36 protein-coding genes and 1 pseudogene are annotated in these 45,504 nt (G+C 69.9%); 14 read left to right on the top strand and 23 right to left on the bottom strand.

Annotation, left to right across the window (positions count from 1 at the left end; translation table 11 throughout):
• The coding region (locus ASC99_RS23310) for a non-reducing end alpha-L-arabinofuranosidase family hydrolase (protein ID WP_255359270.1) at window positions 1-198 on the top strand (198 nt) is incomplete at its 5' end.
• 458 nt (window positions 199-656) lie between these two features.
• Window positions 657-1,724, top strand: a complete 1,068-nt coding sequence (locus tag ASC99_RS23315) for an Ig-like domain-containing protein (protein WP_235502788.1) — start codon at window positions 657-659, stop codon at window positions 1,722-1,724.
• A 157-nt stretch (window positions 1,725-1,881) separates the two neighbouring features.
• On the opposite strand, the gene ASC99_RS23320 is transcribed toward ASC99_RS23315, so the two are convergent.
• The 6 genes and pseudogenes from ASC99_RS23320 to ASC99_RS23340 all read right to left on the bottom strand — a co-directional run bounded on the left by ASC99_RS23320 (window position 1,882) and on the right by ASC99_RS23340 (window position 6,825).
• A complete protein-coding gene (locus tag ASC99_RS23320; RefSeq protein ID WP_235502789.1) occupies window positions 1,882-3,237 on the bottom strand; it encodes a PP2C family protein-serine/threonine phosphatase in 1,356 nt (451 codons plus the stop codon).
• Window positions 3,238-3,422: 185 nt separating this feature from the next.
• Window positions 3,423-3,572: pseudogene (locus ASC99_RS42185) on the bottom strand (hypothetical protein); the annotation flags it as partial.
• A gap of 133 nt (window positions 3,573-3,705) precedes the next feature.
• Complete coding sequence (locus tag ASC99_RS23325; RefSeq protein WP_057235202.1) at window positions 3,706-3,936, bottom strand: hypothetical protein; 231 nt, start codon at window positions 3,934-3,936, stop codon at window positions 3,706-3,708.
• A 248-nt stretch (window positions 3,937-4,184) separates the two neighbouring features.
• Window positions 4,185-4,379 carry a DUF6011 domain-containing protein gene (locus tag ASC99_RS23330; protein WP_057235204.1) on the bottom strand — a complete coding sequence of 65 codons (195 nt, stop codon included), beginning with the start codon at window positions 4,377-4,379 and terminating at the stop codon, window positions 4,185-4,187.
• A gap of 4 nt (window positions 4,380-4,383) precedes the next feature.
• Complete coding sequence (locus ASC99_RS23335; RefSeq protein WP_057235206.1) at window positions 4,384-5,517, bottom strand: PP2C family protein-serine/threonine phosphatase; 1,134 nt, start codon at window positions 5,515-5,517, stop codon at window positions 4,384-4,386.
• A gap of 90 nt (window positions 5,518-5,607) precedes the next feature.
• Entirely contained in the window at window positions 5,608-6,825 is a 1,218-nt protein-coding gene (locus ASC99_RS23340) for a cytochrome P450 (protein ID WP_057235209.1), read from the bottom strand.
• A 108-nt stretch (window positions 6,826-6,933) separates the two neighbouring features.
• On the opposite strand from ASC99_RS23340, the gene ASC99_RS23345 reads away from it, so the two are divergent.
• Entirely contained in the window at window positions 6,934-7,293 is a 360-nt protein-coding gene (locus ASC99_RS23345; RefSeq protein WP_057235211.1) for an arsenate reductase family protein, read from the top strand.
• An 18-nt stretch (window positions 7,294-7,311) separates the two neighbouring features.
• On the opposite strand, the gene ASC99_RS23350 is transcribed toward ASC99_RS23345, so the two are convergent.
• Entirely contained in the window at window positions 7,312-7,785 is a 474-nt protein-coding gene (locus ASC99_RS23350; RefSeq protein ID WP_057235213.1) for a hypothetical protein, read from the bottom strand.
• Window positions 7,786-7,836: 51 nt separating this feature from the next.
• Between ASC99_RS23350 and ASC99_RS23355 the strand changes: the two genes are divergently transcribed.
• Entirely contained in the window at window positions 7,837-8,388 is a 552-nt protein-coding gene (locus ASC99_RS23355) for a DUF1697 domain-containing protein (protein WP_057235215.1), read from the top strand.
• Here ASC99_RS23355 and ASC99_RS23360 read toward each other — a convergent pair.
• From ASC99_RS23360 to ASC99_RS23375, 4 genes are all read right to left on the bottom strand, one after another.
• Window positions 8,385-9,347, bottom strand: coding sequence for a DUF1152 domain-containing protein (locus tag ASC99_RS23360; protein WP_057235216.1), 963 nt, complete (start codon window positions 9,345-9,347; stop codon window positions 8,385-8,387). The genes ASC99_RS23355 and ASC99_RS23360 overlap by 4 nt on opposite strands.
• A gap of 34 nt (window positions 9,348-9,381) precedes the next feature.
• Entirely contained in the window at window positions 9,382-10,110 is a 729-nt protein-coding gene (locus tag ASC99_RS23365; RefSeq protein WP_057235218.1) for a hemerythrin domain-containing protein, read from the bottom strand.
• A 152-nt stretch (window positions 10,111-10,262) separates the two neighbouring features.
• A complete protein-coding gene (locus ASC99_RS23370; RefSeq protein WP_057235220.1) occupies window positions 10,263-11,270 on the bottom strand; it encodes an esterase family protein in 1,008 nt (335 codons plus the stop codon).
• Between the two features lie 377 nt (window positions 11,271-11,647).
• Window positions 11,648-12,931 (bottom strand): ROK family protein, encoded by a 1,284-nt coding sequence (locus ASC99_RS23375; RefSeq protein ID WP_057235222.1) that lies wholly within the window; start codon window positions 12,929-12,931, stop codon window positions 11,648-11,650.
• A gap of 203 nt (window positions 12,932-13,134) precedes the next feature.
• On the opposite strand from ASC99_RS23375, the gene ASC99_RS23380 reads away from it, so the two are divergent.
• A complete protein-coding gene (locus ASC99_RS23380) occupies window positions 13,135-13,878 on the top strand; it encodes an SDR family oxidoreductase (RefSeq protein ID WP_057235224.1) in 744 nt (247 codons plus the stop codon).
• Window positions 13,879-13,906: 28 nt separating this feature from the next.
• Here the strand turns inward: ASC99_RS23380 and ASC99_RS23385 are convergent, their stop codons facing one another.
• Window positions 13,907-14,128 carry a hypothetical protein gene (locus ASC99_RS23385; protein WP_057235226.1) on the bottom strand — a complete coding sequence of 74 codons (222 nt, stop codon included), beginning with the start codon at window positions 14,126-14,128 and terminating at the stop codon, window positions 13,907-13,909.
• Window positions 14,129-14,306: 178 nt separating this feature from the next.
• On the bottom strand, window positions 14,307-16,370 hold the full coding sequence (locus ASC99_RS23390) for a carbohydrate binding domain-containing protein (RefSeq protein ID WP_057235228.1): 2,064 nt from the start codon (window positions 16,368-16,370) through the stop codon (window positions 14,307-14,309).
• Between the two features lie 371 nt (window positions 16,371-16,741).
• On the opposite strand from ASC99_RS23390, the gene ASC99_RS23395 reads away from it, so the two are divergent.
• The 3 genes from ASC99_RS23395 (at window position 16,742) to ASC99_RS23405 (ending at window position 18,951) form a co-directional block, all read left to right on the top strand.
• Window positions 16,742-17,374: a TNT domain-containing protein gene (locus ASC99_RS23395; protein WP_063857158.1), complete on the top strand. Its 633-nt coding sequence runs from the start codon at window positions 16,742-16,744 to the stop codon at window positions 17,372-17,374.
• A 101-nt stretch (window positions 17,375-17,475) separates the two neighbouring features.
• Window positions 17,476-17,976 carry a SigE family RNA polymerase sigma factor gene (locus ASC99_RS23400; protein WP_057235230.1) on the top strand — a complete coding sequence of 167 codons (501 nt, stop codon included), beginning with the start codon at window positions 17,476-17,478 and terminating at the stop codon, window positions 17,974-17,976.
• A 30-nt stretch (window positions 17,977-18,006) separates the two neighbouring features.
• On the top strand, window positions 18,007-18,951 hold the full coding sequence (locus tag ASC99_RS23405; RefSeq protein ID WP_057235232.1) for a hypothetical protein: 945 nt from the start codon (window positions 18,007-18,009) through the stop codon (window positions 18,949-18,951).
• Between the two features lie 11 nt (window positions 18,952-18,962).
• Here the strand turns inward: ASC99_RS23405 and ASC99_RS23410 are convergent, their stop codons facing one another.
• The 4 genes from ASC99_RS23410 to pulA all read right to left on the bottom strand — a co-directional run bounded on the left by ASC99_RS23410 (window position 18,963) and on the right by pulA (window position 29,180).
• Complete coding sequence (locus tag ASC99_RS23410; protein ID WP_057235235.1) at window positions 18,963-19,301, bottom strand: P-II family nitrogen regulator; 339 nt, start codon at window positions 19,299-19,301, stop codon at window positions 18,963-18,965.
• Window positions 19,298-20,605: an ammonium transporter gene (locus ASC99_RS23415; RefSeq protein ID WP_057235237.1), complete on the bottom strand. Its 1,308-nt coding sequence runs from the start codon at window positions 20,603-20,605 to the stop codon at window positions 19,298-19,300. The genes ASC99_RS23410 and ASC99_RS23415 overlap by 4 nt, the downstream gene beginning before the upstream one ends.
• Before the next feature lie 212 nt (window positions 20,606-20,817).
• Window positions 20,818-23,145: a M4 family metallopeptidase gene (locus ASC99_RS23420; protein ID WP_057235239.1), complete on the bottom strand. Its 2,328-nt coding sequence runs from the start codon at window positions 23,143-23,145 to the stop codon at window positions 20,818-20,820.
• Between the two features lie 506 nt (window positions 23,146-23,651).
• Window positions 23,652-29,180, bottom strand: coding sequence for a pullulanase-type alpha-1,6-glucosidase (gene pulA / locus ASC99_RS23425; protein ID WP_057235241.1), 5,529 nt, complete (start codon window positions 29,178-29,180; stop codon window positions 23,652-23,654).
• Between the two features lie 290 nt (window positions 29,181-29,470).
• On the opposite strand from pulA, the gene ASC99_RS23430 reads away from it, so the two are divergent.
• Window positions 29,471-30,421 carry a phosphatase PAP2 family protein gene (locus ASC99_RS23430; protein ID WP_057235243.1) on the top strand — a complete coding sequence of 317 codons (951 nt, stop codon included), beginning with the start codon at window positions 29,471-29,473 and terminating at the stop codon, window positions 30,419-30,421.
• A gap of 130 nt (window positions 30,422-30,551) precedes the next feature.
• On the opposite strand, the gene ASC99_RS23435 is transcribed toward ASC99_RS23430, so the two are convergent.
• Together ASC99_RS23435 and ASC99_RS23440 are read right to left on the bottom strand one after the other, a co-directional pair.
• Entirely contained in the window at window positions 30,552-33,569 is a 3,018-nt protein-coding gene (locus ASC99_RS23435) for a bifunctional [glutamine synthetase] adenylyltransferase/[glutamine synthetase]-adenylyl-L-tyrosine phosphorylase (protein WP_057235245.1), read from the bottom strand.
• 138 nt (window positions 33,570-33,707) lie between these two features.
• On the bottom strand, window positions 33,708-34,934 hold the full coding sequence (locus ASC99_RS23440) for a glycosyltransferase family 2 protein (RefSeq protein WP_162257913.1): 1,227 nt from the start codon (window positions 34,932-34,934) through the stop codon (window positions 33,708-33,710).
• 377 nt (window positions 34,935-35,311) lie between these two features.
• On the opposite strand from ASC99_RS23440, the gene ASC99_RS23445 reads away from it, so the two are divergent.
• Window positions 35,312-36,190, top strand: a complete 879-nt coding sequence (locus tag ASC99_RS23445) for a hypothetical protein (protein WP_057235249.1) — start codon at window positions 35,312-35,314, stop codon at window positions 36,188-36,190.
• Here ASC99_RS23445 and ASC99_RS23450 read toward each other — a convergent pair.
• Both ASC99_RS23450 and ASC99_RS23455 read right to left on the bottom strand, forming a co-directional pair.
• Window positions 36,109-36,870, bottom strand: coding sequence for a class E sortase (locus ASC99_RS23450; RefSeq protein ID WP_057235251.1), 762 nt, complete (start codon window positions 36,868-36,870; stop codon window positions 36,109-36,111). The two genes, ASC99_RS23445 and ASC99_RS23450, sit on opposite strands and share 82 nt — an antisense overlap.
• 522 nt (window positions 36,871-37,392) lie before the next feature.
• Window positions 37,393-37,836: a MerR family transcriptional regulator gene (locus ASC99_RS23455; protein WP_057235252.1), complete on the bottom strand. Its 444-nt coding sequence runs from the start codon at window positions 37,834-37,836 to the stop codon at window positions 37,393-37,395.
• Window positions 37,837-37,964: 128 nt separating this feature from the next.
• Between ASC99_RS23455 and ASC99_RS23460 the strand changes: the two genes are divergently transcribed.
• From ASC99_RS23460 to ASC99_RS23470, 3 genes are all read left to right on the top strand, one after another.
• A complete protein-coding gene (locus tag ASC99_RS23460) occupies window positions 37,965-38,630 on the top strand; it encodes a class II aldolase/adducin family protein (RefSeq protein WP_057235255.1) in 666 nt (221 codons plus the stop codon).
• Entirely contained in the window at window positions 38,627-39,013 is a 387-nt protein-coding gene (locus ASC99_RS23465) for a carboxymuconolactone decarboxylase family protein (RefSeq protein ID WP_057235257.1), read from the top strand. The genes ASC99_RS23460 and ASC99_RS23465 overlap by 4 nt, the downstream gene beginning before the upstream one ends.
• 175 nt (window positions 39,014-39,188) lie before the next feature.
• The gene (locus ASC99_RS23470) at window positions 39,189-40,874 is read left to right on the top strand and encodes a serine/threonine-protein kinase (protein WP_057235259.1); all 1,686 of its coding nucleotides are present in this window, start codon (window positions 39,189-39,191) and stop codon (window positions 40,872-40,874) included.
• Between the two features lie 747 nt (window positions 40,875-41,621).
• On the opposite strand, the gene ASC99_RS23475 is transcribed toward ASC99_RS23470, so the two are convergent.
• Entirely contained in the window at window positions 41,622-41,852 is a 231-nt protein-coding gene (locus tag ASC99_RS23475; RefSeq protein WP_157531703.1) for a hypothetical protein, read from the bottom strand.
• Window positions 41,853-42,458: 606 nt separating this feature from the next.
• On the opposite strand from ASC99_RS23475, the gene ASC99_RS37620 reads away from it, so the two are divergent.
• Complete coding sequence (locus ASC99_RS37620) at window positions 42,459-43,064, top strand: DUF4145 domain-containing protein (protein WP_082598566.1); 606 nt, start codon at window positions 42,459-42,461, stop codon at window positions 43,062-43,064.
• A gap of 14 nt (window positions 43,065-43,078) precedes the next feature.
• On the opposite strand, the gene ASC99_RS38830 is transcribed toward ASC99_RS37620, so the two are convergent.
• Complete coding sequence (locus ASC99_RS38830; RefSeq protein ID WP_157531704.1) at window positions 43,079-45,193, bottom strand: hypothetical protein; 2,115 nt, start codon at window positions 45,191-45,193, stop codon at window positions 43,079-43,081.
• Window positions 45,194-45,504: the final 311 nt, after the last annotated feature.

Genomic DNA, 45,504 nt, shown 5'->3' on the forward strand with positions numbered 1-45,504 from the left:
ATCAGCCACGGCGACCTGGTCCGCAACAACCCCGACCAGACCATGACCCACGGCGACCTGGTCCGCAACAACCCCGACCAGACCATGACCATCGACCCCTGCAACCTCCAACTCCTCTACCAGGGCAAGTCCCCCACCGCCGGCGGCCCCTACGACCAACTGCCGTGGCGTCCCGGTGTCCTCACCCTGCAGCACTGACCTGCCTGATCCACGCAGATCGCGATCGGGTGCGGGCTGCCGGAGCGTGGCCGAGCGGTTTTCCGTACGGGCAACTCCACCTGCTGACCTGACCCGGATCAGCAAGAGCGCCCGCAACTCGGTGCCGTACACCGTCGGCCTCTGACCAACCCCGCACCCACCGTCCCGTTCATCAGCCGACAGATGAACGGGACGCCTGCGGGCAACCGCGCCGCAGTGCGCAGCCGAGTTCCATCCGTGCGAATTCGTGACACGGTTCGAGGCTCTCGGCTGAAACCTGAGCGCCCGTCAGCGCGTGTACCTTCCGGAAGATCCGATGGAGGGGGGCCGTCGTGCGACGGATTTCGATGGTGGGCGCGGCGCTGAGCGGGGTTCTGCTACTGGCCGCGTGCCGTGGGGGCGAGGGCGTCGCAGGGGGCGACTCCGGCGGATCGGGCGCCAGTGGCACGAGCGCCGCGGTGAAGACGTCCGCTGCCCTGCTGTCGATCGAGCCCAAGGACGGCGCGCAGGACGTGGCCCCGGGCGCGGTCAAGGTCTCGGTGGCGAGCGGCAAGCTGACCGAGGTCACGGTCACCGACAAGGACGGCAAGCCGGTCGATGGCGCCATCGCATCCGGCGGCCTCACCTGGACCCCGGCCGCAGGCGGCCTCTCGGTCGGCTCGACGTACAGGGTGAACGCCAAGGCGGCGGACGCCGACGGCGTGGCGACCACCGCCACCTCCGCCTTCACCACCCTCACCCCCAAGAAGACCGCCACGGTCGAGGACAACGTGGTGACCGGGCGGAACTTCGGCGTCGGCATGATCATCTCGGTCCACTTCGGCGTGAAGGTCAAGAACAAGAAGGACGCCGAGAAGGCCATCGCCGTCGAGGCCTCGGACGGCACCGAGGTCAAGGGCCACTGGTTCGAGAACGACACCCGACTCGACCTGCGCCCCGCCGAGTACTGGAAGCCCGGCACCACGGTGAAGGTCCACCTGCGGACCAAGAGCGTGGAACTCGCTCCCGGCGTGTACGGCGCGACCCAGCGCGACGAGCACTTCACCATCGCCCGCTCCCGGATCAGCGAGGTCGACGCCCGCACCCACCAGATGGTGGTCAAGGAGGACGGCAAGCCCCAGCAGACCATCCCGATCGTCGCGGGCACCAACGACAACCCGTCCTGGAACGGCACCATGGTCATCTCGACCATGAGCCGGATGGAGAAGATGACCTCCGAGGGCCAGACCAACCTCGTGGGCGAGGGCTACGAGGCCGTCGAGCCGCACGCGATGCGCCTGACCAACTCCGGCACCTACCTGCACGGCAACCCGCAGGCCGTCGGAAAGGCCGGCCACGCGAACATCAGCCACGGCTGCATCGGGATGGTCGACACCCTGGAGGGCGACGAGAACTCCCCCGCCGGCAAGGTCTACGCCGCCTCGCTGATCGGCGACGTCGTGATCATCCGGAACTCGATCAAGAAGGAGCCGCTCGACCCCGCCAACGGCCTGAGTGGCTGGACCATGCCTTGGGCGCAGTGGTGACCGGTCGCGCTGATGCCGACGCTGTTCCTGGTGCTCGGCCCGCTGGGCCAGTCCACGACGGCGGCGAACAACTTCGCCGACGGGCGAAGGTGGCGGACGCGGGTGAGGGGTTCGCGCCGGGCCGGGGCGCGCAGCTCGCCGCCGCAACGCCGGCAGCTCACTGAGCCTGCCGGAAGCGGGCGACCAGGATGGCGATGTCGTCCTCGGTGGCGGTGCCGGGGGTGGTGAGCCGGTGCAGGGTGTGGTCGACGATCTCGGTCAGTGTGGTGCCGGGGACGACGCGGAGGGTGGTGAGGCGGTCCAGCGAGACGTCGATGTCCTCGCCCCGGCGTTCGATCAGGCCGTCGGTGTAGAGCAGCAGGGTGCGGCCGGGCCCGCAGGGCACCGTGAGGGAGGTGTGCCCGCCGAGGCCGACGCCCAGCGGCGGACCGGTGGGCAGGTGCAGCAGGCGGGTGCTGCCGTCGGCCTCGACGACGGCGGGTGGCAGGTGACCGGCGCTGGCGTAGGTGCACTCGCCGCGGACGGGGTCGGCGAGGACCAGCAGGCAGGTTGCCGGGCGTTCGGCGGCGGCCTCGGCCATCAGCGCGTCGAGGGCGTCCAGGATCAGGTGCGGGGCCGGTTGCTGACGGGCGATCACCTTGAGCATCGAGCTGTAGTGGCTCATGTCCACGGCCGCCTGCACGCCGTGGCCCATCACGTCGCCGATCACCAGCAGGGTCCTGCCCTGCGGCAGCGCGATCGCGTCGAACCAGTCCCCGCCGACCAGTGCGCTGGCCCCCGACGGCAGGTAGCGGGTGGCGATGTCCAGGCCCGGGTGCGGCCGTCCCGGTGCGGCGAGCAGCGCCTGCTGGAGCTCCAGGGCGATGTGGTGCTCGGCGGTGTAGCGGCGGGCGTTGTCGAGGGCGATCGCGGCCCGGCGGGCCAGGTCCTGCGCGGTGGCGACGTCGTCGGCGTCGAAGGCCGGCGAACCCTCGGCCCGCAGCAGGGTGACGGTGCCGACGGGCTTGTCACGGCAGGACAGCGGGACCACCAGAGCGGAGTGCAGACCACTGGCCCGGTAGGCGTCGACCCGGTCGGGGGCGGGGGCGGCCCGGCTGAGTTCGGCGTCGGTGAAGACGTTGTCGACCATCGGGCGGCCCGACTCCAGGCACCGCTGGATCGAGGACCCGGGCTGGTAGTCGACGTACTCGCCGGGCGCGCCGAAGCTGCGCACCCGCGCCAGCAGTCCGGGGGTGGCGTCCATCCCGGCCCGGCGCAGCCGCAGGGTGCCGGGCGGTACGGGGCGGGCACCGGGGTCGGCCTCGTGCGGGAGGACCTCCACGGTCGCGGCGTCCGCGAGCCCCGGGACCAGGAACGCCGCCAGCTCCTGGCAGGTGGTGTCCATGTCGAGGGTGGTGCCGATGACGGTGGCCGCCTGGTCCAGCACGGCCAGCCGGGCCCGGGCGCGCTCCAGGTTGCGCTGCTGCTCCTGGGCGTCCGTGACCTCCACCAGGATGCCCACCAGGCCGACCACCCGGCCGTCCTCCTCGATCCGGTGGTAGGCCGCGTGCCAGTAACGACGCGGGCGGTCCGAGCCGGCCAGGGTGTGACCGCTGGAAGTGATCTCGCGGGGGATGCCGTCCGCCAGGATCTGCCGCAGGGTGTCCTCCCGCGCGTCGAGGCGGGCAGCACCTCCCTGACGGGGCGTCCGATGTGCTCGGCCGCGGCCAGGCCGTTCATCCGCGCCAGGGTGGGGTTGACGTACTGGAAGCAGAGCTCGGGGTCGAAGACCACCACCCCCGCCTCGGTACCGTCCAGCAACTGCCGCAGCAGGTCCTGGGTCCGGCGCGAGGAGGCGTCGTCCAGCACCCTGCGCCCTCATTCCTCGCGCTCCGCCTGCGGTCACCGCCCATCGTGCGGTGCCCCGCCGCCCGTCGCACCCGCAACCGGTCGCGCCGCCCCAGCCACCAGGGCGGCGGACCGGTAGCGGGTCAGCGGCAGGTCAGAGGTGATCCCGCAGGTAGCCGGAGAGCTTCCGCGACCACTCGGTCAGCTCGTCCCGGCGCATCTTCCCCTCGCACAGCGCCTCGGCCTGGGCGTCGGACAGCCGGTCCCCGCCCGGCTGCTCCAGCAGGCCGGACATCTCCTGCAGCACGGTCGCCAGCTGTTCCGCATCGGTGTGGCTGAGCATCACGAGCGCATCGGTGTGGCTGATGGCCATCGAACCGGGCATCGCAGCCTCCTCTCGGTGGGCCCCCGTCCACGGTACGACCGCTCCCCCGGGCGTCGCTTCCCGAGCCGGCCCGGCCCTCGCTCCCATCGGTGCACGAACCGAGCGGCCGCCCGGGTGAAAGGACGTTTCCCCTGGTGGGGGCGGGCGTTTGGCATGGCATGACGAAGACTTGGAAGTTCCTCATCGCCACCGTGCTCACCGTCGGAGTGGTCGGCCTGGTCGCTGCCGCCTATGCCCGGGAGTGACCCTCAGAACAGCGGGTCCTGCTCGCCGGGGAGGACGTGCGTGCCGTCCTCGGGGCCCCGGCAGCCCGGGCCGAGCCGGCGGATCCGGGACTCCGGGTCGTGCAGCGGACGGCCGCAGCGGCGGCACCGCAGCAGACTCGGCCGGTCCGGAGGGATCGGCAGGATCGGTGGGATCAGGGCGGAGTCGTCGGGCTGCACCGGGTCAGTCTGACGGAGCGTCGGACCCGGGACCAACCGGGGTCAGCGCCAGGATCGCGAGGTCGTCGGTGAGCGGGCCGCAGCGGGTCCGGACGTCCTCGTCCAGGGCGGTGACCAGGTGCTCCGGGTCGGTGCCGGGGAGGGCGGTGAGGGTGGTGAGGCGCTCGGCGACGGGATAGAAGGCACCGGCCGGGTCGCGGGCCTCGCTGAGACCGTCGGTGTAGAGCAGCAGGGTGTGGCCGGGCTCCAGGGTGAAGGCGACCGGGGCGGCGGGAGCGGCGAGGCTGAGGCCGCCGAGGCCGAGCGGGAGCTGTTCGGGGGCGTCGACGGCCCGGACCCCGGCGGGGCCGATCAGCAGCGGGGCGTGGTGGCCCCGGTTGACCAGCAGGCAGCGGCCGGTCCCGGGGTCGTGCTGGAGCAGGGTGGCGGTGGCGAAGAGCTCCTGGTCGTCGCGGTCGCCCGCGACCCGTTGGAGCTGACGGTCCAGCAGGTCGGCCAGGTCGTTGAGGTGTTCGGTCTCGTCGGCGACGGCTCGGAAGGCGCCGAGCAGGTCGGCGACGGTGCGGACGGCGTCCAGGCCCTTGCCCCGGACGTCGCCGAGCAGCACCCGGGTGCCGTACCTGGTCTCGCAGATCGAGTAGAGGTCGCCGCCGATCGGGACTTCGGCCTGGGCCGCCCGGTAGAGACCGGCGGTGCGCAGACCACCGCTGCGGGGCGGTACGGGGTGCAGCACGGTGCGTTGCAGTGCCTCGGCGACCGAGCGGACCTGGACCAGGTCGTGCTCCTGCCTGTTCCGCTGCCAGGACAGCACGGCACCGAGGACGCCGGCCAGCGCGGTGGCGAGATAGATCCACACATGGTGCTGCTCGGTGAGGTGGCCGACCCGCTCGGCCATCGCGCCCTGCAGCGCCACGGCGCCGACGGTGCTCAGCGCCACCGCACCGGGGCCGTAGCCGAAGGCGACCAGGACCGGGAGCACGGCCAGCGGGAAACCGGCCGCGATATGGGCGGAGGCGGCGTACTCGGCGATCAGGTCGACGGCCACCAGCAGCACCGGCAGGGCCCTGACCCAGCGAGGGGTCCGGACCCGGCTGAGCGCTCCGACCGGAGCGGTGGCGTGCTGGCGCGGCGTGAACACAGTGGACCTCCGAGGGCATACCGCTCCATGGTCGCCGACGGGAGGGCCAGGCGCAGTGGACCAAAGTCCCGTACGTCCTGGGCGGAAGGCTCAGCGGAGGGTGACCGGCAGAGTCCGGTACCCGCGCAGGACCAGCCGGCTGCGGCGGGTCGGCGGACCGGCCGGGGCGAGGCCGGGGAACCGGTCGAGCAGGGCGGGCAGTGCCACCGTGGCTTCCAGCCGGGCGAGTTGGGCCCCGAGGCAGAAGTGCGGGCCGCCGCCGAAGCTGACCGGCTGGTTGTCCGTGCGGCGGGGGTCGAACCGCTCCGGGTCAAGGTAGCGGGCCGGGTCGCGGTTGGCGGCCCCGAGCAGCAGGTGGATGCCGGTGCCGTACGGGGTCGGGACACCGCCGACCGAGAGCTCGTCGCTGAGCGAGATCCGGGAGGTGAGCTGCACGGGCGAGTCGTACCGGAGCACCTCCTCGATCAGGCCGCTCGGGGTGACCTCCCCCGCCCGCACGGCGGCCCGCTCGGCGGGGTGGTCGAAGAGCAGCGCCAGGCCGTTGCCGAGCAGGTTGGCGGTGGTCTCGAACCCGGCGGCCAGCAGCAGCACCAGATTGGCCAGCAGCTCCCGCCCGGACAGCCGCCCGTGATCGGCGGCGGCGGCCTGGACCAGCGCGCTGACCAGGTCGTCGGCCGGCTCGGCCTGCCGCCTGGCCGCCAACACCGTGAAGTAGTCCGCGAGTTCGTCGGCGGCCGCATCGGCCGCCGCCAGCTCGGGATCGGACGCGATCAGCTCCAGCGCGGCCGTCAGGTCGTCGGCCAGCGGCCGGAACCGGGCCCGGTCGGCCGCCGGGACACCGAGCAGCTCGCAGATCACCCCGACCGGCAGCCGGTAGGCGAAGGCGTCCATGAAGTCGACCGGGGAGCCGTCGGCACCGGTCTCGGCCAGCTCGCCCAGCAGCCCGTCGACCGCGGCGACCACGGCGGGCTCCAGCGCGGCCACCCGGCGGGCGGTGAACACCGAGGCGATCAGCGAGCGCATCCGCCCGTGGTCGGGGGCGTTGGTCTCCAGCATTGACGCGCCCAGCAGCACCTTGGAGCTGTGCTCCAGATAGCCGTCCTCCCAGCGCTCGCGCAGCGCCGCGTCCGGGACGTGGAAGGCGGTGGAGCGGAGCACCTGGTTGACCTCGCGGTGGCCGGCCACGAGCACCATGTTCGGCCCCGCCTCGCTCACCGGGCCGAGCTCGTGCGCCCGGGCGTAGAGGGGGTACGGGTCGGCCCGGCCCTCCTCGCCGAGCAGCCGTCCGATGATCTCCTCGCCGTCCATCCCCACCCCTCCCGCAGGCACTGCCCACTCAACCGCACGGTGGGCCGCCGAGTTCCCGGCCGGGCCGTGGTGGCTGGTCAGCCCCGGCTTCCTTAGTAGGCTGGCCGGATGGAGATCTGGATCAACCCGCGCTGCGGGAAGTGCCGTAGCGCGCTCGGCGAGCTGGAAGCGGCCAAGGCCGAGTACACCGTCCGCCGCTATCTGGAGGACCCGCCGAGCGTCGCCGAGCTGGAGCAGGTGCTCACCCGGCTCGGGCTCGAACCCTGGGACATCACCCGGCTGGACGAGCCGGTGGCCAAGGAACAGGGCATGAAGCAGTGGAGCCGGACCGAAGCCGACCGGGGCCGCTGGATCGCGGCGATGGCCGAACACCCCATCCTGATCCAGCGGCCGATCATCACGGCCGACGACGGTCACGCGGTGGTCGCCCGGACGCCGGAGGCGGTGCGCGCCGTCCTGCCGGGCTGACGTCGGGTCAGGCCGGGGTCAGCTCCGCCGGACCGTCCGCACGTCCTCGCCCGGCCGCCAGGAGCGGATCACCAGCTGGTCGTCCTCGACCTCGGTCAGCACCACCTCGGTCGGCTCCAGCCGGAAGGCGTGGAACGGGCCTGGCGGCGGTGCCGACGGGAGCTCCGCGACGTACCCGCTCAGCTCGATCTCGTCGGTGAGCTCGTGGGCCAGGCCGGAGATCTTGGCGTCGCCGCCGGCCATGGTCGGGTCGGAGGGGTTGCTGTGCAGCGCGAACCGGCCGTCCCGGCGCAGGTCGAGGGCCTTCAGTGCGCCGTACATCGAGCCGATGGTCAGATCCGCGCCCATGAACTGCACCTCGGTGCCGCTCACCCGCGGTGCCCCGCCTCTGCGCAGGGTGGCCAGCACATGGTGCCGGTTCGCCTCGAACCGGGCGCGTACCGCGGGCGCCAAGTCCGGGGCCTCTCGTTCGAAATCCTGCCAGGTCGTCATCCGACCAGTGTCCCAGCGGCCGCTGACAGTGGCTGCTGCGACACTGGCGCCATGACCGGGACCACCACGTACATCGCGTTCCTGCGGGCCGTCAACGTCGGCGGGCGGACGGTGAAGATGGAGCCGCTGCGGGCGCTCTTCGCCGAGCTCGGGCTCGACGACGTGCGCTCGTACATCCAGAGCGGCAACGTCTTCTTCAGCACCGACGAGACCGACCGCGCCGCTCTGACCGTCCGGATCGAGCAGCACCTGGAGCAGGCCCTCGGCTACGCCGTCCCGGTGATGCTGCGCACCGTCGAGGAGGTGGCCGAGCTGGTCGAGTCCGACCCCTTCGCGGGCATCGAGGTCACTCCCGAGGTCCGGCTCTGCGTGGTCTTCCTCTCCGAACCGCTGCCCGCCGACCTGGAGTTCCCGGTCCGCTCCCCCAAGGGCGACTGGGAGATCGTCTCCGCCACCCCGGGCGCCGCCTGCACCGTCCTGCACCTGCGCGACGGTCGGACCGTCAACCCGGCCACCATGTTCCCCAAGTCCTACCGGGGCCAAGGCACTTCGCGCTTCTTCCACACCGTCGTGAAGATCCTGGCAGCCGCCCGCAAGGGCTAGTGCGGGAACATCCGGGGCGGCCGCTGCTGCGGCAGGGTGTCGCGGAACTCCTCGATGGCGGTGCTGATCTGACGCATCAGGTGGGTGCGCTCGATCCGGTCCAGGTAGCGGTTGCGGGCGGCCAGGGCCTCGACGGTGACCGAGAAGTACAGGGTCATCAGCGGGTTCACGAAGAGCTGGGCGCCCTTGGTCCGGTCGGTGAACCGGACGTCGCCGAACTCGCCGCGCAGGGCGGCCGCGACCGAGCCGTGGACGATGCTGGGGTGCTCGGGGAAGGCGGCCCTGGCGTGTTCGACGGCGTCCAGGTAGAGCCTGCCCTCCCGGCTGTCGCGGGGCAGCGAGAAGGCGCCGAGGTAGCCGCCCTCCCGGTCGAGGGCGGCCAGGTTCTCCAGCACCAGCGAGTGGTTGACGCCGTGGTAGGCGTCCACGCCGAAGCCCAGGCAGCTGACCAGCCGGACGGGTATCTCCGGCATCCCGGCCACCGCGGCCAGGCTGGCCATGTCCTCCTCGGGAGTGCCGAGGCCGGCCTCGTCGCCGCACATCAGGATGTCGGTGCCGCCGTCCACCAGCACGATCGCGTCGATGCCGAGGTGCGAGCAGAGCGCCCGGTAGGCGGCCCGCAACGGCTGGACGCCGACCGAGGCGAACGCCCAGACGGTGTCGGGCATGCCGTGCAGCCGCAGCCAGCGGGCCAGGGTGCGTTCCGGGAAGTACGGTTCGGCCGAGCTGGTGTCGGGGCGGATCTCCGCCACCTCCTGCTCCAGCCAGACCCCGGCGTCCAGGCCGTAGAGGTGACTGAACGACAGGTTGGCCAGGTGGACTTCACGTCCGGCCGCGCGCAGCGCGAGGGCCAGCGGCAGACCGGCGTAGACGTCGAAGCCGCCGCCCGCCCCGGCGATCAGCACCTTACGGGCCTGGCCGAGACGGGTCAGCAGCTGCGGTTCGAAGAACGGAGGCATCCGTGGACGTTATCAAGCCAACTGCCGGTCCCGGTCAGGACTGCGGGCCCCAGAGTTCGTCGGTGCACCGGGCGTAGGTGTCCCGCCAGTGCGGCCAGTGCCGGGCGGTGGAGTCGTCGCAGTCGGCCAGCAGCCGGTCGATCTGCACCGGGTCCACCCCCTCCAGCAGCCAGACCAGCGCGTCCGAGGTGTTGGGCCCGTCCGCCGCGCGGAGCAGGTCGAGCAGCTCGGGCAGGGTGCCGATCCGCGATCCGGCCGGGAAGATGCCGTCGAGGCGGGGCAGCAACTGCCGCTCCTCGATCCGCAGATGGGTCTCCAGCCGGGCGGCCAGCTCCTCCACCGCGTACGCCACCGACCAGGCGCTGGCCGGGTCCCTGGTGGCGATCCGGACCAGCGTGGTGATCCGGGTGAAGGAGTGGTCGAGGTTGTGGTGGTCGGACTCCAGCCAGTTGAGCAGCAGCCGGAGTTCGGGGGCGAAGCGGCGAAGCAGCGGCCACAGCCGGGTGTCCTGCTGCTCGTGGTGGCAGGTGAGCATCGCGGTGAGGAAGTCCCAGTGCCGCTGGACCGCCTCGGCGGTGGCGGTGTCCTCGGGCTGGAGCAGCCGCAGGGCGTTGGGCAGCCGGGTGAGATCGCGGCGGAGCGCGGCGTGCACCAGACGCAGCCCGGCGAACGGGATCGCCTCGACGGCGGGCTGCACCTTGCGCCCCTCGCCCGGCTGGGCGGGGACCTTGGGGGATTCGACGGGCAGCAGGTGGCTGGGCATGGCACTCTCTTCACGACTGGCTGAGACAGGGCCGGTGCGGCGCCGCAGTCGCGGCGCCCCGGCTCGGGTCTCCAGGGTGGTGACAGACCATCAGAGTCGAATCAATGTCTGATTGACGTGCAGGTCAGCGGCCTGCCGCCGCTGACGGGCGGTCAGTCGTGCTCCGGCCCGGCCAGGTTCTTGGTCAGCCACTCCAGGGTGGCCGGGATCATCTTCTTGAAGTCTGTGGTGAGGTGCTTGCCGCCGGGCTGCTCGTAGTACTCGACGGTGGTCGGGGCCGCCGCCTTGGCGACCCACGTCTTGACCACCTTGAGCTCGTTCGGGTTGGCCCCGCCCGCGGTGGCCAGCATCCGGACGTCCGCGCCCTTGGTGATCAGCTCGCCGGGGCTGTTGGCGAGGCGCTCCGCCTCGTGGCCCTTCCAGAGCGGGGAGTCCGGGTTGAAGTAGCCGTCGATCGGCACCGCGGCCTTGAACACGTCCGGGTGCTGGAGGGCCAGCTTGGCGCTGCAGAACGCGCCGGTGGAGGCACCCATCAGGCCCCAGCCGTCCCGGCCCTTGACGGTACGGAAGTTGGCCCGGACGAAGTCCGGGATGTCCTGCGCCATCCAGGTGCCGATCTTCGGCTGGCCCGGGATGTCACTGCACTCCAGCGCCTTGGCCTCGTTGGTGTCCAGGTTCTGCACCGGCATCACCATGATGAACGGGTGGGCCTTGCCCGCCTTCGACATCTCCGCGCCGATCTCCTGGATCGGCAGCTGGTTGTCGGTCCAGGTGTTGTAGTTCGCGCTCTGGCCGCCCGCGTACAGGGTGAGCACCGGAAAACCGGTCTTGGCGTACTTCGGGTCGTTGTACTCCGGCGGCAGCCAGACCCAGACCTTGGCGGTGACTCCGGACTTCGGGCCGGTCAGCGTGGTCGCCCTGATCGGCCCGGCCGCGGTGTCCCGGATCTTCTTGAACTCGGCCTCCGGCCCCGTGGGCATCAGCACCTTGGTCGGCTTCGGCGGCGTGCTGCTCTTCGCAGCCGACGGCGCGGCCCCCTTCCCACCGTCGGCGGCCGCAGGCCGGTCCGAGCCGGCCTCACTCCCGCAGGCCGCCAGGCCCAGGGCGAGCGCGAGCACGCTGACGACGGACAGGGCGGTACGGCTGCGCTTGAACGGCAAGGTCTCTCTCCGACCGGTCTCTCGTCCGGGCGGACCGGCCAGGACGGTGGCCCCGAGGTGAGGCCGGGGCGGGGCACCAGAGGTACCGGCCCAGGTCAGCGTCACGGCCCGAAGGGGCAAGTGCGCCGTCCGGAATCCTACGACGCAGGTGCGGGGAAGGCCGGTTGCGATCTTTCGCCCCCACCCACTGACATCCCGTCATCCGACGGGGGTGGGCCCCCGCCGGACGACGGGCCGCGGACCTCCGACGAGGCCATGACCAGCCCGTCCGGCGTGCACGAACCGGTCCCTACGGCCTGCGTACGGCTCTTCACCACGGCACCGGCCGACGGCCGGCCGGTGGCAGCGTGACCACTGTCACACCGCTCGACGGCGGGTCAGACGGGCTTGGCCGGTCGGTCCTGGAGGAGGCCGAGCGCGCTGAACGGCTCAGTGATCACCTGTTCCAGCACCGGCACCGCCGAGGACCGGACCAGCGTCCGGGCCCCGAACACCGCCGGGACGATGTCGTCGGCGACGGCCAGGCCCCGGTGGCTGCGGCGGCCGACCTCGGTGCGCAGCTCGTCCAGGTACTCGTCGGCGACCAGGATGCCGCCCGCCAGCACCACCCGGCTGGGGTTGATCAGGTCCACGATGGTGGCAACCGCGCGCCCGACCCGGCGGGCCCGGGTCCGCAGCAGGTCCTGCGCCTGCTCGTCGCCCGTGCCGGAACCGGCCGGCCGGGCCGCCGCGACCAGCCGCTCCAGGGCCAGCGCGGCACCGTCCGCCGGGTCGTCCGGGATCACCCCGAGCTCGCGGGCCCTGGCCACCAGCGCGGTGTCGGAGGCGGTGGCGTTAAGGCAGCCCGCGCCGCAGACCGGGCAGCGCGCCGCCTCGGGGTCGTCGGTGGCGAGCAGGTGCTCGATCGCGCCGGCCGCCGCACCGGGGCCCCGGTGCACGGTGCGGTCGACCACGATCGCGGCACCCAGCACGTTGCCGATCATGACCAGCACGAAGTCGTCGACCTCGCGGCCCGCGCCGAACCACAGCTCGGCCCGGGCGATGGCGCGGACGGTCTGCTCCAGTACCAGCGGCCCGGGCAGGCTGTCGGCCAGCAGGGCCGGCAAGTTGACGTCCCGCCAGCCGAGCGGGCCGTGCTCGACCACCCTGCCCCTGGCGCCGTCCACCCAGCCGCCGATGCTGACGCCGGTGCCGACCAGGCGGCGGCCGTCCAGCTTCTCGGCCAGGAAGGCCCGGACGGCGCGGCCGGCCTGCTCGGTGATCCGGGCCGGCGAGAGGTCGGGCAGCTCGTGGTGCGGGAGTTCGCGCTCGGCGATCACGCTGCCGTCCAGACCGACCAGGCCGAAGGTGGTCCGCAGCAGACCGATGTGCAGTCCGAGCGCCACGATCCGGTCGCCGTCCACCCGGAGCGGCACCCGGGGGCGGCCCTGGGTGGGCTCCACCGGGGCGAGCTCGTTGAGCAGCTCCACCTCCATCAGCGAGGCGGTGAGCTTGGTGACGCTGGGGGCGGACAGCCCGGTGTGCCGGGCGATCTCGGCCCGCGAGACCGGGCCGTGCGCGAGGACGGCACGCAGCACCGCGGAGGCGTTGCCCTGCCGCATCAGCTGGGCCCGCTGTCCTGCCGTGACCAGGCCCTGGGGCCGGCCGTTCCGGTTCTGCACGATGACTGCCTCCTTTCGGACACTCTAGCGAGGCCGACCAGTCGCCTCCGGCCGTCTTGTTCGGCGGCCGGTGCTTCCCATCACTCGGAGGGCGCCGCCCCGCTCACTCGCTGGACGCTTCGACAAGTGACGGCCGGTCCGTCCGTGCGCGATCATCGAGGGGCCGTCCAGTCGAGGCCGGTCCCAGTCGAGGAGTACAGCAGATGCCGCAGCAGGTCGCCGTCGTCACCGGAGCAGGCAGCGGCGTGGGCCGCGCCGTCGCGCTGGAGCTGGCCGCCCACGGCTGGCGGCTGGTGCTGGCCGGGCGCCGGGCCGAGCCGCTCGACGCGGTGGCCGCCGAGGCCGGGCCGGGCGCGCTCGCCGTCCCGACCGACGTGACCGATCCGGCGGCGGTGGACGCGCTGTTCGCCGCGACCGCCGAGCACTTCGGTCGGATCGACCTGCTCTTCAACAACGCGGGCACCTTCGGCCCGCCGACCCCGCTGGAGGACCTCACCGTCGCCGACTGGCGCGCGGTGGTGGACCTCAACCTGACCGGTGCCTTCCTCTGTGCGCAGGGCGCCTTCCGCCTGATGAAGCGTCAGGACCCGCAGGGCGGCCGGATCATCAACAACGGCTCGATCTCCGCGCACACCCCGCGCCCCGGCAGCATCGCCTACACCGCCACCAAGCACGCCGTCACCGGCCTGACCAAGTCCCTCTCGCTGGACGGCCGTCAGTACCGGATCGCCTGCGGCCAGATCGACATCGGCAACGCCGCCACCGACATGACCGCCGCGATGTCCACCGGCGTCCGCCAGGCCGACGGCCGGATCGCCGCCGAGCCCACCATGGACGTCGCCGACGTGGCCCGCACCGTCCGGCACATGGCCGAACTCCCGCTGGAGGCCAACGTCCAGTTCGCCACCGTGCTGGCCACCACCATGCCGTACATCGGCCGGGGCTGACCTGCGCCGGCGGCCGGCCGGTTGGCCCCTACTCGTCCTGCCAGTGCCGGTAGCACGGGACCGGTCCGTCCGCCGTCAGACGGTAGACACTGGTGGTCGGCCAGTACTCCCCCACCTCGATCACCGGCAGCTCGGCCCGCAGCGCCATCCGCAGTGACGGCGGCGGCCCGACGGACCTGACGCGCTTGCGGTGGCCGTCCCAACGGCCGCCGTGGAGCTGGAGGTCGAGGATGGCGGAGGTGTTGCCCATCCTCCGATGCTCCCGTGGCGTCTGCCTCCCGTGGCGCGCGCCACTGGAGACACCACTCGATCGGGGGGTTTCGCCCCGGCAGCCGTGACCGGTCGCTCCCGTCCCCGTGCGCTGGGGTGGGAGCGACCGGCCGGTCTTGACGGCGGGTCAGGCGGGTCAGGCGGACCGGTCGGGCCGGTCAGCTCCGCCAGGTGTCGTTCAGCGCGACCTTCCCGCTCGCCGGGACGGTCGCGGTGCGGTTGGCCCCGCTCTCCCAGGTCACCGCGCCGGCGGCGTCCTTGCGGATGTACTTGTACTCGAACGAGGTGCCGGCGGCCAGCGTGACGTCGAGCTTCCAGACCGGGTAGCTCGCCGAGGAGAGCAGCAGGGCGGCAGCCGGGTCCCAGGCACCCAGGGCGGCGTTGTTGCCGACCAGGTAAATGCTCTGGCCGGTCGTCGTGGTGGCGTTCACCGCGAAGGCCGCACCGGAGGTGGTGGCGGTCGGGCTCGCGGTGGCCGTGGCGCACGGGTCGCCGCTGCCGACCACGCCGTCCTTGACCGTGACGTTCCCGCTGCCCAGCGCGTAGTTGGCGCTGTTGTTGTTGTCCCAGGTGCCGGAGCCGTTGTTGAAGGTGGCGGCCAGGCCGGTCGCACTGCCGAGGGCGACGGTCTTCTTCACCCAGCCGGTGCAGGCGGCGTCCATCGTGACACCGGGCGCGGTGGTCCAGCTGCCGCCGGTCGGGGCGTAGTGCAGGTAGTACGCGGCCCAGTTCTTGTTGGTGCTGTAGAAGACGGTCGCCGAGTTGGTGCCGGTCGGGGTCGGCGAGGGGCTGACGGTGCTGCCACCCTTGGCGTTGACGTGCAGCGCGACCGAGTCGCCCGCACCGACGGTGGCGGTGAACTTCCCGTCCGAGCCGACCGTGTACGTCACCCCGGAGCAGCTGCCCGCGGCGAAGTCACCGTGCTGGACGTCGCAGTAGACGCCGGCCGGCAGCGAGGTCTGGAAGGTCTGGGTGACCGCGCCGCTCTCCCGGTTGATCGCCACGTAGCCCTTGTCGCCCCGGCCGAAGCCGATCGCGTTGTTGCCGTTGGACCACCAGTTGGTGATGCCGGTGCCGGTCACCGCGTTCCGGAAGCCGACCATGTTGGCCACCGGGCGCCAGGCGTGCGTGCAGTTCCAGCCGTCGCTGTAGCAGGAGTTGACGGTGCCGCCGTTCGGCGGGCCGGCGTCGTTGCTGTCGAAGGCGTAGCCGGAGTAGACGTTCGGCGAGCCGTACGGGTGGGCCAGCAGGAAGACGTTGGCCAGCGTGTAGGCGGAGCCGTACTTGTAGGTGAGGGTCGAGCCGTTGCGCTCGGTGTCCCAGTTGTCGACGAAGGTACGGGCCTGCGAGCTGCCCAGCAGGCCGCTGCCCCAGCCGCCGAGGTCGGCGATCTTCCCGCCGTTGAAGGCGCTCTTCAGCCAGGTCGCGGAGCGGAACTCGTCCACGTCGCCGACGCCGGTGTACTCCGAGGGCTGGACCGGCTCGCCGGCGCCGTAGATGACCTCGCTCACCCAGTAGGCGTTCGGGTTGCTCATCTTCGCCTTGATGCCGGCCATGTCGGTGGCGGCCATGTGCTTGGCGGCGTCGATCCGGAAGCCGTCGGCGCCCAGCGAGAGCAGGTCGCTCAGGTAGTTGGCGATGGTCTGCTGGACGTACGCGGAGCCGGTGTTGAGGTCGGAGAGGTTGACCAGCTCGCAGTTCTGCACGTTGGAGCGGTCGCCGTAGTTGCTGATCGCCGAGCGGCAGGAGTGGAAGTCCTGGTCCCCGTAGTAGCCGGGGTAGTTGTACTTGGTGTAGTTGGTGCCGCCGGTCCCGGTGCCGGAGCCGGCCGACATGTGGTTGACCACCGAGTCGGCGATCACCTTGACGCCCGCGGCGTGGCAGGTGTTCGTCATGTTCTGGAACGCGGTGCGGTCGCCGAGCCGTCCGGCGATCTTGTAGCTGACGGGCTGGTAGGAGGTCCACCACTGGCTGCCCTGGATGTGCTCCTGGGGCGGCGAGACCTCGACGAAGCCGTAGCCCTTCGGGCCGAGGGTGTCGGTGCAGGCCTTGGCGACGGAGTCGAAGCGCCACTCGAACAGCGTGGCGGTGACGTCCTTGGTGCCCGGCGGGGTGGCCTGGGCGGTCGGCGCGAGCGAGAGTCCGGTGCCGATCGAGAGCGCGAGGGCGGCCGAGGCGGCGGCTGCGCCGACCGCGCGGCGGCGGGGGGATGTGGTGACCACGGTGTCTCCAGGGGGCTGGGTGGGCAGCCTGGGTTCACCCGCAGGGGGAGCGCGGGTGGGCACGGCAGGTGGGTGGGGCGGAGCCGGGACGGCCGTGTGGGGTGCCGATCCCGCTCCGGGGACGCGCCGGTGATGCACCGTCAGCGTGAGGGGAGTGCCTCTTGCTGCAAGACCACTGAAACTTGCTGGAAACTTGCAACGCGCTGAACCTACGGCCGGCCCGACCCTCCGTCAAGACTCGCCAAGGCAACAGATCGGTCACCTCCGGCGGGTACCGGCCAGATCCGCGCGTCCCGGTTGACGCGGAACCACCGCCACCGCTTCGATGATCACCGTCCGTATTCGTACGATCACCCCTGGAGCGCAACCGCATGAGGATCCGTCAGGCCCTGGCCGCCATCGGCATGACCGCCACCCTGCTCACCGGCACCGTCCTGGTGGACACCGCCGCCGCCACCACCTCCTCGGAGTGCTCGACCGCCGACTTCCACGGCGACCGCCGGCTCGGCCCCGAGCTGCTCCCCAGCACCGGCCCGGTCGGCCGCCAGCTCTGGGGCTACCAGCGCACCGGCGGGCTGACCGAGCAGGAGTTCTTCGACCGCTACTACGACGCCGCCACGGGCTACTGGCGCTACCCGCCCGCCGACGGCTACGTCACCCGGCCCGACGGCACCCCGATCGAGATCCAGCAGACCCTCGGCACCGGCCAGCGGATCGACCGCTACGGCAGCGAGTACGGCTCCTACCTGGCCCCCGAGGGCCTCCCGTACGCCACCCGGGCGATCCCGCCGCAGAGCCTGGACAGCGAGCCGGCCGCCCCCTGCAACTACCACGTGTACAAGGTGATCCGGCCGTTCACCGTGGACGCGGGCCCGATCGCCCCGTGGTTCGGCCAGCCCGGCTACGGCTGGCAGTTCCAGCTGGACGCCCGGCACGTCCCCGGCGCCCCGGCCCGACTCTCCGTCCTCTGGCTGATCGACAACGGCTACCTGGCCCGGGCCTGACCGTCGCCCGCTCCTCGTGATCGGAGCTGACGTGATACCTATCCGGGCGTCGGGGCGTCGGTACTGGTGACGTCAGCAGGAACGACCGGTCGGGGCGGGGTATGGAGTTCGAGGAGTTCGCAAGCAGCAGAGCCAGGAGGCTCTTCCAGATCGCGTATCTGATGTGCGGGGACTGGCACCTGGCACAGGACCTGGTGCAGAACACGCTCGCGAAGATGTTCGTGGTCTGGGGCCGACTACGGCGCGGCCGGGACGAGCCGGGGCTGGACGCCTACGCGCGGAAGGTACTGCTGCGCATGTACCTCTCGCACCGACGGCTCCGCCGCTCCGGCGAGATCGTCTCGGCCGACCTGCCGGAGGGTGAGGTGGCAGGCGGGCACGGGGGTACCGACCTGCGCCTCACCCTGGTCACCGCACTGGCCCAACTGCCGCCGCGCAACCGGGCGGTGGTGGTGCTGCGCTTCCTGGAGGACCACAGCGTCGAGGCGGTGGCCGAGCTGCTCGAGGTCTCTCCCGGTGCGGTGAAGAGCCTCACCACCAGGTCGCTGGCCAAACTCCGGGAAGCCCTGGGCGACGACCACGAACTCCTGCTCCGCCCGTGAACCAGCCAACCGACAACGAGGACAAGGGACATGGAACGCGACCCCGGAATTGACCGGCTGTTCGACCGGGCGGCCCGAGAGATCGACCCACCGGTGGCAGTGCTGGTGGCCGAAAGCCACCGGCTCGGCCGCCGCCGCAGACTGCACCGCCGCCTGCGGATCACCGCCGCCGCCCTCACGGTGGCCGCGCTGGCCACCACCACGGCGGTGACCCAGTGGCCCGCCCGGGACAGCGGCTCGACGCTCACCGTCGCGGCCGACCCGACCCCGTCGAGCCCGACACCGTCGGCGTCGGCGTCGGCGTCCGTGTCTGCGTCACCGAAAGCATCACCGGCGACGACGGTCGTACCGCCCCCGGTTCCCGGCAAGACCGACGAGCCGACGGTTCCGGTCAGTGCGGAGGCGATGTTCAGGATCCTCGCCGACCTGCTCCCCAAGGGCGCCAAGTTCAGCTACTTCGACGATCCGCTGTGGCCGGCCGGCGGGAACAGCAGCAAGCACGTCAACTTCTACGTCGACTACGACGACGGCCACGGCGCATCCACCGTCGGGGTGACGCTGGAGAGCAGCGCGGCCATGCTCCCGGCCTTCGGCTGTGACGGGTTCTCGGCCCAGGGCGACACCGCCCGACCGACCGGAGCACTGCCGGCCTCGTGCGGCGCCCGGATACTGGTGGACGGCAGCCGGATCCAGAGCGTCGTCACCGCCACCGGCGCGAGCGGGCAGTACGGCCTGAACGTGCACGTCCGGCGCCCGGACGGCGTAGTGGTCCGGATCACCGCCGGCACCGGCACCATCAGTGGCCAGGGCTCCGGCATTGCCGGGACCGAGGTCACCCGGCTGGTCCCGCCGATCGGGCTCGCCGTGCTGGAGTCGATGGTCCTCGATCCCCGCTGGCAGTTCCAGGTCCCGAAGCGGACCTGGGCCGACGGCAAGGACCTGGCCGGCCTTACCGGCCGCATCCCGCCCCGGTAACCGACGGGCCGTCAGACCGCGTCCGGGCCACGCTCCCCGGTCCGGACGCGGACGATGGTGTCCACCGGCACCACCCAGACCTTGCCGTCACCGATCTTGCCGGTCCGGGCGGCCTCGACGATGGCGTCGACCACCACGTCGGCCTCCTCGTCCTCCACCACGACCTCGATCCGGACCTTCGGCACCAGGTCGATCCGGTACTCGGCACCCCGGTAGACCTCGGTGTGACCGTGCTGACGGCCGTAGCCGCTGGCCTCGGTGACGGTCAGTCCGTGCACGCCGTGAGCCTGGAGCGCGTTCTTGACCTCGTCCAGCTTGAACGGCTTGACGACGGCGGTGATCAGCTTCATGCGACGGGGGCCTTCACAGCAGTGGGGGCGTGGGACGCGGCGCTGCCGTGGCCCAGGACGCCGTGATCGTACGCGGTCTCGGCGTGCACGGCGAGGTCCAGGCCGGTCAGTTCGTGCTCGGCCGAGGCGCGGAATCCCATCACCCGGTCGATCACCTTGCCGATCCCGTACGTGGCGCCGAACGCGTAGCCGCCGACCACCAGCACCGCCAGCAGCTGCTTGCCGATCTGGCTGAACCCGCCGTGCAGCAGACCGGTGGCGCCGCCCGTCATCACGGCGGAGGCGAAGACGCCGATCAGCACGGTGCCGATCACCCCGGCCACCAGGTGCACGCCGACCACGTCCAACGAGTCGTCATAACCGAACCGGAACTTCCAGCTGACCGCGTAGCAGCAGACCACGCCGGCCACCAGGCCGATCACCAGCGCGCCGAGCAGGTCCACGCTGCCGCAGGACGGGGTGATCGCGACCAGTCCGGCGACAGCGCCGGAGGCGGCGCCGAGCGTGGTGGCGTGACCGTCCCGCTTCTTCTCCACCAGCAGCCAGCCCAACAGGCCGGTGCAGCCCGCCGCCTGGGTGTTCAGCAGTACGGCCGCAGCGGTGCCGTTGGCGCCCAGTGCCGAGCCCGCGTTGAAGCCGAACCAGCCGAACCAGAGCAGGCCCGCGCCGAGCAGCACCAGCGGCAGGTTGTGCGGCCGCATGGCCTCCTTCTTGAAGCCGAGCCGGGGGCCGAGCACCAGTGCCAGGGCCAGGCCGCTGGCCCCGCAGTTCACCTCGACCACCAGGCCGCCGGCGAAGTCCAGCGCGCCCAGCCTGGACAGGATCCAGCCCCCGGGGGCGAACACCCAGTGCGCGACCGGGACGTAGACCAGCAAGGTCCAGACCGCCGTGAAGGCCACCCAGGCACCGAACTTGGCCCGGTCCGCCACCGCGCCGCTGATCAGCGCGGCAGTGATGATCGCGAAGGTCAGCTGGAAGGTGGCGAACAGCAGGGTGGGTACCTTGCCGGTCAGCGAGGCGGGGGTGATCCCGGCCATCCCGAGGTGGTCGAGGCCGCCGATCAGACCGAGCCCGCCGAGGTCGGGGCCGAAGGCGAGCGAGTACCCGGCGAGCAGCCAGACCACGGTGACCACCGCGATCGAGACGAAGCTCATCATGATCATGTTGAGCGCGCTCTTGGTGCGGACCATACCGCCGTAGAACAGCGCGAGCCCCGGGGTCATCAGCAGGACCAGGGCGGTACTGGCCAGCAGCCAGGCGGTGTCGCCGGTGTCGAGCCCGGCGGGGGTGTCAGCGAGGAGCATGTGGAGCCTTCCCGAACCGCGCACCGTGGGTGGGGTGTGTGCGCTGGTGGGAGGGAGTCTGGACGGAACGGATTACCGGTTGCGGACGCCCGTGTTTCGGCGACGTTTCATGTTGCCGGGCGGTTTCGAACATCTCACCAGATGGAACGGCAATGGCCGGACCCCGGCTGCTCGCGGCAGCCGGGGTCCGGAGTTCAGCTACTGACGCAGGGTCAGCTGGTGGTGATCGAGGTGTCGTCGATCAGGAAGCTGGTGGCGAGGGACGAGTCCTCGACACCGTTGAACTTCAGGGTGACCGTCTGGCCGGCGTAGGCCGAGAGGTCGAAGGTGCGCAGGGTGTAGGTGGCCGTCTTGTCGACGTTGGAGTACGTCTTCAGGGCGGTGCCGTTGACCGTCACGGTGAGCTTGTCGTAGGCGGTGGTGCCGGTCTCGGCGGTGTCGATCCGCAGGTAGAACCCGAGGGTCGCCTTGCAGCCGACCGGGATGGAGACGGTCTGGCTGGCGCTGTCGGTGTGGGCGGAGCCGTAACCGTTCAGCCAGGCCTTGTAGGAGCCGGTGCGGGCGGGCTTGCTGGTGCCGTTGTCGACCACGCCCGAGGTCGTGGTCCAGACGGTGGCGCCGGACTCGAAGCCGGCGTTACCGAGCAGCTGCGCCGGGGTGCAGGTGCTGGTGGTGTCGGTCACGGTCCAGGTGAAGCTGGCCGAGCCCGTGGCGTTGACGGCGTCCTTCGCGGTCACGGTCACGTTCGAGGTGCCGAGCGCGGTCGGGGTGCCGGTGATCAGGCCCGAGGACGAGATCGACAGGCCGGCCGGCAGGCCGGTGGCGGTGAAGGTGCGCGGGGCGGTGCCACCACTCGCGTTGACCTGGAGGCTCACCGCGGTGTTGATCTTGGTGGACTGGTTGCCCGGGCTGGTCACGGTGACGGCGCCCGGGTTCGGCGGCACGCTGCCGACGCTGACGCCGGCCCACGCGGTGCCGACCGCGATGACCTCGGCCGAGCCCGCGCCGTACAGGTCCTTGGCCGCGTTCTCGGTGGCGGTGCGGGCCTGGGCGTAGTTGGTGCTGGAGGTCATGTAGACCGTCAGCGCGCGGTACCAGATCGCCGCGGCCTTGTCCCGGCCGATGCCGGTGACGGTGATGTTGTTGGTGGTCGGGCTGTTGTAGCTGACGCCGTTGATGACCTTCGCGCCGCTGCCCTCGGACAGCAGGTAGAAGAAGTGGTTCGCCGGGCCCGAGGAGTAGTGGACGTCCACGCCGCCGATGCCCGAGTACCAGGCGTCCTTGGACGAGCCGTCCTTCGAGGGCTTGTCCATGTAACGGAGCGGCGTGCCGTCCCCGTTGATGTTGATCTCCTCGCCGATCAGGTAGTCCGGCACGTCGGCGGCCAGGTTGGCGTTGAACTCCACCATGGTGCCGAAGATGTCGGAGGTGGCCTCGTTCAGGCCACCGGACTCACCCGAGTACGTGAGGTTGGCGGTGTTGGAGGTGACGCCGTGCGTCATCTCGTGGCCGGCCACGTCCAGCGCGGTCAGCGGGGCGTTGTTGCCCGAGCCGTCGCCGTACGTCATGCAGAAGCACTGGTCGTCCCAGAAGGCGTTGACGTAGTTGCTGCCGTAGTGGACCCGGCTGAAGGCGCCGACACCGTCGTTGCGGATGCCGTTGCGGCCGAAGGTGTTCTTGTAGTAGTCCCAGGTCGCCGCCGCACCGAAGTGCGCGTCGACGGCGGCCGACTCCTTGTTGCTGGCCAGGCCGTTGCCCCAGGCGTCGGTGGCCTTGGTGAACAGGGTCCCGTTTCCGGAGGTGCCGTTGTTCATGTTGGTGGTGTACATCCCACCGCGGGGCGCGTCCTTCATCTGGTACGTCGAGCCCGACAGCGTGGTGCCGATGGTGACGTTACCGACGAAGACGCCCTGGCCGGTGCCCTTCTGAATACCCTCGAACTTGTGCAGCACGACGCCGGACTGAGCGTCCGTCACCACGTGGGTGCGCATCGGGGTGCCATCCGCCTCGACACCGGAGACCACGGTCTCCCAGGCCAGCGTCGGCGCGTTGCCTGCGGCCCAGACGACCAGCCGCGGCGCGGTGTCCAGGCTGGAGCCCTGCTCGGCGGCGAGCGCGGCGGCCTGCGCCTTCGGGGCGGCCAGCGCCGGGGTGGTGGAGACGCCGGCCAGCGAGGCCGTGGAGGCCCGGTCCAGGCCCTTGGTGACGCCACCCGCGGTCTGGTGGACCACCATGTCGCCGCCGAGCACCGGCAGTCCGCCGTAGGTGCGCTCGTAGCGCAGGTGGCGGGAGCCGTCGGCGTCGACCACGACGTCCTTGGCGATCAGCTTCTCCTGGCCGGACAGGCCGAGCGCCTGGACCAGGCCCGCGCCCTTCTGGCCTGCGTCGGACAGCAGCTGAGCCTTGCCGGCAGCCGCCTGGCTGACCGGTGCGGGGGCCTGGGGGGCCGCCTGCGCCATGGTGGGCAGTGCGGTCACCACCAGCGCGGTGGTGGCCGCCAGGGCGGCCATCGTCACCCGGGCATGGGTGTAGCGGGACATGCGGACTCCTTTTCCGACCGGTCGCGGGGTTCACGAACGGTGGAGAGAACCTGGCCGCGGGGTTGCGGCACAGCGGGGGCCCCGGGCCACTGGTGCGCGGCCCAGGTCGGTGCGTACAAAGGAGTGGTGCTTGGTAGCGCCTTGCCTGCGCTGGAACTGCTGCAGCGGGGGGATTGGGGCCCGGCTCGTCTGCAGCCGGGGGAATCGTGGCAGCAAACGAGTGATGAATGACAGATGCATGCCACGGTTTGGCCGATAACCGACCCAGGCATTCATGCACTGACGGAGTGTCAGGTCAGTGGGCCGGCAAACCCCTTGTGGTGATGGTTGTCATGTTCCCGGCTGCACTTCGCATCCGCCCCATCGGCGCTGAACAGCGCGCCAGGCCGCACCCGTCCGGACGGTCGGTCGGTTCCCCGCACCCCCTACGGCCGACCCCTGGAAACAGCGCCGCCCGGGGCTCCGGTGTCACCACCGGAAGCCGCCGGGCGACTGTTTTCAGCCAACTAACCCTGTACGAACACCGCGACCGTACGGGCCGGAACGGTGAACGTGCCGGTGGAGCGGTCGAATGACGCGCTCTTCACCACCGGATCGGCCCCCTGCGCCTGCACCTGGTGCAACGACTGACCGGTGCCCTTCAGCCCGGCCACGGTCTGCTGCTGGGCGGTCGGGGTCGCGTTGAACACCACGGTGATGCCCCGCTCCGCGCCCCGCAGGCCGGCGCCGTCCAGGTGCATGGTGATCACCCCGGGCGTCTCGGCCGCCGTCCCCGACAGCGGGAAGGACAGCCGCTGCTGCACCTCCGCCGCGCTGCTCAGCGCGAACAGCGGCGAGGACTGCCTGATCCGGAGGAACTGCCGGTACTGCGCGCCGGTGGCCTGAATCTCGTTGCACCCGACGGTCAGCCGGGGGTCGGCCAGCAGGGACTTGGCGGTCGGCCACATCTCCTTGTTGTCGGCCGCCATCGGCAGCCCCCGGCCCCAGCCGTTGCCCTTGGTGCAGTCCCACTGGATCGAGTTGAACCAGTCACCCGAGTCGAAGGAGTTGGCGTCCAGCGACTTGGAGCGCAGCAGGTCGCTGCCCGCCTGCGCGAAGCCGGGCCCCTGGCTCAGCGCGGTGAGCGACAGCCCGAGCGCCTGCATCCGGGCCCGGTCGGCCGGGGTGGTCGTGGTCGGCAGCTTGTAGGCCAGTGCGTCGAACAGGTCGGCGTTGTCGTGCGCGTCGACGTACTCGACCGCCTCGCCCGGGTTGGCCGCGTAGCCGGTCGGGGAGCCGTTGTAGTCGACTCCCGCGCCGGTGACGGACTTTCCGCTGCTGTCGGTGAACCCGAAGCCCGCCAGGTTGCCGGTCAGCCCGACCTTGATCTGGTCCATCTGGTGCAGCAGCCGGGCCTGCTGTTCGGCCGAAGTCCCGTTCGCTGCCGACCCGTTGGGGTCGGTGTACAGACCGGAGGCGAAGCCCTGCTGGGGCGCCGAGTTCAGCATGAAGTTGCCGCCCCGGGCCGCGTCCCGCACCCGGTCGTTGAAGGTGGCGATCCCGGTGCCGGCCATGTTCAGCTGACTGGCCTGCTCGAAACGGGAGTTGTTGGCGACGACGCCGAAGTTCCAGCCCTCGCCGTAGAGGAAGACGTCCTTGCCCTCGACCCCGTCGCGCTCCTTGCTGAGCCCGCGCAGCGCCGACTGGACGTCCAGCATGGTCTGCTTCGGGTCCAAGCCCATCAGGTCGAACCGGAAGCCGTCGACCCGGTACTCCTTCGCCCAGGTCAGCACCGAGTCGACCACCAGCTTGTTCATCATGGCGTGCTCCGGCGCGGTGTCCGCGCAGCAGCTGTCGGTGGTCACCGCGCCCGCGTCGCTGAGCCGTTGGTAGTAGCCGGGCACCACCTTGTCCAGCACCGAGTGCTCGGCCTGGCCGGCGGCAGCGGTGTGGTTGTAGACCACGTCCAGCACCACCCGCAGGCCCGCCTCGTGCATCGCCTGCACCATCTCGCGGAACTGAACGGTGCGCGCCGTACCGGTCGCCTCGGTGGCGTACGAGCCCTCCGGCACGGTGTAGTGCAGCGGGTCGTAGCCCCAGTTGTACGCGTCCTCGGCCTTGACCGCCGCCACGCACTCCTGCTGCTGCTCGCTGTCCGCCGCAAGGGAGTTCAGGTCGCAGGCGGGCAGCTTCTGGTCGGCCCGGTTCTCCCGGACGGTGGCGATGTCGAAGGTCGGCAGCAGGTGGATGGTGGTGACACCCGCCTGGGCCAGCTCGCGCAGGTGCTGCATCCCGGCCGACTTCGACTCGGTGAACGCCTTGTAGGTGCCCCGCTCGGCGGCTGGCACGGTGGCGTCCGCCGAGGAGAAGTCCCGGACGTGCAGCTCCTGGATCTGCTGCCGGCTCGGCGACACCGCCTGCGGCGAGCGGTGCCCGTCCCAGCCGCGCGGCTTGGTGTCACGGCCGGCCAGATCGGCCACCAGGCTGCGCTTCGAGTCGGCCGAGAGCGCCACCGAGTACGGGTCGGTGACCAGGTTGGTGACGTTCTGCCGGACGCTCGGCGCCCAGACCTTGACCTGGTACAGGTAGTACTTGCCGTCCAGTTCCCCGGCATCCCGGGTCAGCGACCAGACGCCGGTCGCCTCGTCCCGGCGCAGCGGCACGGTCCTCGGCGTACCGCCGGTGGCCCCGTCGAAGAGCTGGACGGAGACCTCGGTGGCGGTCGGTGCCCAGAGCGACAGGGTCACCTCACGGTCGTCGCCCCACCAGTCCCAGCCCTCGGACTTCCGGTAGACCGGGCCGAGTTGGGCCTTCGCGGCCTTGGCCGCGTACAGGTCGTCCAGCACGCCGGGGATCTGCACGCCGGTGGCGGCCAGCGCGGCGCCGCTCGGCAGGTGCTCGGTGAAGATCAGCTGGCTGCGCAGCGCCTTGGTGATCCGCCCGGCGTCCCGGCCGTCCACGGTGAAGGCCCGGTATCCCGCCAGGTGCGGGTACTTGGCCTTCTGAGCGTCCGTCAGGGTGCCCGGGTTGAGCCGGATCCACTGGCCGGGCTTGTTCAGCACGCCCTTGTCCACGGTGAGGCCGCCGTCGGCATCGTAGATCAGCTGGGCACTGGTGCCACCCGCCAACGCGCTGTCCGCCGCACCGAAGTTGGCCGGAACCAGCACGGTCCGTGTGTCGATCCACTGGGCCCGGGCCGAGGTCAGGTCGAGCTGCGCGGAGCTGCCGGCCGCCTGCGGCAGCAGGTGGCCCTCCTGGCCGCCGATCAGCCAGATCTCCCGGCCACTGGTGGCGAAGTTCAGCGACTGGTCGTTGGGCAGGTCCTTGTCGTTGCCGTTGTGCAGGATGTAGCTCAGGCTGGTCGCCCCGGCGGCCAGCGGCACCTCGAAGACCGCGCCGTAGGCGTCCTTCCTGGCGGGCAGCAGCGGGTTGCCCCAGTCGGTCGGGGTGGCCGCGCCCGTCCAGTCGTGCAGACCCCAGCCGTCGTACTTGCCGTCGGCCCGGTAGTAGTGGATCACCGCCGTGTCGGCGGGCACCGGGACGGCCGGGTCGGGGTTCTTGGTGTAGACGTTCGGGTCGCCCTCCTTGACCCAGACCTCACCGGTGGCACCCAGGTCGATGTGGCGGTCGGCCTCGCCGTCCTTCGTGCCACCCTTCTCCACCACGAAGCCCACGTCGGCCGCGCCGCTCTTCAACTTCACGTAGGCGAAGGCCCCGTAGGCGTCCCGCCCGGTGAAGCCGTGGCCGTCCGGCCAGGGGGTGGACTCGCCGTCGGCCAGGTCGCCCCAGGCGTACATGTTCCAGCCGTCGTAGTCGGCGTTCTTCCGCTGGTAGTGCACGACCGCGTACGGGCGCGAGGTGGCGCTCGGCGCGGGCTTGGGCGCCGGGGTCCCGGTGGTGAAACTCCCGGTCGCGGAGCGGAGGTTGCCGCCGGAGTCCTTGACCACCGCCTTGTACCGGACCACGGTGCCGGGGGCGACCCCGGTCAGGTCCTGGGTCACCCGGTACGTACCGTTGTCGGCCGAACCGAGCTGCTGCCAGGGGCCGTTGCCGATCTGCGCGGCGAACGAGACCCGGTTGAAGCCGCCACCCGGCACCTCGGCGCCGATCGTGACGGTGCCGGTCGAGCCGTTCTCAGGTGCCTTCAGGGCGAGTTGGGGAGCGGCGGCCGGCTTGGCGAGCTTGCCCGCCGCCTGGTGCACCACCGAGGAGTAGGCCGGGACGGTCACGGTGACCTTGCGGTCGGCGCCGCTGGTGGTCTTCGCCCCCGCGCTCGGGTAGAGCTGCTTGAAGTCCATGCCCGCCGAGAAGGTGTCCAGCGTGACGGTCTTCGGCTCGGCCGAGTTGTTGACCGCGACCAGGTACTCGACCTGCTGTCCGGCGTCGATCCGGGAGAACGCGTAGACGCCCGCGCCGTCCGCCGCGTACCGCTCGACCTGCGCGCCGTCGGCCAGCGCCGGGTGCGCCTTGCGCAGCCCCGCCAGGGTGGCTATCCCCTGGTACAGCGCGCCGCCCTGGCCGTACCGGTCGGCCGGGCCCTTGCTGCCGCCGATCACGGTGTCGGCGTTGTAGGAGCCGGTCTTCGAGGCGAACATGTCCTGCCGGGCGTCCTTGTCGCCGCCCGCGCCGGTGAAGCCCTGCTCGTCGCCGTAGTAGACCACCGGCTGACCCCGGGTCAGGAACATCAGCTCGTTGGCGAACCGGTCCTTCTGCAGCAGCTGCTCGGCCGAGGCCCCCGGGTTGTCGCTCTGCAGGAAGCTGCCGAACCGGCCCATGTCGTGGTTGCCGAGGAAGGTCGGCAGCTCGTACGCGTTGGTGTCGGCCGTGGTGTAGCGGAAGTCCTGCGCGTACAGCTCGGCGAGCGCCTTGGCCGAGCCGCCCTGCGAGACGTACTTGCGGGCGCTCTCCTGGAACGCGAAGTCCAGGGTGGCCTGCAGCTTGCCCTTGGTCACGTACGGCGCGGTGACCGACGGGTCACCGGAGTAGACCTCGCCGAACATGAAGAAGTCCTGGTTGCCGCGCTCGGCGGCGTACTGCTTGAGCGCGGGGGCCCACTGCGACCAGAAGGCCATGTTGACATGCTTGACGGTGTCGATCCGGAAGCCGTCGACCCCGCTCTCCTTCACCCAGGTCTGGTAGATCTGCTTCATGCCCTCGACCACCCGCGGATTCTGGGTGTCCAGGTCGTCCAGACCGGAGAAGTCGCCCTCGGTCGAGGACTCGCCGACGAAGGTCGAGTTGCCCCGGTTGTGGTAGAGCGCGGGGTCGTTCAGCCAGGACGGGGTCTTGGCCTTCTGGTCCGCCGCGCTGCGGAAGGACGGCGTGTAGGGGAACGAGTTCGCGCCGATCTTCGGCCACTGGGCGGCCGCGTCGGCGATCGCGGTCTCGTCCACCGGGTTCCCGTCGGCGTCCAGCGTCGGGTAGGCGCCGGCCGAGCGGTAGTCGTACTTCCCCTCGGTGTAGTCGACGACGTCGGCGGTGTGGTTGGTGATGACGTCGAAGAAGACCTTGATGCCCTTCCGGTGCGCCTTCGCGATCAGCTCCTTGAGCTGGGCGTTGGTGCCGAAGTGCGGGTCGACCTGGGTGAAGTCGGTGATCCAGTAGCCGTGGTAGCCGGCCGAAGCGTCCGCCCCCGTGCCCTGCACCGGGCGGTTCTTGAACAGCGGGGCCATCCAGATCGCGGTGGTGCCCAGGCCCTGGACGTAGTCCAGCTTGTCGATCAGGCCCTGCAGGTCACCACCGTGGTAGAAGCCCTTGTCGGCCGGGTCGAGGCCGGTCTCCAGCCGGGTGCCGGTCAGGCCGCCGGTGTCGTTCTTCGCCTCGCCGTTCGCGAACCGGTCCGGCAGCACGAAGTAGAACTGCTCCCGGGTCAGGTCGTGCCGGTCCGCCTCCGCGGCCATCGCCTTGTCCGAGGGCGGCCCGGCCGGGGCGGCCATCGCCAGCGGGGCGGCCCCCAGCCCGGTCGCCAGCAGCGAGGCGGCGATCAGGACGGCCGTACGGCCGGGCCGTCGGTAGGTGGTCGTGCTCCGTGGGCGGCGGGGCTGGGCTTCGGCCACTGCGGGCTCCCTTGAAGGCGGCTGGACGTCGTTGGGTGGCTGGACGCTAGCGGCTGCAAAATGTTTCAGCAAGATGCAGAAAAGGTTGCAGTCGTGGTCTTGACCGAACCGTTGCCTGCCGACCGCCGAGACAGGGGCCGCGTCGACCGAGCGCCCCCGAACGAGTCACAATGGACCCCATGTCAGACCCCGGTACCCAGCCCCGTACCCCGGAAGGGGGACAGGCGGTGAAGAATCCACTACCGCAGGATGAGCAGACGGCCACGAGCCGTCTGGCAGACTTCTCGCCCATGGGGGAATCGACCGAGCAGTTCGCAGCCGACGCCGCAGGCGGCCAGGCGGCGGCGCAGGCCGGTTCCGTCCCGGACGGGGGCCGTACGAGCCACCGGCCGGACGGAGCCACCCGCGCCGCCCAGTCCACCGGCGCCGCCGTGCGCGGCCGCATCCGCGACCAGCGCCGCACGCCGGCCCGGCCCCGGCTCTGGTTCGAGCTCGCCCTGATCGGGGTCAGTTACTGGCTGTACTCGCTGGTCCGCAACGCGGTGCCCGAGCAGGACGTCATCGCCCAGCGGCACGCGAGCTGGATCTGGGACCTCGAGCAGCACCTCGGCGTCGCGGTCGAACGCGGCGTCAACCACGCGGTCGACTCGGTCACCTGGCTGATCGTCGGGATGAACTACTACTACGCCACGCTGCACTTCATCGTGACCATAGGCGTGCTGGTCTGGCTCTACCGCTCCCACCCCGGCCGCTACGCGGCAGCCCGCACGGTGCTCTTCGTGACCACCGGCCTGGCCCTGGTCGGGTTCTACTTCTACCCGCTGGCCCCGCCCCGCCTGATGACCGGCGGCAGCTTCATCGACACCGTCAAGGTGCACGACACCTGGGGCTCGATGGCCTCCGGCGCAGGGGCCAGCGTCTCCAACCAGTACGCGGCGATGCCCTCGATGCACATCGGGTGGTCGCTCTGGTGCGGGCTGACCATCTTCTTCCTCGCCCGCACGCCCTGGGTCCGGGTGCTCGGACTGCTCTACCCCGCCGTCACCCTGGTGGTGATCGTCTCCACCGCCAACCACTTCTGGATGGACGCGGTCGGCGGCGCACTCTGCCTGGCCCTCGGCTTCGCGGCCGCCCGCCTGATCTACCACGTCTGGGTCTACCAGCTCCCCCGCACCCGCGGCGAGCGCGAGCACGACCTGACCGTCCCGGAACAGTGGGCCCTCACCAAGGTCGACCACTGACGCTCTGGTCAGCCACGGCGGACCAGGGGCTCGGGGCTCTGCTGATGTGCGGCTCCGCCGCGCGGGCGACGCCGACCTCGAAAAAGGTGATCCGTACGTAGGTGGTCAGGCACTTTCGTACGTGATGCTCCTAGCCGTAGAAGAGCTCCTCCACGACGGCCCGGGCCCGGCGGGTGGTGCGGCGGTAGTCGTCGACCAGCTCGCCCGTGTGGCCGGAGCCGTAGCCGAGGTAGCGGGCCACGCCGGCCAGTTCGCGGGCCTCCCCGGGGAAGCTGTCCCCCGCCCGGCCGCGGACCAGCATGACCGCACTGCGCACCCGCGACGCCAGCACCCACGCCGCGTCCAGCACCACCGCGTCCTCCGCCGCCACCAGCCCGGCCTCGACCGCCGCCGCCAGGGCGGCCCGGGTCCGGGTGGTCCGCAGCCCCGGCACCACGTGCCCGTGCTGCAGCTGGAGCAGCTGCACGGTCCACTCCACGTCCGCCAGACCGCCCCGGCCGATCTTGGTGTGAGTGGTGGGGTCGGCCCCGCGCGGCAGCCGCTCGGCCTCGATCCTGGCCTTGATCCGCCGGATCTCCAGCAGGTCCGGGGTCGGCACCCCAGCTCCGGGGTAGCGCAGCGGGTCGATCAGCGCCCGGAACCGCTCCCCCAGCTCGGGGTCACCGGCCACCGGTTCGGCCCGCAGCAGCGCCTGGGACTCCCAGACGTGCGACCACCGCCGGTAGTACGCCTCGTACGAGCCCAGGGTCCGCACCAGCGGGCCCTGCCTGCCCTCCGGCCGGAGATCCGCGTCGACCAGCAGCGGCGGCTCGGTGGACGGCGAGGCCAGCAACGTCCGCAACTGGTTGCAGACCGCGAACGCGGCCTTGGCGGCGTCCTGGTCCAGCACCCCGAGCAGCGGCTCGTGCACGAAGAGCACGTCCGCGTCCGAGCCGTAGCCCATCTCGCGCCCGCCGAACCGGCCCATCGCGATCACTGCCAGCCTGGTCGGCAGCTCGCCGTTGGCGCTCTCCCACTCGGCCACGCAGGCCCGCAACGCGCCCTGCAGGGTGGCGGCGTTCAGCACCGTCAGCGCCTCACCCGCCGCGTCCACGGCGGCACCGGGCTCCTCGCCGAACCGGCCGAGTACGTCGGCGGCGGAGGTCCGGAACAGCTCCCGGCGGCGGACCGCGCGGGCCGCCGCGACTCCGGCGGCAGCCGATCCGGCCCGGCCGACGGCCGACTGGATCTCCTGGGTCAGCGCGACCCGCCCGCGCGGCAGCAGGCCCTGCGGATCGCCGAGCATGGCCACCGCCTCGGGGGCCCGGAGCAGCAGGTCGGGGGCCAGCCGCCCGGCCGAGAGCACCCGGGCCAGCTGTTCGGCGGCCGCGCTCTCGTCCCGTAGCAGCCGGAGGTACCAGGGGGTACGGCCGAGCGCGTCGGAGACCTGACGGAAGTTCAGCAGCCCGGCGTCCGGGTCGGCCGAGTCGGCGAACCAGCCGAGCAGCACCGGCAGCAGGGTCCGCTGGATCGCGGCCTTGCGGCTCACCCCGGAGGCCAGTGCGGTCAGGTGGCGCAGCGCGGCCGCCGGGTCGGCGTAGCCGAGCGCCTCCAACCGTGCCTTGGCCGCCTGGGTGGAGAGCCCGATCGCGCCGGTCGGCAGCTCGGCCACAGCGTCCAGCAGCGGGCGGTAGAACAGCTTCTCGTGCAGCCGCCTGACCTCGACCGCGTGCCGCTTCCACTCCCGCTGGAGCGCCGCCACCGGGTCGGCCCTGGTGTCGTCGTTGATCTGGGCGGCCAGCGAGCGGGCCAGCCGGCGCAGGTCGGCCGGGTCGGTGGGCATCAGGTGGGTCCGGCGCAGCCGGTGCAGCTGGATCCGGTGCTCCATCGCGCGCAGGAACCGGTACGCCGCCTCCAGCGAGGCCGCGTCGGCCCGGCCGACGTAGCCGCCCGCGCTGAGCGCCTCCAGCGCCTGCAGGGTGGTGGGGCTGTGCAGCCGGGCGTCGGTCCGGCCGTGCACCAGTTGCAGCAGCTGCACCGCGAACTCGACGTCCCGCAGCCCGCCGGGGGCGAGCTTGAGCTGCCGGTCCAGCTCGCGGGCGGGGATCGCGTCCACCACCCGGCGGCGCATCTGCTGGACGTCGGCGACGAAGTTGTCCCGCTCGGCGGCCTGCCACACCAGCGCGCCGGTGGCCTCGGCGTACGCGGCGCCGAGCTCGGCGTCCCCGGCCACCGGACGGGCCTTCAGCAGGGCCTGGAACTCCCAGGTCTTGGCCCAGCGCTGGTAGTACGCCAGGTGGCTGGCCAGGGTGCGGACCAGCGGGCCGTTGCGGCCCTCGGGACGCAGGTTGGCGTCCACCGGCCAGATGGTGCCCTCGCCGGTGGTGTCCGAGCAGAGCCGCATCATCCTGGCGGCCAGCCGGGTGGCGGCCTGCACCGCCTGGTGTTCCTCGACGCCTTCGCGCGGCTCGGCGACGAAGATCACGTCCACGTCGGAGACGTAGTTGAGCTCGCGGCCGCCGCACTTGCCCATGCCGATCACCGCGAGCCGGCAGCGCCCGGCCGCCTCCGGGTCCTGCTCGGCGGCGATCTCCAGCGCGGTCTGCAGGGTGGCGCCGGCCAGGTCGGCCAGTTCGGCGGCGGCCTGCGGCAGGTCGGTGGTGCCGCTCAGGTCGCGGGCGGCGATGGTCAGCAGACAGCGCCGGTAGGCGATCCGCAGCGCGTCCGCCCGGTCGGTGCCGGCGGTCCGCATCCGGTGCTGCAGTTCGCGCCGGAAGTCCTCGGTGCCGGGGTGGATGTCCCGGAGCTCGAAGGTGACCAGGGCGTGCCAGTCGCGCGGGTGCCTGGCCAGGTGGTCGCCGAGCGCGGTGGAGGCGCCGAGCACCGAGAGCAGCCGGTCCCGCAGTGGCTTGGAGCTGGTCAGGGTGTCCCGCAGGGTCTGCCGTTCGGCCGGGTCGAGCGCCTCCAGCAGCCGGCCGAGGCCGAGCAGCGCGAGGTCCGGATCGGCGGTCGTGCCGAGCGCGTCCAGCAGCACCGGGTCGTCCGAAAGACCGTGCAGCCAGGGCTCGCCGAGCAGCCCGACGGCGGCCTGCGGGTGGGAGAACCCCCGCCGCACCAGGCGTACTTCCAGCCGACTGGTCCGGCTCCCGGCCCGCTCCTCCACTGCCATCGCCCCTCCGCTGTGCCAGTAGGCCCGCGCGAGGTGCGCGGGTCTACGAGCCTACGGTCCCAGGAGTACGGTCCGCTCCCGCTGTCCCGCGGCAACGCGGTGGCGCGGGACAGCGGTGCGACGGTGCGGCCGGGCCCGTCAAGCCCGCTCCGGCATCCGGCCGAGCAGATGCCAGAGCAGCCCGGCGAGCAGGACGGAGCCGCTCGCGGAGACTCCCGCCAGCATCAGCTCCTCCTGGTGGCCCATCCGGCCGAGGAGCGCTCCGAGAGCTCCGATCCCGGCCCCCGTTCCGGTCAGTGCCAGCCGCCGCCGCTCCGACATCCGGGTGATGACGGTCCGTCGGCCCTGTCGTCCGGTCCAGGAGGTCAGATGTCTGCCCAGCACCCATTCGCGGAACATGACCCACAGGGAGAGAACCGTCCCCATCGTGCCGACCACGAGATATGCCGGATAGTTGACGATTGTCTGGCGGACCCCGATCTGCAGACTGGCCGTTCCGAGTGTCAGCATCAGCATGACCAGGAACCACCAGCCCATCCACCGAAAGGTGTCGAATTCCGTGAATCCGCTGACCAAGTGATAGATCAGCGAGACGTATCCGCTCGCGAGCAGGACGCTGTCCACGAGCATCGCGCCGAATACCCGGGTGAATCCCCAGCTGCGGAAGAACAGCCCTCGGTGCTTGTACAGGGCCTGCGCCCAGCCGGCCGCCCAGCGGTGGGTCTGCCGCCAATAGACGTTCCAGCTGCCCGGGTCGCGGACGCACACGTACGCGCCCGGCACGAAGCCCGCCCGCTGGCCCGAGCGGTTCATCTTCAGCGCCAGCTCGACGTCCTCGCAGAGGCTGTCGGTGGACCAGCCGTCGACCGCCCGGACCGCGTCCGTGCGGTAGACCCCGGCGCATCCGGAGAGCACAGCCACCCAGCCGTGCCACGACTCCACCGTCCGCGACATCCGGTGGGCCGCCGCCCATTCGATCATCCGCGAGCGCTGGAACAGGCCCTTGACGCTGTGCGGCGTGACCGACATGCAGACGCCGCCGAAGTCCTTCTCCCGCATCCGGGCCAGGCACTTCTCCAGCACGTCCGCGGAGGCGAAGTACCCGTCCGCATCGAGCAGGGCCACGTACTCGGTGGTCACCGCCTCAAGGGCGAGATTGAGCGACTTCGGTTTGCTCTCCTGCTGGACCTCCAGAACATCGGCCCCGTGCCGCCGGGCGATCTCGGCGGTGTCGTCGGTGCAGAGGTCCGCGATGACCAGGACTCTCTCCGGCTGGGAGGTCTGGCCGAAAGCGGACTTCACCGCGTCCGCGATGAAGTCCGCCTCATTGTGCGCCGGAATCAGCACAGTGAGTGATTCGGTCACCGGCGCGAGAACCACTTCACCGCCGCACCGATGGCCGCGGTGGCACCTCCGGCCGCCAGCAGAGCCAGCGAGGCGACGCCCGTATGAGCGAGTCCGTACATGGTTTTCCCCTTGCTCAGTGGTACGAGTGCGGATTATCGGTGATCTCATGGCCCATATTCGAACGATATTCGCACCCATGGGAACACCGCCGTAAATCTGCCCAAGATTTACCATGCCCGGCCCGGTGCAACGGCCTATAACACGCCATCAGACATCGTGCGAGCCACGCCCGAGGCACCGATTTCATCCGATCAGCCTCGATCGTCGGCGCCCGGTGCTCGGTGATCAGCTCCATCTCCGCGCGGATCGGGCCGCCATCGGGAATCCTGAGCGGCATGCTGACCCGTCTTGTCCTGGCTGCCGCGATCAGCGTCGCAGCCGTACTCACACCGGCACTGCCACCGGCCGGAGCCGAGAGCCTCTCGGCACCGACCCGGGGCCGTCCCATCCTGCTCGAACGGTTCAGCACCCTGGACGTCGGCCCGGGCCGGGCCTGGGGCTGGCAGAGCGCCTCGTACGCCAACTGCACCGACAACCCCGACAGCTGGAAGCACGACCGGCTGACCCGCTCCTCCCTGAGCACTGCCCCGGGCCATCTCGTCGTCACCGCCACCCACCGGGACGATGGCGACTGGGACACCGGCCTGCTGACCACCGGCGACTCCTGCGACTCGGGAGGCAGCGGGGTCCAGGTCCGCACCGGCGACCTGGTGCTGGTGCACATCCGGCTGCCCGCCGCCGACACCGGTGCCTGGCCGTGCCTGTGGACCTGGCGGGACGGCCGCAACGAGGTGGACATCTTCGAGTGGTACGCCGACCGCCCCGACCAGATCGAGTTCGTCAACCACGTCCGCTCGGGCAGCACCGTCTACGCCGACCCGAACATCGGAGCCGACCGCTGGGTATACCTGGCCACGCAGCTCGGCGCCGACAACAACACCTGGTACGTCGGGCCGTCGATCGACACCCTCACCGAGGTGTGGTCCGACCACACCGGGGTCGGACCGGACTTCGCCGCCTACCTGATCCTCAACCTCTCCATCAGCGACGGCAGCTTCCACCAACCCCCGGTCGGCACCGACCCGGTCAGCATGGAGATCGACCTGCTGACCGTCGAACGCCCAGGACGGCGTCAGCGCAGCTCCGGCGGCGGCGTCCTGCCCCCGTCCACCGCCTCATCGCGCACCAGGCTTCCCCAGACCACCATCCGGTAGCGCGAGGTGTACACCGGCGTACACGTCGTCAGCGTGATGTAACGGCCGGCCGAGCGGTACGGCGAGCCGACCGGCACCGGCGCGATCACGCCGACGTCGTCCTGCGAGGTCTCCGGCAGGACGCCGTCGACCCGGTAGACGTACCAGCGGTCTTTGGTCTCGACGACCAGCGCGTCACCGGGCGCGACCTGGTCCAGATCGTGGAACTTCGCGCCGTGCCCGTCGCGGTGCGCCGCGAGCGCGAAGTTCCCCTCGCGGTCCCAGGGCATCGCCGCCCGGTAGGGCTGCGTGTACACCCCGGCGACGCCCGAGGCGAGCGTGCCGTCGTCCGTGCCCATCCGGACCAGCACCTGGTAGCCCCTGCCCATCGCGGGCACGTGCAGGAAGCCGATGTCCTCGCCGACACGCAGGGTGGGCTCCGGCCGCGCTTCGGGGGACGCACCCCGCGCCTCGGGCGGTGCCGGCGCGACCACGGGTGCGGTTGCCGGGGCGGCCGAGGACGCCGACCAGCTGCCGCGCAGCCGCCCGCCCGCCCGGTCCGCCGCATGGTCCGCCAGCACATCGCTCCACCACACCGCATACACGACGAAGAGCACCGTCAGCACACCCGCCGTCACCAGCAGGTCGCCCAGACCCCGCACCACCTGCCGCCCACGTCCGCCCACCAGCTGCCGCACCACCGCAAACCACCCTCACCGCACGTGACCGGATACTCCGTGCACTCCGTGCACTCCGTGCGTCACTCCAGCGCGGACACCGCCCGAGCCGCAAGGCGACACGCAAAGGCCCCGGACCGACAGCAGTCCGGGGCCCTCGGTGCAGCTCGGGTTTACAGCCCCTCGGTTCGCCTTGCACGGCCCACATACGGCCCGGACAGTAACCGTCGTCACGCTCCGAACTGCGGTAGGGGCAGACTTCCCAGGGCTCGCCGGAACGGTCGCTCCAACGCCACCACAAGTGGCGATCCCTCCTTCAAACGCGAGACCCTGCAAGGTGCCAAGCACTGGCCCACCGCCCGCCAGGCTCGCCTGGACACCTTCCGCTGGGCCAACCGCTACAACACCCGCCGACGGCACTCCCACCTCGGCCAACTCAGCCCCACCGCCTACGAAGCGGCCCTCAGAACGAGATCAACTACACTCGCGCGAGCCGCATAAGACGTGTCCTCGCATCAGGGGGAAACCCCCACATGCCATGGGTCATCAATCGGGGCGGCCAGATGCACGGCGACCCGATCGGTGGCTCTCCGCAGTCCTCACCGCGCCGTCCGGCGTCCGCCATGCCGCCATCTGCTCCCCGAACTTCGGGCACCGGACGATGTCCTCTTCCCCGCACTGAAGGGCGTGGGTCAGGAGCTGGTGGGCGTGGTCGAGATCGACCATACGCTGCTCGACCTCGGCGATCTTGCTGCGGATCATCGCCTGCCGGTGCGGCTGCTCCCGCTGGAACTCGCGGATCTCGGCCAGGGTGAGGCCGGCCTGCTGGCACTTGCGCAGCAGCACGATCCGCCCGGCGGCCTCCGGCGGATAGCGCCGCTGCCCGCCCTGGCGTTCGGGCTCGGGCAGCAGACCGTGACGTTCCCAGAACCGGATGGCCGAGGCGGGCACGTCGGTGATCCCGGCGAGCTGACCGATCGTCAACCGCACTTCCTGCCCCCGGTTTTCTCTGTTCCGACCCCGCTTGACTTAAACCTTAGTGCAAGTTGAAGAGTGGTCCGCATCTGGACAGCGGCTCATCAGCGGCCGCTGACACAGCCGACCTCGGAGATGCCGCCATGACAGAGACACCGACACCGAGCAAGCAGGCACACCAGCTCGTCGAAGCCGCCGACAACCTCTTCACCACAGGGGTGATGTCCCACTCCGGCCACGCCAACCTGAGCGCCAGGCTCGACGGCGACCGTTTCCTGCTGACCCCGGGATTCGTCCGCGGCCTGCGCCCCGAACACCTGGCGACCGTCAGCCTGGACGGGCAACTGCTCGAGGGCGAGCTACGGTCCGTCAGCACGGAGATCATCGCCATGCACAGCGCCGTCTACCGCGCCCGCCCCCAGGTCGGCGCGATCATCCACACCCACTCCCCCGCCGCGACCGCCTTCGCGGTGGCCCACCGGCCACTGCCCTGCCGCACCGAGCCGATGCTCCGCTTCGGACAGCCCGAGGACGTTCCGGTGGTGCCCTGGGGTCCCCGCGGCTCGGACGTCTCGGTCCGCGGTATCGCCGACGTCCTTCGGCTGCGCCCGACGACCTCCGCCGTCCTGCTGGCCAACCACGGCCTCCTGGTCTTCGGCCCGGACTCACCGGCCACAGCCCACCTCGTGGTGGCCATCGAGGAGAGCGCCGAGGCCGAACTCGCCGCCGCAGCCCTCGGCGGAGCCGTCGACTTCCCCGCCGGTGCCCTGGAAGCCGTCCGCGCCTCGATCGCCCGGGTCGCGTCATGACCGACCGCACCCCCGCCGACGCCATCCGCGACCGCTACCGCACCACCCTCGGCACCGTCCCCCAGGGCGTCGAGGACCGCCTCCAGCTGGCCGGGCACCTCGGCCGCCTCCCCACCGAGGAGGCCCTCGCGGCCCTCCGCCACATCGTGCTGACCGACAACCCGCTCGGCCCCCGCATCCAACAACTCGTCCACTTCGGCCAGCTCCTGGCCCTCAACCACCCCACCCCGGCCCGCATCCACGCCCGGGGCGCCCTCCACACCGGCGCCACCTTCACCGACCTGATCGGCGTCACCGAAACCGCCCTCATCACCGCCGGCGTACCGGCCTACGCCCTCGGCACCGAGATCGTCGCCGAGCTCGTCGCGGCCGAACGGACCTGAAGAGCCCGTCCGGCCTGACGATCTGACGACCGCTCAAGCAGACCCTCCGCTCCGCGCGGTCTGGTCGGCGGGCAGCTCGACCGGCGCCGCGCTGCCCGGGGCGCGCCGGACGGCGTGCGGCGGGAGACTGGGAAGAGCAGCTCGGGGACACCATGGGACGGACAGTGGGTTCGGCATGAGCTCTCAGGACGATGGTGCGCCCGACGTCGGCCGGGTGGTGGCCGGCCGCTACCTGCTGCAGGAGCAGCTGGGGCGCGGCGGGATGGGCACTGTCTGGATGGCCCGGGACACCAAGCTGGAACGCTTGGTCGCCGTGAAGGAACTGAGCGTCAGCGGCATCCCGGAGCGCGAACTGCCCACTCTCAACTCCCGGATGCAGCAGGAGGCCAGGGCGGCGGCGAAGATCAAGCATCCCGGGGTGATCACGGTCTACGACGTACTGGAACAGGACGGTCGGCCGTGGATCGTCATGGAGCTGATCGACGGCCGTTCCCTGGCCGACGTGATCGACTCCGAGGGCACCCTGCTCCCGCGCGACGCCGCCAGGATCGGCGAGCAGATGCTCGCGGCGCTCGACCAGGCACACCGGCACGGCGTGCTGCACCGGGACGTCAAGCCGGCCAACGTCCTGCTGGAGCGTGGCGGTCGGGCGGTGCTCACCGACTTCGGCATCGCACTGCTGGAGGGCGCACCCGGCCTCACCCGCACCGGCGACATCGTCGGCTCGCCGGACTACGTCGCCCCGGAGCGGGTCAGCGGCCACCGCCCCGGCCCCGAGTCCGACCTGTGGTCCCTGGGCGCCACGCTGTACGCGGCGGTGGAGGGCCAGTCACCGTTCCACCGCACCACCACCATGGGCACCCTCCAGGCGGTGATCGCCGACCCGCTCCCCGAACCCAGGCACGCGGGTGCCCTCGCTCCCGTCATCGAGGCACTGCTGCGCAAGGACCCGGCCGAACGCCCGACGGCGGACCAGGCGCTGGCCATGCTCGCCGAGGCCGCACTCACCGCTCCCGGCCCCGGCCCGACCCAGCCCCATGCCCCGACCCAGACCACACCGCCGACCCCGATCCCGCTGCCCCCGGCACCGGTGCCCGCACCGCCGACTCCGACTCCCCCTGCCCCGAGTCCACCGGCCCCGCCCGGCGACGGCCGACGCCGCCGAACCCTGCTGGTCGTCGGGTCCGCCGTACTGGCTGCGCTCCTGACCGGTGGTGTGGTGTTCGCGGTGGTCAACAGCGGCTCGGAGAACCCCGCCCAGACCACAACCGTCGTCGCCCCCACGACCACCCCGCCGAGCTCCCAGCCACCGACGACTCAGGCCCCGACTTCCCAGGCCCCCACCTCGCAGCCGCCGACCTCACAACCACCGTCCAGCCCACCCAAAACCTCGCCGCCGACCTCCGCCGCGCCGACCGCACCGGCGGCACCGGCGGGCTTCCGCTGGGTGGATGATCCGGCCGGCTTCCGCGTCGCGGTCCCGCAGAACTGGACCCGCACCGAGACCGGCGGCCAGATCGACTACTCACCCGACGGCGGGCTCCACCTGCTCCGCTTCGGCATCGGCCCCGGCGCGACGCAGAGCTCCGAGGCACACTTCCTGGAACTGGAACAGACCGTCGCCCAGCAGACCGACTACCAGCGGATCACCCTGCAGACGAACGTCTACCAGGGGAGTTACGGCGCCCTGTGGGAGTTCAGCTGGACCGACGCCAAACGCGGCCCGCGGCACGCAGCCGACCAGGCTTTCGTCGCAACGAACGGCACCGAGTACGCGATCTACCTGGCCTCCCCGGAGGGCGACTGGACCACCACCCAACAGCAGTTCGCCACCGTGCTGAACACCTTCCAGCCGAAGTGACAGCACCCAGGTCAACCGACCTCCGCCGGTCGGCTGCCGTTGCGACAGGTCGAAGCGAACCTCCCCGATGGCCCTGCCGTCGACGCCGGGATACATCAGATCGCTCCAGATGACGACCTCGCCCCGCAGCCGGACCCGGACCTCAACCCCCGCCTCCCCGCTGGACACCCCGTCCTGAGCCGCCACATCCACAGTGCGGGCCCGTTCCGTCGGGTAGAGCGGCCCTCCGGGCCTGAGCAGCCGGCTCGGAGGCCCGCCGACCGCATGAGCATTACTACGCGCAATCAGGTCGAGACCGTCGACAAAGAGATACGTGTGCACGGCACCGCACAGGGGCGGCCCGCTCCGTCCGGCAGCCCGATTCCCTGCCGCCCACCAACCCGGCCGCACCCTCCGCCACCCAGCCCTCCCACTGACTGCCCGTCATGTGCCGCCCATTCTGGCGCAACTGTGACGCAGCTCCAGGCCACACCACAGCGTCGACCGATTTACAGTCCGCTGGGCGGACCACCTCTGACGTGCTATCAGTTGGCAACTCATCGGCTGTGGTCCGCCACTGGTCCGGATCATGATGTTCGGGCCTCTTCGTCCCGAAGCAACCTGGGTACCCGCCCGACATGGGCAACCTGTGCTGCTGACCTGCACGGACAGGCCGCGAACGCCCGTGGCTGTTCGCCGAAGTACGGGGCGGTTATAGCGCAGTTAGGTACTCAGTCTGCCCAATGCACACGGCTCGGTTGACTGGGCCTACAACAGCTTGTACGCCCAGCGCTCGGCATTCATGGCGCCCGTGGGCCGCTCGGCTACTCCTGTGGCTGCGCGCTGTACAACCACAGAGCTTCGCTCCGCCCAGACTTGGTCGTTGGGCATCAGGAACAGCGGCTGATCAAGCTCGAACACGTCGCAGCCAGGCTCAAAGTCAACGCGGTTCAGGAGCAGCATCCTGGGGGCCGTGACGAGTGCACCGTCGAGCATCATGCCAGCCATCATCGCTCGGCGGCCGTAGCCTGCACACCTGGCTTGCAAGACGAACCTGGATCATGACGAGGCGTGACGCCTGATGTCGCGTGGCGCTGAACCTGCAGGTAAGCGCCACGCGGTAGGTTTCATGATCCAGCTCGGAATGCCTGGTGCCACCCCGTCCGCTCACGCATCGCTCACGCCGATCAGCAGACCCCAACGCTAGATGTACCGGTTGAATGCATGTGTTGATGCCTGGCGATCTGTTCTGGCCCCAGCCTGGGCCGACCGGGCGATCCGTTCGACAGCACCCCGGACCCACCGCTCCACCGACCGCTCGCTCACCCGCAACGTGGCAGCGATCCCGGTTCTTCTCCCCGCCCCAGAAGCGCTCCACGGCCTGCAGCCAGATCCGCTCTCGCGCAGCCCTGTCGGCGTCGGTCAACCCTCCGCCATGCGCGTATCTCACGACTCCTGGGCTACTGCGGCCGACCTGCTCGTGTCAGCCAAACGGTCCCGACATCACCCAATTAGGTTCAGTAGCGAGCCGGCCCTCCCGCATTGCAGCATCAAGAGACTTCAAAGCCACGTGATGGATCTCGCTAGGAGCAGTAGGATCCACGCATGACCGGACATGGTGGCATCAAGCACTTCAAAGGACCCGAGAACCAGTTCAGTGACACCACATCAGGTGGCGCATTTACTCGTTTCACCTGTGGGCATTGCGGAAGGGAAGCCGTTGCCGCAGTGATCGCCGAAGCAACCACACAGGGAACGCAGTCAGTCAGGTGGGTTCGCTGCAGTGGATGCCACGCGGGGAGTGTCTATAGCACTGACTCTCAGTTTCCCGCCCCACTGCCTGGAGAAGGACTTGATGGACTTCCCGAAGATATCAAGTCAGCCCACCAAGAAGCCAGATCATGCGCAGGAGTTGAGGCATATACGTCATGTGAAATGATGTGCAGAAAAATCCTCATGCATGTTGCGGTCGATAAAGGCGCACAGGAGGGAAAAACCTTCGCCACATACATTGAATACCTGGAAACTGGAGGCTATACGACTCCCCCAATGAAGCCATGGGTGGACATCATTCGAAAGAATGGAAATGTAGCCGTGCATGAAATTCCGGCAACAAATAAGGATCGAGCCTTGAGCACCTTGATCTTCACGGAGCAACTATTGCGGACTGTATACGTCATGGAGCATCTGGCCCAAAAGTTTGCGCCCTGAATCGCTTCAGCCCGCTAGTGATTTTCCTTCCATTGATTCCATGCCAACTCAAGGATGGAAGAACGAGTATTGCTCGACCTCTGAAGGTAATCCCTCTTGAACGCAAGGGCGGAATCTCTCTGTTCAGAGTCACTTAGAGAAGATTTCAGATGCCTGGTAAGCCAGTCGAGAACCTCTGCGCCCCTTTGAATATCATCCTCATTGAGAGACATCGCCAGATTTACGCCAGCCTGCATCTTTGCATCAGCGGCCTCGGATGAGGTAATGCATAGGAGATCGGTAAGGCTAGCAGGATCCAATGCCGTCCAATGCGCAGATTCATTCTCGCCAGCAATTTCGAGCATAACGCTATCCCAGCTTGCAATCACATGATAGTCAAGCCCGCTACTTGATGGCCCCTCCAGTTGGGAAATGATATTCGCGTCATGCCTCACCAAGATCTGGGGGCGAGGCCGTCCAAGCTTCTGGAGCGCATAGGAAATCTCTCTCTCGGCTGGCACTCTGTCCCTACCGTCAACGTGCTCGCGAAACCCGACCGAGATTCCGTAACGAAGAAATAGATGCTCAAGAGACTTCATGAGAACATTCCTTGCCTCCCGGAACTCCCGACCAGCGACCAGCGGCGTGCACCCCAGGCTGCTTAGATAGGAAGGAAAGCTCCTCCCTTTCAATCTATTTGAAGTCGAGGCTGACGCATAGTAAGAGACAAAGGCATTCGTCGAATAAGCTAGATCCGAGTCTAGTTCTACGATATGGGAGTAGTCTCGTGCAGCGCTAATTAGGTGACTCGCCGCCTCCTCCAGATAGTCCCGGGGGATGACAAGCTTGAGATCGTGGATCCCGGCTTGTCGACTCAAGCTGTACGCAGCGGTGAAGAACCTACTGTCCACCCTTCCGCAGAATTGATTAAGCAAAACTGGGATTGCAACATTGGAGTCTAGAACAACAACCGGCTTAGTCTCGGTTCCGCCAAAAGCTGTTGCCAAAGCAGACGGCTTCAGCTGAGTCAGGATGGAGAAAAGCTCTGTGGCCATGAGCGTCTTCCCCATGGCAGAATCGGCGGTTACCTCTGCAAGTTTCCTCACCAGCCAGTCAAATTCCTCATCCTTTGACACACCAAGCCGGTGAAGGCAGCCTTCAAGATCTCGCAGCTTGCTGGCAGCAATCTTTCTCAGATGGTTCGAGTCGCCTCTACCGAAGGCCCCTGCCGTCATCCTTCCTAGTTGCGAGGCTAGAGCTCCCAGGTGAGGGAGAATTTCGTGAGTTGCCTGCTCGATATCTCCATCAACGCGCCCTTCCAGGAGCGAACGGAGTTCTCCGAGAAATTCTACCCGAGAAGCTTCATTGAGGGCCCTGTTGCTGAGAGCTCGATCTTTCTCATCAGGCGCCAGCGAAATTTCACCCTTGATGAGTTGAACCCTCTCCTCCTGCATCATTCGATCCATGGCTGATTCAACCAGGTCAACCTGTCCCGCTGGCAGTCCCAGGTGGGCAATGAAAGACTCAGATGCCTCTGCTACCGATCCCCGCTTTCCATTTGATTCGCTGCTGATAATAAAGGAAATGATCGCGCACTCAAGCGCTCCTTCTCTGAAGCCTTTAGCTGCATCACTAAAAAAGATAAAGCTGAAAACGGCCTCATTTACAAAGCTGGAATACTTTGGCTCAGTGGAATCCTGGCCCTCGAATTCAATTCCAGCAATTGCCAGGAGCAGAGTGGTTTCACCGCTCTCATAGAAGGCACTGGCGAGCGACTGCGAGTCCACGCGATCAACCTGAATACCGGTTTCGCTGGCAATCTCATCCCGCAAACGCTGGAACTCCAACTCGGGGATCCTCCGAGTTGAAACGAGAATGAAACGACCGGCTCCATAATTACTTGAGGCTTTTGCGGCATCCTGCTTGAGCTTAGCTTTCCAATCCCTCTCAACAGACAGCTGAATAATCACCTTGCTCGGCGATCCATTTGCGTGCAGAATTCTTACATCGACACCCCCATCCTTCCACCCGTCGCGAAGCTCCGGAGCCCCATAGCCGCGCAGTGCGAGATAATGAATTGCAGCATCCTGAAGCTGATTGGGAGAGAATGAATTGATTAGTCGATTCAGCGACTCGATCTGCAATGCCATCACCATCCATTTTCTATACAGCGAAGCGTTCCGGCGAATCAATTGGCCATTCTGGCAAATCCTATCGGCGCTCCAGTCGCCATATTTTAAGGGTTCCCCAGCACGAGGCGAGTCAAGCAACTGAACTTGATTGGGTGATGTCGGAGCCGTTTGCCTGACGGTGGCCAGTCCGGTCCGGTAGTCGTTGAGTGTGAGACCGCGTTTGAGATCTGAGATGACTGGGCCTGGGGTCTGCCCGGGCAAGAACGGCCCGCAGACTACAGTGCGTTGCACGAGTTCAAGATCGGCTGCTTCTGAGGCGGGCTTACAGA

This window comes from Kitasatospora sp. Root107 (assembly GCF_001424875.1).
In the GTDB taxonomy this organism is placed as follows: domain Bacteria; phylum Actinomycetota; class Actinomycetes; order Streptomycetales; family Streptomycetaceae; genus Kitasatospora.

Bases quoted from the DNA above. Each gene is read 5' to 3' on its own strand.
- ASC99_RS23325 (WP_057235202.1), bottom strand. From the start codon at position 3,936: ATGCCCGGTTCGATGGCCATCAGCCACACCGATGCGCTCGTGATGCTC.
- ASC99_RS23340 (WP_057235209.1), bottom strand. From the start codon at position 6,825: ATGGACGGCGAGGAGATCATCGGACGGCTGCTCGGCGAGGAGGGCCGG.
- ASC99_RS23345 (WP_057235211.1), top strand. From the start codon at position 6,934: ATGGAGATCTGGATCAACCCGCGCTGCGGGAAGTGCCGTAGCGCGCTC.
- ASC99_RS23350 (WP_057235213.1), bottom strand. From the start codon at position 7,785: ATGACGACCTGGCAGGATTTCGAACGAGAGGCCCCGGACTTGGCGCCC.
- ASC99_RS23355 (WP_057235215.1), top strand. From the start codon at position 7,837: ATGACCGGGACCACCACGTACATCGCGTTCCTGCGGGCCGTCAACGTC.
- ASC99_RS23360 (WP_057235216.1), bottom strand. From the start codon at position 9,347: ATGCCTCCGTTCTTCGAACCGCAGCTGCTGACCCGTCTCGGCCAGGCC.
- ASC99_RS23365 (WP_057235218.1), bottom strand. From the start codon at position 10,110: ATGCCCAGCCACCTGCTGCCCGTCGAATCCCCCAAGGTCCCCGCCCAG.
- ASC99_RS23380 (WP_057235224.1), top strand. From the start codon at position 13,135: ATGCCGCAGCAGGTCGCCGTCGTCACCGGAGCAGGCAGCGGCGTGGGC.
- ASC99_RS23385 (WP_057235226.1), bottom strand. From the start codon at position 14,128: ATGGGCAACACCTCCGCCATCCTCGACCTCCAGCTCCACGGCGGCCGT.
- ASC99_RS23395 (WP_063857158.1), top strand. From the start codon at position 16,742: ATGAGGATCCGTCAGGCCCTGGCCGCCATCGGCATGACCGCCACCCTG.
- ASC99_RS23400 (WP_057235230.1), top strand. From the start codon at position 17,476: ATGGAGTTCGAGGAGTTCGCAAGCAGCAGAGCCAGGAGGCTCTTCCAG.
- ASC99_RS23405 (WP_057235232.1), top strand. From the start codon at position 18,007: ATGGAACGCGACCCCGGAATTGACCGGCTGTTCGACCGGGCGGCCCGA.
- ASC99_RS23410 (WP_057235235.1), bottom strand. From the start codon at position 19,301: ATGAAGCTGATCACCGCCGTCGTCAAGCCGTTCAAGCTGGACGAGGTC.
- ASC99_RS23415 (WP_057235237.1), bottom strand. From the start codon at position 20,605: ATGCTCCTCGCTGACACCCCCGCCGGGCTCGACACCGGCGACACCGCC.
- ASC99_RS23420 (WP_057235239.1), bottom strand. From the start codon at position 23,145: ATGTCCCGCTACACCCATGCCCGGGTGACGATGGCCGCCCTGGCGGCC.
- ASC99_RS23430 (WP_057235243.1), top strand. From the start codon at position 29,471: ATGGGGGAATCGACCGAGCAGTTCGCAGCCGACGCCGCAGGCGGCCAG.
- ASC99_RS23435 (WP_057235245.1), bottom strand. From the start codon at position 33,569: ATGGCAGTGGAGGAGCGGGCCGGGAGCCGGACCAGTCGGCTGGAAGTA.
- ASC99_RS23445 (WP_057235249.1), top strand. From the start codon at position 35,312: ATGCTGACCCGTCTTGTCCTGGCTGCCGCGATCAGCGTCGCAGCCGTA.
- ASC99_RS23460 (WP_057235255.1), top strand. From the start codon at position 37,965: ATGACAGAGACACCGACACCGAGCAAGCAGGCACACCAGCTCGTCGAA.
- ASC99_RS23465 (WP_057235257.1), top strand. From the start codon at position 38,627: ATGACCGACCGCACCCCCGCCGACGCCATCCGCGACCGCTACCGCACC.
- ASC99_RS23470 (WP_057235259.1), top strand. From the start codon at position 39,189: ATGAGCTCTCAGGACGATGGTGCGCCCGACGTCGGCCGGGTGGTGGCC.
- ASC99_RS23475 (WP_157531703.1), bottom strand. From the start codon at position 41,852: ATGATGCTCGACGGTGCACTCGTCACGGCCCCCAGGATGCTGCTCCTG.
- ASC99_RS37620 (WP_082598566.1), top strand. From the start codon at position 42,459: ATGACCGGACATGGTGGCATCAAGCACTTCAAAGGACCCGAGAACCAG.
- ASC99_RS38830 (WP_157531704.1), bottom strand. From the start codon at position 45,193: ATGGCATTGCAGATCGAGTCGCTGAATCGACTAATCAATTCATTCTCT.